Raw genomic sequence first — 57671 nt, 5'->3', positions numbered from 1 at the left:
AAGACCTTGAAGAGTTTAAACAAATATCGGACGTAATCGTATCAAATCGAATGGAGCGATGCCTTAAGGATGTTGCTGACAAAGTCTATACACGGGACCTCTTCGGTAGCGATTAAGCTTTATCTCGTAACGCTTTTAAACTTGTCTTTTATGATTTTGAACTAGCGAAATAACGCTAGTTCATATAGCATTAGCGTTTTTGCTCTCTCGGATAATTCATGGCTCAGCTGTACTTTTATTACTCTGCAATGAACGCAGGTAAATCAACCACGTTATTACAATCTGCTTTTAACTACAAAGAACGTGGAATGGAGCCATTAATTTATACCGCAGCAATTGATACACGCTATGGTGAAGGCAAAGTAAGTTCGCGTATAGGCTTAGCAGCAGACGCATCTTTGTTCTCGCCTGAATCTAATTTGTCTGACGAAATTGCCACGCAGCATGCGGTTAAAAAAGTTGATTGTGTACTTATTGACGAGGCCCAGTTTTTAACTAAAAAACAAGTAGAAGAATTGTGTATCGTTGTTGATAGGCTAAATATTCCAGTATTGTGTTATGGATTACGTACCGACTTTCTCGGCGAATTATTTGTTGGTGCCCAGTATTTACTGGCGTGGGCAGATAAGTTAATTGAATTAAAAACCGTGTGTCATTGCGGGCGAAAAGCCAATATGGTGCTTCGTACCAATGAACAGGGCGTACCAATCACCCAAGGTGAGCAGGTTGAAATTGGTGGTAACGACCGATATGTGTCAGTGTGCAGAAAACACTATTTTGAAGGGCTTGAAAATCAGGTCGCAATCCCGAATTAGCATTAACTATCTTAAGTTAGTTAACCAAAAGGCTTGTGAATGTATCGCAAGCCTTTTTTGTTTTACACCAATACGCTTAGTTAGATGAGTTGTTAAAACGCCAGCACAACACGTGCATTACTTTTTGGCCGTGGGCTAATGGCATTACTTTAACCTCAGAATTAGCAAAGCGTGTTAATTGTGATTTAAGCTTTGGCAAGTTCTCTTTTTTTGATACTAACGATGTAAACCAACCTACCTGCTCTTGATAGTCAACGCTTTCGCTAATCATTGTCGTAAGAAACGCTATTTCACCGCCTTCGCACCACAATTCGGCTTTTTGACCTGAGAAATTAAACCCTTTGTTTTCGTGTGAGAGATTTTTCCATTTTCGTTGGTTAGCTTTTTCAGCGTGATCTAACGAACTATGGAATGGTGGGTTGCAGCAGGTGATATCAAAAAAGTCGTTTGCGTTAATCACACCGTGAAATATGTTGTCAGTTGATTTTTGCTGGCGCAATTTTACGGGCAGCTTATTAAACTGCGCTAAGTTCTTAGCTTGTTTAATGGAGTTTTCATCAATATCGGTCGCTACCGCTTTCCACCCATAAATCTTGTTGGCTAAAATCGGGTAGATGAGTGATGCGCCCGTACCAATATCCAGTAACTGTGTGTTTTTTCCGGTCGGTACATCACCGTTATTTTGTTCGGCGAGTAAATCTGCGAGCGTGTGAATTAAATCAGCGCGGCCTGGTACGGCAGGGCATAAATTTGTTTCTGGTATATCCCATACAAGTAACTGATAATCTACAACCAAAAGCGCTTGGTTAAGTGCCTTTACTGCTTTTGAATCGCTAAAATCAATCGTCGTGTTACCAAATTCATTTTTGATTAAGTAAGGCGTAAGTGTCGGGCTAAATTTCGCTAGCTTCGCTAAATCATAACCATTGAGGTGGATATTTCGCGGATGATGTTTTTTTTCCATCGTTATGGGGCAATTCAAAAGTGTTACATAACGCTGATTTTAACATGCTAGCTTTTGAACGCTTGTATTTATTCATATTTGTTTTTAGTATCGTTCTGGTACGACCAGATTAAAGGCAATACTTATGATTACACAAGCCTCACATTTCGTTCCTTTGAAAAATGGTGACAAAGTTCATTTGCGTCAAATCTACAAAGACCAAAACGGTCCTATTGTCTTTTTTATGCATGGTGCTGTTGAAAATGGCCGCATTTTTTATACCCAATCAAACAAAGGATTAGCGCCGTTTTTAGCAGATGCGGGTTTTAATTGTTTTGTTGCTGACTTGCGTGGCCGGGGGTTAAGTGAACCAAAAATCTCCAAACATAGCAGTACAGGGCAAAGGGATTCTATTGTTGAAGAGATCCCAGCGATGTTGGACTATATTAAATTCTATTCTAAACAGCCTATTGCTTATTTTTGTGCACATTCATGGGGTGGAGTATTACTTAACTCTGTATTGGCACGCTTCCCAACTTACCTAGATGATTTAAAAGCGTGTGTTTATTTTGCTTCTAAACGAACCATATATAACCGTCACCCATCAAAATATATTCAAGCGAATTTAGTGTGGTACTTAATTTCCCCATTGCTAATTAAAAGGTATGGCTATTTACCTGCAAAACGCTTTAAGTTTGGTTCGGATGATGAAACTCGTTTGTCACATAAAGAAGGGGTAGAGTGGGTTAAGAAAAATCCTTGGGTATGTCCATTTGATCAGTTTGATTATGGTAAAGCACTTGAAGACATAGCGCTTCCGCCTGTTTTACATATTGGCGCAGTAAATGACAAAGCGCTAGCACAACAAGTTGATATAGAAGCGTTTATCAAAGAGAGTGGAAGCGGTGAACAAGTACTTAAGATGTATGGTAAACGCTACAACCATAAAATTGATTATGACCACATAAATATTCTCACGTCGCCGTTTGCTAAAAAAGAAACTTACTTAGATACATTAAATTGGTTTAATCGATTTAAATAAGCGAAACATAGGCGTTGTAGCAGGTGATAGCGCAGAGGTAATTAAAAGCCGTGTACTCGCCGTATTCAAGGTGAGTGCCGCTTATTCATGATTTTTCAATACAAACAACTTTTTACAGATTTCGCTTATACCTTTTCTGATTGTTGTGCGAAAATGTAATTATGCGTACGATGAAATATTTCCATAAAGCCCCTGTTCGGGTGCTTAAAATCAAACAGCAACGAAGTCGCTTAAAAGTGCGCCGTCAGATGTTGCAAGTTAAGCATGCGCTTGCACAAGAAAAGCAAGAAACCATCGATATGCTGATCACCTACCGTAACTACACGCAAGGCAAAGCAAATAAAGCAGAACTAAAGAAAGCAAATCAACAGTTTCTTGATGTACTTAAAGGCGTTGGTTTAGGCATTTTTGCAATTCTACCCTTTGCGCCAATTACTATTCCATTAATTGTAAAACTCGGAAAACTTGTTGGTGTTGAAGTATTGCCCAGTGCTTTTAACAAAACTGATAATAAATAATCTTTAACATCGCCTATTATATTGCGCTGAAATAACAGGCGCTATCCTATTAAATTCTATCGCGAATGTAAGACAACCCGAACCATAGTTTGTTATGCTATAGCCAAAGTGTGTAAATTATAAAGGCCAAAATATGACGCAAGCCCTTGTTAAAAAATCTGAAGGGATCCCGCTTAGCATTAAATCAAGTGCAGAATTTGACGCGTGGCAAGAAAAACAATCTGAGGTAACTAAAAACTGGCTTAAATCACTAAGCTTTGAAGGCCGTGGTTTGTTGTTAGTACCAAATTTTGAAAGTGGCACGTTAAGCGAAGCCGTGTTCTTTTGTAACGATACTAACGAACTTTGGTCATGTGGCGACCTCGCTTCGCAGTTACCAGCGGGTACTTATTTACTCAATAATGATGCAAACACAAACAAGTTGGTAGCAACCAGCTTTGCGTTAGGTGCGTATGACTTCACACCGTACAAAGAATCTAAACCAGTAAGCGTAAAACTCGCTATTGCTGATAAAGCCTTGTTTGATGAAGTTACAACGTACGTAAAGGGTGTTTCAATTGTTCGCGACCTTGTGAACATGCCTGCAGGTGACATGATGCCACAACACCTTGCAGAAATAATGTCTGATATGGCTGATGAGTTTTCAGGCGAGTTTTCTCAAATAGTTGGCGATGAACTTTTAGAGCAAAATTACCCAACAATTCACGCAGTAGGCCGAGCAAGTGCAAACAAACCACGTTTACTTGATTTACGTTGGGGTGATAAAAATGCGCCGAAAGTAACCTTAGTGGGTAAAGGCGTGTGTTTCGATTCAGGCGGGTTAGATCTAAAACCGGCATCTGGCATGCGTTTAATGAAAAAAGACATGGGTGGCGCTGCACACGTTCTTGGTTTAGCGCATATGATTATGGCGTTTAACTTACCAATTAATTTACGTGTGATGATCCCTGCGGTTGAAAATGCAGTGTCGGATAATGCATTACGTCCGGGCGATGTTATTAAAACACGTAAAGGCATTACCGTTGAAATTGACAATACCGATGCAGAAGGGCGCTTAGTTTTATGTGATGCACTTGCTGAAGCGGTAACAGAAAAGCCAGATACGCTTATTGACTTTGCAACGCTTACCGGTGCGTGCCGTATTGCCCTTGGCACAGAGTTACCTGGCTTTTTCAGTGATGATAAATCACTTGTTGAGGGGTTAGAATTAGCTGCAAATGACGTACAAGATCCAGTATGGCATTTACCATTACATAAAGCCTACAAAGATTTGTTAAACAGCACGGTTGCAGATATGACAAACTGCGCGTCAGGCCCATTTGGTGGTGCAATCACCGCTGCACTTTACTTACAAGAATTTGTTGAACAAGACATTTCATGGGTGCATTTTGATGTAATGGCGTGGAATATCCGTAAGTTACCTGGCCGACCTGTTGGTGGTGAGGCATTTGGTGTACGTGCGGTTCTGAAATATTTACAAAATAAATATAGCTAAAGCGAGATCACTTGGCGTTGATATGATCTAACAGTAAGTCAATCGTTAGATCATCACCTTCGGCAAGCTCTGCGATTAATAAGCGCAAAATATAAGATTTAGATAACCCTGATTGCTTTGACAGCGTATCGAGCTGTTTAATGTGATCAGGAGAAAGGGTGAAAGTAGCATTTTTGTACTTTCGCCCTTTTTTTATGTGTCGTGATTTATTAAGGGTTGTATCTTTACCTTGTGCATACAGGTTTGCTTGCTCAATAAACTCATCAACCGAAATTTTTTTCTTTCGGTTGTTACCATTTCCTTTTTTTAAATCAATTAAACTCATGGCCGTGAACCACTTCCATCGTTAATAACTCATCAACAATGGCTTTAATCTCAAGCGCAGCTTTACCATCAGGTTCAATTTCAATCACAGATTTACCGTTTTCTTCGCTATCATCGTAGATGTTTCTACTGTGGGTAATTGAATTAAGTACCGGTATACCATATGACGAGCACACCTCTTTCGCTTCTAAAATACGTGAGGCTTGATTAGGCAACGAAGGGCACTGCGTAATAACAAACGCTGCGTTAAGTTTTGGGTTAACCATTTTGCACGTTGTAAGTATATCTTCCATATGGGGAACTGTTTTTAAATCCCTGCGTTTTGGCCTGAGTGGAATAAGTGTGTGATCGGCTACCGACATCGCAGCGCGAAGTGCTAAGTTATCTTGCCCACCACAATCGACGATAACATAATCATAATGGTTTTCAAGACTAAGAAGATCATTGCGGATTTTACCGTACAATTGCACACAATTAATCAGTGGCAACTGTGGGTTGGTATTACGCGCTTGGATCCAATCTGATGAAGTTCGTTGAGGGTCACAATCTACAATCAAAACGGTGTAATTTTGCAGGGTAAGGTAAACGGCAACATTTTGAGCAAGACAGCTTTTACCGCTACCGCCTTTTTCACCGCCAACAAGAATAATCATTTATCCTCTCCTTGTTCGACAAATATCATGGCAACATCATACCAATCGTGAACTTCTGTCTCTCGCAATACCCTTGCATAAAATTGGTTTGAGGCACCTAACTTGTCGCGAAATGTTACCTTAACGGGATGATTTGTAATGATAGGTCGGTCGATATTCACTTTTAATCCAACGTTCGAAACATCAATGCACATTGCTTGGCGTTTTATTATTTTGCCATCTTCGCATTGCCACTCTAATCCAATGAGTTCTTTTTCCATATCGAGCCGTAATGAGCGTCTTTTTTCAATGTTGGAAGTTTGCTCATGCATAGTAATACCCTTTAAACAATCGCTAAATTGCACTCCATTACCCTTGGTATGGCGCATATATCACTATTTAAAGCGTAGTGTTAAAAGGGAATTTTGCAAATAAGAAAGCCCGTATAAACACGGGCTTAAAGAAAGGCTATTGGCAGTGTTTTACTGCATCGGCGATTAGTTCTAGGCCGCTTTTATCGCAAGGGGTTAACGTATGACTTGCTGGAATAATCGGGGTTACGCGCTCACCCCATTGAATAAAACTTGCAGCCCATGTTAGGCCCGCACCAAACGCAGCAGAAATTACACGACTGTTTTCTTTAATCAGGCCATTTTCAACTGCCTCACAAATCGCAATAGGAATGGTCGCAGCAGAGGTATTGCCGTATTTATCAATATTCACCATTACTGCATCATCGGTTAAATTCACTTTAGATTGAATTGCTTGAATGATGCGTAGGTTTGCTTGGTGTGGAATAAGTACATCAATGTCGGTAATTTCGCTGCCGACTTGCGTTAATACATCATCAACTGCAGTCGTCATACCTTTTACCGCACGCTTAAATATCTCGCGACCTTCGAATAAAAGGTCAGACGGGCCAACTGGCTGATATTTATCGGTGTTGGTACCTGAATTTGTGATGTGTAGAATTTCCCTATCTTCGCTGTCACAACCTGTCTTAGTTCCTAGAAGGCCTGTTTTGTCATCGCTTGCCTCAAGCACTACAGCACCGGCACCATCACCAAAAAGTACACCGCTATCGCGACGTTGCCAATTTACATACCAAGTCATACGTTCAGCGCCAATGACAACTGCTTTTTTAATCATGCCTGATTGAATTTGTGCGGTAGCGTTTTGTAATGCGTACAAAAAGCCAGAACATGCCGCATTTACATCACATGCAGCTGCACCCGTTGCATTTAGGTTTTTTTGAACTTCTGATGCCGTGTTTGCAACCATGGTAGACGGAGAGCAGGTTGCTAAAAGTACTAAATCTATTTCGTCTGCGTTTTTGATGCCAGCACAATCAAGTGCATTTTTTGCTGCGATAGTTGCAAGTTCTGCGGTACTTTGATGAGAGATGCGCCTTTCTTTTATTCCTGTACGTGTGGTGATCCATTCATCGTTGGTGTCCATAATTTGGCTTAGATCATCATTTGTCAGTTTTACTGGCGGAATGCATTTTCCCCAACCAGTAATTTTGGCATACTTCATTAGCAACCCTTATTGTGATTTCTTTGTGTGTTGAACTGGTTATACCAGATACAGTGCGTTTTGTCTTTGTTTAAACGAGTTAGTTATGACTTTGCTTGCTAAATTTCTTAGAGCTGAACCGGCGTTAGCTTATCGAAAACCGATCAGCCGATTGTTATTTTTACGAACCGTGTCTATTGCTATTCAGCTTATTAGCGTCATTGTGCTGCATTTTTCTGTTAGCAAAAATGATTACGTTGGTGTACTACTGCTTGTTATTGCGTTTGAAACCTTGTTCCATTTAGCAAGTATTGTTTATTTTTCGCGTCTTAATGCGACTAATTTTGCGTTGGCATTGCAAATATTGGCTGATATTTCGTTCTTGAGTTTGCTCTTACTTTATAGTGGTGGGGCAACTAACGCGTTTGTTTCGTTGTTATTACTTCCGCTTATCATAGCTGCAGTGTGTTTACCGCTTCGCTGGCTTGCTGTGTGTTCGCTTACCGCTGTCAGCTTTTATACATTATTAGTGTTTAACATGCCAAAACACGCGATGCATCATATGGATATGCAGGAGCATTTTTTAGGAATGTGGATTAATTTTGTATTGTCCGCGTTGGTTGTTACCACCACAATCAGTGCCTTGGTTAAAGCCAATGCCAATAAAGAGCGCCAGATGGCAATTCAACGGGAAGAAACGTTACGCAGTGAACAATTAATGGCTCTGGGTACGGCTGCTGCACAAGTCACACACCATTTGGCAACACCGATTGCCAACCTTCAAATGATCTATGAAGATTTACTCGATGAAATTGGTGAAAACAATTCACTTATAAACGAAATGGCGCAGCCACTGACTCAATGCACTGAACAATTGGCATATTTTCGTGATTACGCAAGCCAAATTAAAGAAAACAAAATTAACGAAAAATGTGTTAATACGGTGATTAACGAGTTTTATGATGCGTGTTTATTGCACTTTCCTGAGCAGCGAATTGTGTTAACGAATTTAGCCTCAGCATCAAGTAAAATCAGCTCAGACAGTTTGTTACTTTCAGCACTGATAAACTTAGTGCAAAACGCTGTCGATGCGAATAGACAAAATCAAAGTAATCAAATCGAAATCAATGTCGGTGAAAGTGACGGTCAATTGAATATAGACATTGAAGACACTGGCGCTGGCTTTGATATAGAACTACTTGATTCATTAGGACACGAAACAGTTCAAAGTCAAAAAGGCATGGGCATAGCACTCTTTTTATCCAATACCACAGTAAATAAATTGGGCGGAAAATTGATTATTGCAAATAATCAGGATGTTGGCGCAAAAGTAAGTGTAAGGTTACCATTACTATGAAATTATTAATTGTTGAAGATGATAATGCATACGGTCAAACACTAGCCAGGCGTATGACTAAACACGGATTTAGTGTTGAGCATGTTACTCATGCTGACGAAGTGTTGATAAAGGCAAGACAGTACTTGCCAGAATACATCCTGCTTGATATGAAACTAGGCGCTCAAATTAGTCTGCCATTAATTAAACCGTTAAGGGCGTTGTTGCCGAATTGCAAAATCGTATTGCTAACTGGCTTTGCCAGCATTGCAACTGCGGTAGAAGCGATACGATTAGGCGCAAATGATTATTTAGCAAAACCTGCTGATACTAAATCCGTTGTTGCTGCCTTAACGGGCGAAAAAACCGATATAGCCTTTGATGAAACACCCATTTCGAGCGAGCAATTAGAATGGGAACACATTAATCAGGTATTAAAAATAAATAATGGAAACGTCTCAGAAACCGCACGACAACTCGGTATGCACCGCAGAACATTACAACGTAAACTGCAAAAAAAACCGCAACTGACTAAAACCGAACATTATGGCTAAACCGAACAAAAAGTTACCTGAGCGCGTGGTTAAAATAGTGTGTGTAGGTTGTGGCGCTAAGCTATTTAAATATCACAAAAATGGTAAAGGCGCGTTAGTTAAGTGTTTTAAAGAACGGATAGCCGTAAATTACTGTGAAAATGCATGCCACTGCCCAAGTTGTAATCAAATGTTTGCCCGTGAGCAGATTATCCGTGGCGCTGCCGCGTATAAAATCATTGGTGGTAAGGCCAAAATAGATTAAAGCAAATAAACGTTAATAGGGGACATATGTCATGGTAAGGTCCTACCGGTAAGATAGAATTATCCGGTTTGAGGATTAACCTCAACTACAAGCTGTTTCATGGATGGAAATCGCCCTCCCCACGGAAAGGGCCAGCAAATTTGGGCGCTAAAGCTTGGAGTTTTCAATTGATCTCAATAATTTTTGATATTATCGGTATGACCGGTACGTTTCTTGTCGTCGGTGCGTTCTTTTTATTACAATTAGAAAAAGTAAAACCAACGGGTATTGGTTACAACGTGATGAACTTATCTGGGGCAATTTTATTACTTATAAGCCTCTGTTATAATTTTAATTTAGCAAGTTTTGTAATTGAATTGTTTTGGATAGCTGCGTCACTAATTGGCCTTTATAAGTACTTTAAGGCACCAAAAGAGGCGATAAGCTAACGTCCCAATAAGGAGAGGGAGTGTTATTAAATTCTTGTCGTCGATTATCTATTCTGACGTTATTAGTAGTCCCTTTCCTGTCTCAAGCGAGTAACTCAGCCTCCAGAGAAAAGTCCGCAAAACCACCATTGACACTGGAAGTAAAAAAAACGGTTACGGATAGCGCATCTTTTTTACAAAGCCAGCTTAATACCCATATGCAAAATTCGGCGCAGTGGCTTGATCAATTATTGGTAAGTGAAGGTAGCGAAAAAACACGTGCCACAGCTAAGGGCTATGTTTCACTCGGTTTTGCGCCAAGAGCAAGAGATTTATCGGATTTTGATAATCAATTTAAAGTATCACTCGATTTACCTAATTTAGAAAACAAGCTAAGCGTTATTATCGATAATGACGAAGCAGAAGAAGATCGACTTCCTTTTCAAAGTATATCGGGTCAAGATCAAGATAATCATGTTAACGCTGCATTAAACTGGTATATGTTACAAAAACAGCGGTTAAACATTGAGCATAGAATCGGTGTTAGCCGCTCAAATCTGTATGCACAAAGCCGCCTCAAATATCAGCAAAAACTTGATAAATGGCGCTTTACCGTTTCGCCAAGCATTGAATACTACCTTGAAGATGGGTGGGGAGCGCGAGTTAATACACGACTTGATAGAAAAATAGAAAGCGACCAGACTCTAAACTTCGCATTTAACACCCGCTATGTTGAAAGTGAACCGACTAACCGTGTGTCGCTTGGTATTTTCCACAGTCATACTTATAACAATGATCAAGCTGGTGTAACGGGTGTGTGGCTAAAAGATAGTTTCAGCGGAGAGCGAAGCTATTATGCATCTTATCGCTGGCGAACGCGCTTTTTTGAGCATTGGTTATTTTTTGAAGCTGAACCATTTGTTGAATTTAGAGAGCGCTACGATTTTGACGATGAACCTGGGATTGCTCTTCGATTAATCGCTTATTACGGCGTGTAGCGCTTAAACCCTAAGTTTAAACGCGCCTATTAGTCTATCGCGATAAGTTCAATTTCAAATACTAATAATGACGCTGGCGGAATTTTTCCAACAGCGCGTTTACCATACGCTAAGTTATAAGGAATAAAGGCCTTTACTTTTTCGCCACATTTCATTTGTTGTAACACTTCAGTCCAGCCAGGAATAACTTGGTTTAGTTTAAATGAGAGAGGCGTGTTACGTTCAACCGATGAGTCGAATACCGTACCATCAAGTAATGTACCGTGATAATGGCAAGTAACCTTTGATTGCAGTGTGGGCTGTTCACCTGAATCACACGGTGTGATCACTTCATATTGCAGGCCTGACGCGGTTTCAATGATTTCTTCACGTTTTTTGTTTTCGGATAAAAACGCTTGCTGTGACTCAATGTTTATCTTAGCGCGTTTAGCATTTTGAACAGAAGATTTAATAATAAGTGCAATTAACGCACAAATAATGAGAAAAAGTATTAAGTTAAGCACAGGCGGTCCTTAAATTAAGAACCATGCCTGTAATTGTGATAAATTGCAATTAGATACGACGGTCGTCGCCGTAGTACTTACCTGCAAGGATTTTTTGATAGAGCTCATTCGCTTTTTCAGATGCTTCTTTTACTTGCGATGGCGACATTTTTCGCTCATCAAGCTTACGACTATGGCTGGCATCTTTATGGCCATTAAATTCAGCGACTGTGTTCCAAATAAACGACATTTCAACGCTTTTATCCACACCTTGACCTTCAAAATAAAGTAGCGCGAGATTAAATTGAGCCGCCGCGTAGTTTTGCGCGGCTGCTTTTGTGTACCAGTCTTTTGCTGCATAAAAGTCTTGGATAACACCGGTGCCGTTGGCATACATGACACCTAAATTAAATTGCGCTGCAGCCAGCCCTTTTTTTGCTGAACTTTCGTAAAGCGAAACGGCTTTCTGCAGGTCTTTTTTAACGCCTTTGCCGTCTTGGTATAAGGTTGCAAGTGCAAACATCGCATCGGCTTCACCTAGCTTAACGCCCTTAGCATACAATTCTGCTGCTCTTTTTGGATTACGTGGTAAACCATAACCAAATTCGTGCATTTGCCCTAAGTGGTACATAGCAGGACCATAATTATTTTCGACTAAGTAATTAAAATGAAATAGCGCCGTTTCAAAATCTCCCTCATTCGCAGCATCAATGGCCTGTTGTAAATCGGCTTTAACTAAACAGCTTGTAAATGCGAGGCAGATCGTGATTATTTTTAATATGTGTTTCATTTTTTTGATTTCCCTACTTTACGGAATGAAGTTTATGTCGCGGCATTGGGTCGTTTTCAGGTAGCCATATATTGGTACCTGTCGCAGCGATATGATTTAAATTAGTACGCAATACTTTGGTGCCAACGTTATTTGAAGTCTCTGGTTTTGATACTAAATAGCCTTGCACACATTGGATACCCATTTTTCTTACGAGTTCAAATTGTTCGGCACATTCAACGCCCTCTGCAACCACTTTAAGGTTGAGATCTTTACCCAGCTCACTAATGGAATTAAGTATTTTATTATATTTCGGATTATCATTCGCCTGATCAATGAATAATTTATCAATTTTAATAACATCGACGGGTAATTCAGCGAGCGTACACAGTGAACTGAAGCCTGTACCAAAGTCATCTATTGCGATAGTAATGCCTTTTTGTCTTAGTTTTTGTAGGCTTTCAGTTGTTTCGCGCGATGCTTCAATAAAGCACGACTCAGTGATTTCCAACATTAGCGCTTTTGGCGGTAACCCCGCTTTTTCGATGGTTTCTATTACCCAATCGTAGAGCTTACGGTGTTTTAACTGCACGCCTGATATATTGACGGAAATGCGTACCTTGGTCATACCCGCGTTATACCATGCTGACATTTGGCGGCACGCTTCAAATAAAATCCAGTCGCCAAGCTCTAGAATTAAATTAGACTCTTCAGCAATCGGGATGAATTCAGTCGGCGTTATGGTCCCTTCAACGGGGTGGTGCCATCTGACTAAACATTCAAAATAATCAATGCTGCAATCATCAACATGTACAATTGGTTGAAATGATAACGAAAAGTTATTACTGCCTAACGCGAGACGCATTTCTTCAAGCAAGTAATGATAGCGTCGCATTTTACTGCCCATTTCAGGTGAGTAGACGCGGAATATACCGCGTCCGTCAGTTTTGGCGCGATACATAGCGACGTCGGCCATTTGCAAAAGGGCAAAAGGACTTGAAGCGCTATCTGGGTAGATTGCGATACCAATGCTCGCGCCAATTTTTACCACTTTATTGCCCAATACAAAATCACGTTCAATTTCATGCAATACATTCTGGGCAACGTTAACAGCCAGTGATGGTTCAAGTAAATCACTAATAAATATTGAAAACTCATCACCGCCTAAGCGCGATAAATTTTGTTCTATGCCATTGATTGGGTGTTGAGATGATAAGTTGTGATTTCTCACTATTGTGCGCAAACGCTCTGCAACTTGGATGAGCACTTCATCGCCGAAACTATGGCCAAATGAGTCGTTAACTTGTTTAAACCCGTCGAGGTCAATAAACAGTAATGCTTGTTTTTTTGCTGTTTGTTCAGCATGGTTTAACTGTTCTTTTAAATGCGCTAAATATGCGTGACGATCAGCAAGTCCTGTTAGTTTGTCTTGAAATATACTGGTTTCGGTGTCTTTTTTGTAACGTTCAACAGCGTCTGTGAGTGAGCTAATAGAATGGTTTAGCCGTGCGAGATTATTCTCTGTTTCGTATTGTGGTAAATCCAGATTAAATGCGCTAAGCAGATTATCGGTTTTGTTATTAAGAATTGATATCGATTTATTCAATGACTTTTGCTTTTTGGAGGTGATGGCGAACGGCATTAAGATTGCGAAGCCTAATAAAATGAGAAGAGGTAAATTGGAAAATAACAACATGTCACTGAACATTTTATTAAGCGGCACGGCAACTACATGCTGTTCATTGCTTTCGAGTTGCACATATAACTCACCGTCACTGCTAATAATATCAATATAACTAAATAGCGAGGAGAAAATATTGGGTTGATTTGCATCTAGGTCGTTGGGGTTAAGTTCGACCGTATTTACCGGAGAATCCTCATGGTGTGATAATGCAACACCTTGCGTGAGAGACAAAGCTAATACTAAATATATAGCGACAATAAACCCAGTTGTGAATAACACAACGCGGGAGACAGTTTTCATCATTTGCACTTTTTAATCCTGCACGGCTTTCGCAAATTCCATACGTTTACATTAAGCAAGTATAGTTTATGAACGCGCCGTTACCAGTTTTTATTTTACCCGCGAACTCTAGCATATCTTGCAAAATAAATCTTTATAATCATTGAGTTCGGTCAAAGTATGGCAACTTATTTACTACCTATGTACATCCCCTTTAAGGCGAAGACGTGATTTAAATTTTTATTGATTCATAACGTAAATATATCGATTTATTTTAAAAAGCGGACAATTGACCTTAGTATTCCGTTTACAATACCAGTAGTGTGAACTGCCATTTTTTGAGTTTTCATTAAATATGCAATCGAATAATAATTTTGAAACGGTGTTATCGGATTACACCAACAATAAGTCTTACTTAACTCATCAAGAACTCATTTCACTTAAGTCTCAGTTCGATAGCGAGCAATCATTTTTTGACGCGTTATTAAAATGGGTGTCTGAATATGCAATTGCACCGGTTTCACAGTTTAAAGTGGCAGCCCTAGCGATTGAGAGCGGTGGTGAAGGGCGCTTATTTTTCGGCGCTAATTTAGAATTTTCCCATCAAGCCTTGAGTCTGGTTGTTCATGCTGAACAAAGTGCTATTCATAACGCATTGTTACACGGGGTTGAAGCAATTAAAAAGCTCGTGATTAATGCTTCACCTTGTGGCTATTGTCGTCAGTTTATTAATGAAATTCAGTTAGACAAACAACCATTAATAAATGTGCACGGTGTCGAGAAAACCATACAGCAATACCTGCCAGACGCATTTGGTCCAAGTGATTTAGATAACCATACACCATTGTTTAGCCAATCTTTAACACAATGTTGTGACTTAGATGCGTATGTTGAACAAAGCTATGCGCCATACTCTGGTAATTTTTCAGCGTGTGAAATTAAGCATGTTGATGGGCACAAATACTTTGGGGTCTACCTTGAAAACGCGGCGTACAGCCCAAGCTTGTCGCCTTTGCAAGCAGCGCTCAATCAAGTGCAGCTACATAATAGAGAAACTGGATTACAGGGAATAAGCGAAATAGTGATTAAGCAAACAGCAGGGAAAGCAAACCAACAAGGGGTTGCCAATGCGGTTGCGATGAGTCTTGGTGGAAATATTAAGGTAACAATTGAGGAAGCGTAACCACTTCCTCAATTTTATGGTGTAGCAACTCTAAACTATACCAATAATTCAGCGGCTTTAATTACAGCGCTAACCGCTTTCTTTTCAACGATCTGATGGTCAACATCAGGGATCTCACTGCGCGTTCTATTTACTAACACACCGGCAACACAGGCTGCTTTAAGACCAAGAGCAGAGCACATAGTAAATAACGTAGCTGACTCCATTTCGTAGTTCATCACACCAAGTTTTTGCCATTCGTCAAAACTACCTTGGAAGGTTTTTGTCACATAGCCTGAATAGGTGTCGTAACGTTCTTGTCCTGGGTAGAATGTATCTGATGAAGCCGTTATACCCAAGTGATAGGTTGCACCTAATTCGTCACACGCACTTACCATTGCATTGGTTGCAAAGAAATCGGCAACTGCGGGGTATTGAATTGGTGCAAAATGTTGGCTTGCACCATCTAAACGAACAGATGCATGACTAATTAATAGGTCACCTTCGTTAATGTTTGGCTGAATTGCGCCCGTTGTGCCAACGCGCAAAAACGTTTTAATTCCGAGCTGCGCGAGTTCTTCAACTGCGATAGACGTACTTGGCCCGCCGATACCGGTAGAACATACGATTACCGGCTGTTGTTTGATATAGGCCAAAAAGACATGATATTCACGTGTTTTTGCAAGTGCGATAGGGTTTTCAAGCTCGTTTGCAATGCGCTCTGCACGTGCTGGATCACCGGGTACGATAGCGAGTTTAGCACCTTCAACTTGTGCTTTATCTAATCCTAAGTGGAATACTTTTTTCATCCTGTATGCTCTAACTTGGCAAATATTAATAACAGTTTGAATTAGCATGCAAAATTGTAAAGGACAATGGTCCGTTAATTTGTTAGTGTGCAGCAAAAAAATGTATAGAGAATTGTATGAAAGCCAAGCATACATTGATGGTTCAAGGCACAACCTCAGACGCTGGGAAAAGTGTGCTGGTTGCGGCGCTTTGTCGTATTTTAGCCAACCATAATATCAAAGTTGCGCCGTTTAAGCCGCAAAACATGGCGCTTAATAGCGCGGTTACCGCAGAGGGGGGCGAAATTGGTCGTGCGCAGGCGGTTCAAGCTGATGCGGCTAGAATAGAACCAGATGTGGACATGAACCCGGTGTTGTTAAAACCAAATTCTGATATTGGCGCGCAAGTTATTGTGCATGGTAAAGCAATTGGTAATTCAGATGCGGTCGATTATCATCAAATGAAACCGCAATTACTGGGCGCTGTGCTTGAATCACATCAACGATTATCGCAACAATTTGATGCAGTGATTGTCGAAGGCGCAGGATCGCCTGCTGAGATTAATTTACGCGACCGTGATATTGCTAATATGGGCTTTGCAGAAGCGGCAGATTGTCCGGTAATTATCGTTGCCGATATAGATAAAGGCGGTGTATTCGCACACCTCGTTGGCACATATGAACTGCTATCTGATACAGAAAAAGCCAGAGTGGTTGGATTTGTAATTAATAAATTCAGAGGGGATATAGATTTACTGCTGCCGGGCAACCAATGGCTCGAAAACAAATTAGGTATACCGGTACTTGCAACAATTCCCTATATACCAGACTTATATATAGAGCCAGAAGATGCACTCGATTTTAATCAAATATTAAGCACAAATAACGCAATTAATATTACGGTAGTGGTTTACCCTCGCATATCCAATCATACTGATTTTGATGTGTTAAGATTGCACCCTAACGTTAATCTCAGATATGCCCGTAAGCCAAACGCAGTAGATAAGTGTGACTTACTTATCTTACCCGGATCAAAAAGTGTCATGGCTGATCTGTCGTTTCTTATTGATAACCAATGGCAGCAATTTATCGCGCGTCATTTGCGCTATGGCGGCAAAGTATTTGCGATTTGTGGTGGTATGCAGATGTTAGGGCAACGACTTTATGATCCTCAACATATTGAGTCTAATATCGATGAAATGGTTGGCCTAAATTACTTGCCAATTGAAACCACGTTACAACGCGCTAAAACCTTAAGTCAAACAAAGGCACATTGCTTAACGAGTGGAAGTGCTATTTCAGGCTATGAAATTCATGCAGGTAAAACAAGTGAAACAGCTACGGTAAAACGATTGTTTAAACTCGCAAACGGTGAATTCGATGGCTATGAATCACAAGATGGACAAATAAAAGCGACTTATTTACACGGTGTACTAGACAACCCACGCTTTTTATCACAACTCCTCGAGTGGGCGGGGTTAACCGGTGCAACTGGATTTGACTATGAAAGTGAAAAAGATAATCAGATAGAGAAACTAGCGACAGAAGTTGAAAAAGTACTGCCTATTAACGTGATAAAACAGTTATTAAGTTTAAATCAAAACGGAAACGTCAACACACTCAAGTAATTCACTTACCAAGGAATTCGTCGCAACAGTATGTCGCGAAACATAAGCCAGTCGCATACAAAACTATAAAGTGGGTATTGAAATGTGGCTGGCCTGTTTTTTTCAAATACAAAGTGTCCAATCCAAGCGAACAGATAGCCAATGCCAATACCGCCTAAGATCAACCAGTAGTTTTGGTTTAGCACAGCAAAAAGCAAACAAAATAGGCCAATTAACGAACCGCAAAAATGCAGTCTTCTACACAGAACGTTAGTGTGTTGCGATAAATAAAATGGGTAAAATGCTGCAAGTGAATGGTATACTTTCGCCATCGCAAAACCTTTGACTTAACGTTTAAGATGTTTATCGTATAATTTTTAACAGTAAATCAATTTGGGAATGTAATCAATTGCGAAACTGGTACGTAATCGTTTTGTTATTATTTTCTACGCAATTTTGTTATGCGTCAGCTGAGCCACTTTTTGAAAAAGACATGCGCGCCAAAGTAACACAGTTTATTACGCTCAATGATTCAATTGATAAGCAAAGTGCAATCGTTAGCTTATCTCAGTTAACCGCAACGCAATTCGAATATTATCAACCAAGTTTTCAAATTCATTTAGACAAAGAGCAGTGGGTGAATGCACTTAACGAACGCATGAAGCAAACGCGCACGCGTAATGTAAAAACTGAGATAATACATATCGAGTTCGCGTTAAATGCAGCATTTGTTAAGCAAAAAAGTACTTGGCAACAACGTGTTAATGGCAAATGGTATGCGCGTTCAAGTGATAATATTGTGAGTTTATTTGAATTCTCTAACGGTAAAATAACTGCCGTTAGAGAATATTGGTAATTAGAACGTGTTGGCCTTTGTAGTCGATTTCTACAGCTGTTTGTTTGGCATTTAGACGAAATAGAGCGATTGTAGTGTAATTATTTACATAAATGAGCGATAAAGGCGTTGTGCTATTACCCAGCACCCACAGTATAAACGCCAAGCAAGTGCTGCTTACAGTTTCACCCAAAGCGTTTTGTTCTTTGTTGTTGCTTCTTAACGTAGCCCGCAAGGCTACAAAGCAACGCCGCGATCAAAAAGCTTTGGATTTGAACAGAATTTAGACCATAGAGACCAATACGCTCTAGGTATACCTCTGCACTTTTATGCAGTTGGTATTATTTAAAGCGTTTGGCCTTTTCAATTCGCTCTTTTATAGCAGGGTGCGAGCTTAGGTACTTAAGAAAATCACCTGAGCCGTTTGCATCAAAGCTATCCATGGCATCGGCAAAGGCACTGGGTGAGTAACCTAATTCAGCTAAATGTTGAAGTGCAAAATCATCCGCCTCACTTTCCATATCGCGTGAAAAGCTAGCTTGCACTAAGGTTGAGCTGGCACCAACAAATAGCTCGCCCACGGTTTCGAGATCGCCAAATAACAGCGCAAACACAATGGCATTTGATAAAGACTGCGCGACTAAACGCATACCGTGTTTACCTTCAACATGACCAATTTCATGCAAAATAATAGCCATTAACATGCTATCTAACTTGTTTTCATCATATTCGCGTAATTGCGTAATAAGATCGTCGGTTACGATTACGGTGCCGTCAGGTAGCGCAAGTGCGTTAGCACCAAAGTACGCGCTTTGGTATGTAAATATTTGATAGTGCTCTTTGTCTAAATTCAAAGCCGTTGTGGCATTTGAAAACAGCTGTTCGATATGTTGTTGTGTAGGTTCATCAAGTTCAGATGGCTCAAGAAAAGCCTTCTCTAAAATCGTAAAACTTTGCTCACCCATGTAGTTAGACACACTTGGTGGCAACCAATCAACACTTTTACTGGCAAGCGCAGGCATAGCAATCATAATAAGCCAATAAATGAGTAGTGGCGCTAAAATGATACTGGCAAACACACTGGTTTTATGGCTTTCTAACGTACTAAGCAGTGAACCGGTTTGGCGTTGAACACGCCAAGATTTGTCATCGGGAATAAACATGTCGCCATTTTCAAAGCGTACTTCGGTTGCGACTCCGGGAATTGCATCACTCAGCGAAATAGAGCTTAAATTATGGGCTCCATATTCAACACCGTCTTGAATGATACTGATATGAGATTCTGTTACTACCAGCTTAACAGCACACGAGCGTGTGCTGCTAGCTTGATAGAGTTTACCATCGACTATTTGACTCATCAGGTGATGGCGATATCTAAGTCGAATACTTCTGCGATTTCTTCGCCAATAGCGGATTGATCACTGGTCATATCATCAATCACGTTATCTGCGTTTTCATGGATTTCTACAAACGTACCGTTTGCTAAATAACGTGCTGCGCGAATTTTTGCCCACGGGTAAGCTAAGCCAAGTGACAAACCAATCGCGATTAAGTTAAAGAATACTAAACGTGCAAATTGCATCTCAGTAATCGTTGACTCAAATTTAGCAACGTCTTTGATTTCGCTGTTAGCAAAGTTGTGTGCGCGAATACGTGCTTGATAAATACCGGTAATAAGCGCAAACATACCGATATACAACAGCGCAGTAATTGGCGCTATTACAAATGCGGCAGCACTCATGCCTGCTGAATCTAAATTAGCCATATCAACAGTCGCACCAAAAATAGCGGCGCCGATACCGATAACAATTGCAAAACCAAACATGGCACCAATTGACACTGCAACAACTAACAATGCGGCAACATAGTAATCGGTTGTAGACAGTGTTGCCTCAACCTTGCGATCACCATAAGTAATGTTGTTTAAAATATAGGAATTAATTTTCTTCATTACCCAAGGCACTAATAGGTATAAGGTAAATACCGATAAAATTGGAAAAATAATGAAAACAAGAAACGCTTCGCCATAGCTGCCGTTAAAACCAAAACGTACATTTCGATAGCTTGTCATGCGGTGTTGAAATCGCATGCTGCGGTTAATAACCCAAGGCATTAAAAATAGTGCGATTAGCATAATAAATAAGCCAAGAATTGGAACAAATTGAACACTACCCACGTATATAGCAAATAATACGACGGCAATAATACGGCCAATTAAAATTTGGATTGGATTAGCAAGATAGGTAAATTGGTGTCCATCGATACTGGTGTTACTGTAAAAGTAGCGATGTGTTCTGACTTTAGCCCAAGCAGAATAAATGCCAAGGGTGAGTACAGTAAGCACTATATTGACTATCCAGATTGAAAAAAATTGGCCAGTTTGACCTGTGAATTGAACTTGCGAACGGCGAGTTTGCGGCGCTGTGTTTAGGTCCATTAAACGTTTCCTGATTGTATGTAATTGTTAAGCGAACGCATTATAAATCATTTAGTTACAAATTAGAACTTGATAATTATATGAAAAGCTATGCAGTTAGCTTGAATAAATCTTCAGGTGATTAGGGGTTGTTTCTGGTAGTTGATTTGACATTCAAAGGCAAAGCCTCTAAGAAAGGGGCATGTAGATTATTGTTGGGTTTATCGAATAAACCAATTTTTAACAAATACAACGAGTTAAAAATTAAAGACCATTAAATGATACGTCGCTTAGTTTTGTAACGAGCGGATTTTGTAATAAATGGTATTTCCAGCAATAAATTTTTAATCTATGCATAATTATATGACTGATTATGCTTTGTTCGGAGCTGAATATGAGCGACTCTAAAAACGCATTTATTAAAAAAGTAACAAATTGCTTATGCCCACCGGGTAACGGTGTTTTCACCGTTAACACTGCAAAAGAGCGAAAAGAAGCGCTGCACCAGTCAATCTATGGACAGACCGAAAACATCGATGCGCTGTGGCGTGATAGCCTGCAAAATATTGAACAAAGTGAATATAATGCAGTAACGTTAGGCATCAGCTCAGATTGCGGCGGCGGTATTTTACGCGGTGCAAACTGGGGACCACTATTTTTACGCAGCACCTTAATGGAACAACAGCCAAGTGCGAAAACATTCGATTTAGGTGACGTGCGTGTTATTCCACACCTGCTACATGATAAATACTTAAACGACGGTACGATTTCAAATTGCCAAAAAGCGCTTTATCAAGATGAAAGCAGCGATTATCACGTAAGCCCATTATCAATTACCGAAGATGTCTGTGATGACTTTTATGCCAATTTTCCAGATAAAGGGATTTTTGGTATTGGTGGCGACCACTCAATTAGTTACCCATTAACTAAGTCGTATTTAAAGGCAAAACGTGCGCAGGGTAAACGCACTGCAATTATTCACTTCGATGCACACACCGACCTACTTGTTGAGCGTTTAGGTATTGATTTATGTTTTGGCTCTTGGTGTACACATATTCTGGAGTTTTTACCGGCGCCACATCATTTAATTCAGTTTGGTATTCGCTCAAGTGGTAAAGATAAAACTCATTGGGAATCAACATTTGGTGTTAAACAGCATTGGGCACATGAGATTCGAGAAAAGGGCGCACAAGCGATTGTTGAGCAAGTAATTGCACAGTTAAAAGCAGACAATGTCGACGAGCTTTACGTTAGTTTTGATATTGATGCCCTTGATGCAACATTTGCAGCGGCAACGGGAACACCTGAATACGATGGTATGACGCCAGATGAAGCAATGCTAATTTTAAATGCGCTTGCCAAAGAGTTCCCAATTACGGGCGCGGATATGATGGAAATTGCGCCGTTTACCGATGCATCACACAGTGGTAAACAAGCCTCTGAAAGTACATTGCGAGAGGGAGCTAAAATTTCAGCCTTGTTAATTGATGCGATGAACAGTAAGTAAATAAAAAAGGTGCCAAATGGCACCTTTTTTGCTCTTATAGTTTCTAAAGTCAATAACAGGGTTTACACTTAACAGTATGAAACCCCGTGATTTATCAAAAAGGTAAAGATGGTAAACCGATTAGCCGCACTGTATGTCTTATTATGCTTAATGCCTATTAGTGCGTTCGGTAAACTGACGGTATTTACTGAAAATTTAAGTGGCTTTCAATATTACAATGAGCACGGGAAATTTGTCGGGCCCAACTTTGATAAAGTACATCGTGCGTTAAGTGCTGCAAATATTGATTATGAGCTAAATGTACTTGGCTGGTCACTTGCTTATAACGGGGTGCTACGCGACCCAAATGCGTGTATCTTTTCGCTTGCCCGTCTACCAATGCGTGAGCCCAATTTTAAGTGGGTTGCTAAATTAAGTCACTTTACAGCTTATTTCTATGCCTTACCTGAAAAACAAATTCAATTAGAGTCAATTCTCGCCGCAAAAGAATACAAAACCGCGGTAATAGAAAACAATTTTAGCCATCATTATTTAACACAACATGGGTTTAAATTAGGCACGCAATTGTTGGTGATTGAAAATGTAGATAGATTGTTTCATATTATGAAGCAGCGTAAACACGTACTTGATTTAATCGTATTGAACGAGACACAATATACAACGCAACGTGAAATTGACAAAACCACCCCTGAGTTAAGCAAGGTGTTCAAATTTAAACAGGAAGCAACGAGTCTATACTTTGCATGCAATACTAAAATTAGTGACGATATGATGGCTAAATTAAAAGCTGGATTTGAAACGATAAATTAGTTTTAAATGTCTTTATTTTTGGTTTGTTTATTGAGCAATGCAAATTAGGTTAATTGCGTTACATTAGGCGAGCATTGATGACATTTAAGCGCTCATTGAGTGAGCGCTTAAATAGTAGTTGTCAGCTTAATCGAACAGTGCAACGGTTTGACGACTCATTGCTAATAGTTCACCCGCCTGATTATAAATATTTGCTTCTTCACAGGCATATCCATCGCGACTATGATGGGTAAACGCATCAAAACCAAGCCAAGCGTCAGCTGCTAATGGCTGATGAGGTAAAAATTCAATATACCAAGACATTGAACTGGCAGGAGCAACGTTTGCATACATTTGCAATTGTGCAGGTGGCCAAGCATCTGTTAGCGCTAATATATGCGCTACAGTTAAGTCTCTGGGTGTTTCTTTTAAACGCATCCATCCTGCAAGTTCGCCATTCGATGCATTTGAAAACGGCATAGCACCTTTTTGAATATTAAAACTCATGTGTTGGAAAAATTGGGGGGTTACTCCTTCTATATAAGGAATAAGGTTTTCTTCATTAACTGGTGCCAACGGGCATGTCGCTTTATTTTCAACAATCACATTTGAATCACGTTTTATTGCAAAGCATGCAAGGGCAATCACCGCGACTTTTTGGTCTTGAATAATTCTTGCTTCAATCTGTGATGCACTTTTACCTTCACGCAAAAGTGAAAGCTCAATATTAAATGGCGTATCGGCGGTCAGCGGGCCAACAAAATTAGTACTGAGTGACAGTAACGTACGTTCGTTATTAATTACAGTGCGCATTGCGGTGTACAGCATAGCGGCAGAAATACCGCCGAAGGCTGTGCGTCCTTGGCACCAGTTTGCAGGAAAGGTTAGTTGGGTAAGACGTGAATTGACTTGGTCTAATAATTGATCAAAATGCATAAGAATTTCATTTGTTATCGTAACTAGCTTGTTTATAACAAAAATAAAGTGGTATGACCACTTTCAGTATCAAAATTCATCATTGCAAAAAAAATTTCAAAATTTTAAAAAAAATTTACGTTTTACAGTTGAATTGTCATTACCCCACCCCTATTAAGTAACCATCTAAACGAATTAATCATTTTTTGATACAGAATTAAAGAAGTAGGAGACGTTCCATGGGTAAGATTATTGGTATCGACTTAGGCACAACAAACTCATGTGTTGCAGTATTAGACGGCGATAAGCCACGCGTAATTGAAAATGCAGAGGGTGATCGTACAACCCCATCAATTATCGCATACACAGACGAAGGTGAAACGCTTGTAGGTCAACCTGCAAAGCGTCAAGCGGTAACAAACCCAACAAATACATTATTCGCAATCAAGCGTTTAATCGGTCGTCGTTTTGAAGACGAAGAAGTACAACGTGATATCGACATCATGCCATTCAAAATTGTTAAAGCAGACAATGGCGATGCATGGGTAGAAGCGAAAGGCGAAAAACGCGCTGCACCACAAATCTCAGCTGAAGTTCTTAAGAAAATGAAGAAAACAGCAGAAGATTTCTTAGGTGAAGCGGTAACTGGCGCAGTAATTACTGTACCGGCATACTTTAACGATGCTCAACGTCAAGCGACAAAAGACGCGGGTCGTATCGCGGGCCTTGATGTTAAACGTATTATCAACGAACCAACTGCTGCTGCACTTGCATACGGCATGGATAAGAAGCAAGGCGACAACGTAGTTGCTGTTTACGACTTGGGTGGTGGTACATTCGATATCTCTATCATCGAAATTGATGAAGTAGAAGGCGAGCACACGTTTGAAGTACTAGCAACAAATGGTGACACGCACTTAGGTGGTGAAGATTTTGATAACCGCGTTATCAACTATCTAGTTGAAGAATTTAAGAAAGATCAAGGCATCAACTTGAAGACTGATCCACTTGCGATGCAGCGTGTTAAAGAAGCTGCAGAAAAAGCGAAGATCGAACTTTCAAGCGCACAACAAACAGAAGTTAACCTTCCGTATGTAACTGCTGATGCGTCAGGTCCTAAGCACATGAACGTTAAACTAACGCGTGCTAAGTTAGAATCACTTGTTGAAGATCTCGTAACGCAATCACTAGAGCCACTTAAAAAGGCATTAGCTGACGCAGATCTTTCTGTTAGCGATGTTAACGATGTAATCCTAGTGGGTGGTCAAACACGTATGCCACTAGTACAAAAAGCAGTTACTGATTTCTTCGGTAAAGAGCCTCGTAAAGACGTAAACCCTGATGAAGCAGTAGCTATGGGTGCTGCGGTTCAAGGTGGTGTTTTAGCGGGTGACGTTAAAGATGTACTACTGCTAGATGTTATTCCTCTTTCGCTAGGTATCGAGACAATGGGTCAGGTTATGACTGCATTAATCGAGAAGAATACAACGATTCCAACGAAGAAGTCACAAGTATTCTCAACTGCGGAAGACAACCAAAGTGCGGTAACAATTCACGTACTGCAAGGTGAGCGTAAGCAATCAAGCGCGAACAAATCACTAGGTCAATTCAACCTAGAAGGTATTCGCCCTGCACAACGTGGCGCACCACAAATTGAAGTAACGTTTGACGTTGACGCTGATGGTATCTTACACGTATCTGCGAAAGATAAAGACACGGGTAAAGAGCAGAAGATCACAATCCAAGCATCTTCAGGTCTAAGCGATGATGAAATCGATGCAATGGTACGTGATGCGGAAGCAAACGCAGAAGAAGATAAGAAGTTTGAAGAACTAGTACAAGCGCGTAACCAAGGTGACGCAATGGTTCACGGTACACGCAAGCAAATCGAAGAAGCAGGTGACGCACTACCAGCTGACGATAAAGCAGCGATTGAAGCAGCACTTTCAGAGCTAGAAACAGCAGTGAAAGGCGATGACAAAGCTGAAATTGAAGCGAAAACGCAAGCGCTTATCGAAAAATCGCAAAAACTAATGGAAATTGCGCAAGCAAATGCACAAGCGCAACAAGCTGGCGGCGATGCAGGCCAACAGCAACAAGCACAGCAAGATGACGACGTTGTTGACGCTGAGTTTGAAGAAGTAAAAGACGATAAAAAGTAATTTACTTTGAAGAGGGCGCGCGGGTTTCGACTCAGACGCGCCCTTAGTGTATCTAAAGGTTTTATGAATTTTGAGGCTAAAGACCCCGCTGGGGCAATGCAAATGCAGTTAGCCAACTAACGGGGAAAGCAGTAATTATGTCAAAACGCGATTATTATGAAGTACTAGGCGTTGCAAAAGACGCTAGCGATCGTGATATTAAAAAGGCATACAAACGCCTTGCTATGAAGTATCACCCAGATCGTACCGCAGGCGACAAAGACTTAGAAGCTAAGTTTAAAGAAGTAAAAGAAGCATACGAAGTACTTGGCGACAGTCAAAAACGTCAAACATACGACCAATTTGGTCACGCAGCCTTTGAACAAGGCGGTGGCGGCGGTCACGGTGGTTTTGGCGGCGGTGCAGATTTTGGCGATATCTTTGGTGATGTATTCGGCGATATTTTTGGTGGCGGCGGCGGTGGCCGACGTCAATCTCGGCAACAACGTGGTGCTGATTTACGCTACAACCTAGATTTAAGCCTAGAAGAAGCAGTTCGCGGTAAAGACGTTGAAATTAAAGTGCCAACTTGGGTGTCATGTGAACCGTGTGATGGTTCTGGTGCGAAGAAAGGCTCTAAGCCACAAACATGTGGTACCTGTCATGGTCATGGCCAAGTACAAATGCGCCAAGGCTTCTTTGCTGTTCAGCAAACATGTCCTACGTGTAATGGTAGCGGTCAAATTATCTCAGATCCATGTAATAAGTGTCATGGTCAGGGCCGCGTAGAAAAAACCAAGACCTTGTCTGTGAAAATTCCGGCAGGTGTTGATACTGGCGACCGTATTCGTCTAGCTGGCGAAGGTGAAGCAGGGCAACACGGTGCACCAGCAGGTGATTTATACGTGCAGGTTTCTGTTCGTGAACACCCAATTTTTGTGCGTGACGGCAGCAATTTATATTGTGAAGTACCACTTAGCTTTACCACAGCAGCACTTGGTGGCGAAATTGAAGTACCAACGCTAGACGGTCGTGCAAAACTAAAAATTCCTTCAGAATGTCAGACGGATAAAATGTTCCGTATGCGCGGTAAAGGCGTTAAGTCTGTTCGCGGCGGTGCAGTGGGTGATTTAATCTGTAAAGTGATTATTGAAACACCGGTTAACTTAAACGAACGTCAAAAAGAATTATTACGTGAATTAGATGAGAGCATGGGCGGTGATAGCTCGCGCCATCGTCCAAAAGAGCAAGGATTCTTTGATGGTGTTAAGAAGTTTTTTGATGACTTAACTAAGTAATCTAGCTTAGTAACTTAGCCTATTAATTTAGCTAAGAAAAATAATAAAAAGGGCTCACAACTGTGGGCCCTTTTTATTGGCTTTATAATAAAAATATGGATTTATTTCTTAATTAAACCACCAACTTCAAAAGATGTTTGCCACGTTTTATTGTACTTGGCGTTAGTTTGTCCGCTTTGAATGCTAATTACGGCATCGTGCGCAGCGTTTTTAAATGTAGTTCGTTGGCTTTGATTTTGTGAAGTGTTATTTGCTTGCCATTGGCTGCCCAAACATTGTGCTACTTGATTTACGGCTAAGTCAAACGCGTCACGGCTTTGCGATTCATTATCGTATTGCTTTGCGCACTTGTAAGACACTCTTTCGTTATTCATACCGAGAATTTGACAACTATTGCCTAGCAAATGGTACTTTGGTGTCCATACATCGCCAAACTTAGTTTGAACGCGTGTCGCTTTTAGCGGCTCGAATTGATTTTCAAAACCATCAACTAAACCTTGAATTTTTTCACAAGGTGTTAAGTTATCAACGTAGGCTGTTTGTGTTGGAGTGAGTGTTGAGCCACAGCCAACTAGAAACAAAAACAGCGATGCAGCAGAAATTTTACGAAACATAATGCTATCCCTAATAATTTGTCATCAGCATAGCGAGACTTAAAAAGAAAATCTATGCTTAACGTATGCAATATTGTGATTTATCAAGTATCAACACGCGTATTGCGTAGCATTTAATCAAGCATCAAATTAATTAAATAAATAAAAGCTAATTTTTAACTTAGATTTAAAATTGTGGCATAGGAAATTGAGCCATTTGGCAGTAAAAACCGTACAACTTATGTTGTATTACCGTTTATTTATGAGCACTATTTGGAAGTTTAAATGAATTACCCTTGGATTGAAAAAGCAAACCGGATCTTCTCTGCGGTATTAATTGGCCAGTTTATTATTACGTTAATTATCGCATTCTTTACCGATACCTGGTTTGAAGGTATCGCAATTGGCCTGCTTATTGTCGCATTGCCGCTATTTTTAATTAACACTGCACCGTTTGCATCGGTTACTCGCCATGCTGTGGGTATCGCGGTTCAGTTATTTGCAGCACTCCATATTCAACAAGCCATGGGGTTAACCGAATTACACTTTGAAATATTTGTAATGCTGGCATTTTTGAGTTTCTACCGCGATTGGCAGGTGATTTTGTCCAGCGTATTATTTATAGCCGTTCATCATATTCTGTTTTTTATTGTGCAGTCGCAAGGCGCCTCGATTTACATATTTGAACAAGGGCATTTAGCGTTTTACATTTTGACTATTCATGCATTGTTTGCCATAACCGAAGGCGGCGTATTAATGTATGTCGCTAAATTAACGCATAGAGAGGCGGTAAGTGCTTATAAATTGTCAGAATCAATACACGACGTATTGAGTAAAGAGGGTAAGTTTGACTTAACCGCGTTTACAAACAAGCAATCAGATGGCTCTGATTATCAAAAGTTAATGACCTCATTAAGTGGATTTATAAAACAAACCAAAACCGTCAGTGAAGGTGTGTTACTACGCTCTGAAGCTGTGTTAGATTTAACTAACGATGTAGAGCGTGCGACCGACGAAAATGTCAGTCAAATAAACTTAATTGCGACTGCAACGGAAGAAATGACAGTAGCAAATGCGAACGTTGCGAGCCAAGCAAGTGAAGCAAACGAAAGTGCAAGCGATGCGTTTACCCGTACTGATAAAACAAAGCAAATAATTGATAGTTCAGCACAAAACATCGAAGGGCTTAAGGGAGACTTAGCGGCGACATCACAAACAATTGGTGAACTTGCGTTAAAGTGTAATCAGATTGAAGAAGTGATGAATGCAATTAAATCGATTTCAGACCAAACAAACTTATTAGCGTTAAATGCTGCAATTGAATCAGCTCGCGCCGGTGAGCACGGCCGTGGATTTGCAGTTGTTGCAGACGAAGTAAGGCAACTTGCTATGAAAACGCGTCAAAATGCAGAGCAGATCAGTGAAATTACTGCGGCGTTAATTAATGAGGCGTCGTCTTCGGTTGAGCAAATGGACAAGTGTTTAGTTCAAGCAGAAGACACGGTTGCACAAGCAAAAGACGCATCTAACATGATGATGGGCGTGGTTGATAATATTGAAAGCATGGTTAATAACATGGCTTCTGTTGCAAGTGCAGCAAATGAACAAGCAACGGTGTCGGCGAGTATTTCTGAGTCGACACAGCGCTTATCACATAATTCTGAGCAATTAAAACACAATACTAATGAGTCCGGGCAACGCTTTAAAGAGATGAAGAACGATATTGAAAACTTAAACCGCGAGTTATCACGCTTTGATCTCTAAATTACATTGGGTTGTGTTAGCTGTATGGTCAGTTATTTTAACCAGCAGTGTGTTGTACTTGTCTACATTAAAAGCAAAGCAATTTGATGTAAACGGCTTGCTTTTGAGTAACGCGATGGACACTCAATTTGATAATCGCTTTACATCGCTTATTGAAGAAACTATAGGTACTAGTAATGGGGCTGTAGTGCATTTTAAAATGGATAATTGCTTTTGTGAGTATGTTGCCCAAAGCCATGTTATGTCAGTGAAAAACCTTGCATCGGAACACGGCTTTAAAAATCATGTTATAACGCTTAAAAGTAATAATCGTTTTAATATACCTTCGGTACCTGCGGTCGCAGTTATCAACCAAAATGGTAAGTTAACCTATCTTGGTCCGTATGCAACAGGAATGTTTTGTAGCGAAGGCGAAGGTCTTGTCGAGCAGTACATAAACGACGATACCGGTCACAACGCACTAGGCGCGACTATTTTAACTGATGCCCAAGGTTGCTATTGCAACCTTGGTTAAAGAGTAGAGATTATTTATGTCTATTTTTTAGTACATTAATAACTTGGCTAATATTGAGGCTTTGTCGTTGTAACAGAACTAATAAGTGATACAGTAAATCAGCTGATTCATTGAGTAACTCTTCGTTGTCATTTTTCATTGCTGCTAAGGCAACTTCAACACCTTCTTCGCCAACCTTTTGGCAACTTCGACTCAACTCTTTGGCAAATAAACTTGCAGTATAACTTTCGGCTGGGTCGTCATTTTTTCGCTTTGCAATAACACTGTTAAGCGTACCTAAAAAGCTTAAATCGGTGCTCGCATCACCAAAACAACTCTGTGTGCCTAAGTGACAAGTTGGACCTTGCGGTTTTGCGAGTATTAATAACGAATCTTGGTCACAATCAGTATGCATTGATACTAATTCCAGATAGTTTTCAGAGCTTTCGCCTTTTGTCCATAAACGTTGTTTTGAACGGCTATAAAAGGTTACTTTACCAATTTCTAAAGTCGTTTGCACAGCAGCTAGATTACAAAAGCCCTGCATTAAAATTTGCCCCGATTGCACATCCTGTACAATCGCGGGAATAAGCTCACTTTTATCAAAATCAAGAGCAGAAATATTGCTTAAATCTAATTTCATAATCGCACCGGAATTGTCTGTTGATTCAGGGTTTGTTTTAGCTCGGTTATATCAATTAAGCCTTTGTGAAAAACCGATGCAGCAAGTGCGCCATCGACATTGCTTTGTAGAAACACGTCGGCAAAATCTTGAATTTTACCCGCGCCGCCAGAGGCAATTAAAGGGACATCACAAATCGCGCGTATTTCACTTAATTGTCGGTTGTCATAACCCTTTCTTACGCCGTCTTGGTTCATGCAGTTAAGTACAATTTCGCCGGCACCTAAGTCTTGAACTTGCTTAACCCATTCATGAGTTTTATAACGTGTTTGGCTTGATGAGTTAGGATCGCCCGTTAGTTGATATACGAGGTATTCACCTGTGGTTTTGTCGTAAAAACTGTCGATACCAACCACAACACACTGTTTTCCAAACTCATCATGTAACTCTTTAATAAGCTCAGGCCTTGCTATTGCAGGGCTATTAATGCTGATCTTATCCGCGCCCATTTCGAGTACTTTTGCAGCGTCGGCGACCGATTTAATGCCGCCTGCAACGCAAAAAGGGATATTGATATAACGGGCAATTTGCTCCACCCAAGTGACATCAAGTAAACGCTTTTCGACGCTCGCTGTAATTTCATAGAACACTAGCTCATCGGCACCTGCTTGCGAGTACGCTTCGGCAAGTTGCAAAATATCGCCCACGATTTCGTGCTCTTTGAACTTAACGCCTTTTACAACTTGATTATTTTTAACGTCTAAACAAGGAATTATGCGTTTTGATAACACGTTACAGCCTCCTTAGCGCTAAACGCATTATCAAGTAATGATTTACCTAAAATTACACCACCGACACCAAGCGCTTTTAACTGCTTAATATCCTCAAGGGAACTAACACCGCCTGATGCTTGTACGCGAATATCATCAAACTTTGAAAGAATGTCTTGGTATAGCTTAAATGAAGGGCCGGTCATTGTGCCATCTTTACTAATGTCAGTGCACAAAAAGTCTTTTACGCCCAATTCTTTATAGAATTCTATAAATTCAAACAGATCGTAAGGTGATTTTTCGAGCCAACCGTGGGTAGCTGGGCGCCAGGTCTCGCCGTCTTTGTTAACATCCAGTGCGATTACAAATTTAGCTGCGCCGAATGTGCTTATCCAATTCTTTACTTGGCTCTTGTCCGTCACTGCTTTCGAGCCAATCACCACTTGATGTACGCCTGCGTTCAGCCAAGTGGATATGTCTGACTCGCTTCGAATGCCGCCGCCGATTTGAAAGGGTAGTTTGAGCTCGTTTGATGCTTCTTGAATGAACTGCCATTGCTTTTTGTCCGGATCACGGGCGCCTTCAAGATCAACAATGTGAATTCGTTCAGCGCCTGAATTTGCGTACTCTGTTAACCGTTGTTTAAAGTCAAAATCATAAAATTGTGCCGTGTCGTACTTGCCTTGGTATAGTCTAACAATTCGATTTTGTAAAATATCTAATGCGGGAATAATCATTATTGTTCCTATAACGCTAAAAAGTTTTTCAGCAAACGTTCGCCAACGCGGGCTGATTTTTCAGGATGAAATTGCATGCCAATAAAATTATCTTTGGCAATAATAGCTGAAAATTCAGTACTATAATTGCTTGATGCCAATGTGTATTGATTCGGCACATGAGCAAAACTATGCACGTAATACACTTGGTCGTTGCCATTGATGCCCGCTAAAATAGGGTGGTCTGACTTTAAATCTAAATTATTCCAGCCCATATGCGGTAGTGTTAGGCACTCGCTTTTAAGCGCATTTAGTTTTCCAGGAATAAGTGCTAGGGTCTTCACTCCACCTTCTTCAGTTTCATCGCACATTAACTGCATACCCAAACAAATGCCTAGTAAAGGCTTTTTGTAATTGCGTATAGCATCTTGCCAGTTGTTATCAATTAAGCGTTTCATTGCAACCGAGGCATGACCTACACCGGGTAACACAGCACGAGGAAAATCGTTAAGTTTTTCTGGCTCTGTGATAATTTCAACCTGAGCGCCTAAACGCTCAAATGCAAATCGAACCGAATTAATGTTTGCACAACCGGTGTTAATTATGGCTATCATAAACATCCTTTAGAACTGGCAGTGGTTTGGGTAACATCTTTGGTAATTGCCATGCGCAGTGCACGTGAAAACGCTTTAAATAGCCCTTCAACTTGATGATGGCAATTACCGTCTGACACACTTAAAATTAGGCTAATTGCCGCATTATCAGTGAGGCTTTTGAAGAAGTGCTCAACCATTTGCACGTCCATGTCTCCCACTTTTTCGCGAGAGAAATTAGCATTTAGTACGAACGATGCACGACCCGATAAATCAATCTGTGCGTCTGCTTTACACTCATCCATTGGCAACGAAAAACCATAGCGGCCAATTTGTGTTTTGGTACTCAGCGCTTGTTTAAGTGCTTGACCAAGTGCAATACCAACGTCTTCAACAAGGTGATGTTCATCGATGTGTAAATCACCAGATGCCTTAATATTAAGGCCGATATTACTGTGCGTACGAATTTGGTCGAGCATGTGGTCAAAAAAGCCAAGTCCCGTTTGTACTTCCCCTTGTTTGCCCGAATCAAGGTTTACGCTAACTGAGATTTGGGTTTCGCTGGTATTGCGATTAACTTCGCCGGTACGATTACGCGTCGTGAGTTTAGTTACGATCTCAGGCCAGTTGCCTGTATACAAAATACCTTCACAGCACAGGTTTTCAGCAAGTTGAATATCGGTTTGGCGGTCGCCAATCACATAGGAATTGGATAAATCGACATTGCCTGATTGCATCAGCTTTTTTAGTAACCCTGTTTTTGGCTTTCTGCAGGCGCAATTTTCATCGTCAAAGTGTGGGCAAATTAATACCTCATCAAAAGTGATGTTCGATGCGCTAAAAACCTGCATCATTTTATTGTGCGGAGCGTCAAAGTCGGCCTTTGGGAAACTATCTGTGCCTAAGCCATCTTGGTTAGATACCATAACCAGTTTATAACCTGCAGCTTGCAGTTGTAACAGCGCAGGTATAACGCCTGGCTCAAAAACTAACTTTTCGAGTGTATCAAGTTGTTTATCGATAGCTGGCTCTTCTACTAAAGTACCGTCTCTATCTATAAATAAGTAAGGAACTGCCATAATTATTATCCGTTTATTTCTACTAGCCAGTTGAATACAACGTTAAGCTCTTGTTCTGATCCAATACTGATGCGTAGCCAGTTATCTTCGCCATAAAGTGTAAAAGGGCGCATAATTAAGCCACTTTGCATAGCTGCTGCGATGTGTGCTTTATCGCTAAGCTGGATAGTGACAAAGTTTGCAAAACTCGGTAGCACCTTACGCACGTGCTTGCACGCAGATAACTGATTAATTAGCGTTGCACGATTGTTGTTTATAATTGACACTTGGCGTTTAACGCTACTGATGTTGCAGCTTGTAAGCGCTTGTTCGGCTATTGCGGCAACCACACTCGATACAGGGTACGGCGCTAGCACCTTTCGCATGGTATTAATTAGCTCTGGATTGCTTAACACAAATCCCGTGCGTAAACCTGCTAATGCAAATGCCTTTGATAAGGTTCTTAAAACCACCAGGTTTTGATACTTTTCTATTAAACCTGCCGCTGTAAATTCTTCACAAAATTCAATATAAGCTTCGTCAACGACGACAATGGCTTTATCTTCAAACGCTTTTACAATCTCTTCGATTCGAGACAGTGGAAGCACGTTACCGGTTGGGTTATTTGGATTACAGACAAATACCAACTTGGCGTTACCAACACTATCTAAAAGCTCTGACTGTGGTGCATTAATTAAAAGCGCTTGGCTTAAATCTACTAACGCAACATTGGCACTTTCTGCGGTTACCTTATACATGCCGTAAGTCGGTAAAAATTGTGCGATGCTGTCTTTACCATTTTGACAAAAGGTGCGTACCAATAACTCAATACCTTCATCTGCGCCACGTGTCATCAAAATGTTTTCGTCTGCAAGATTGCTATATCGCGCGTAGGCGTTGATGACGTTTTCAGGTTGCGGATCTGGGTAACGGTTTAAGTTATCTAAATTTAATTCATACTCTTTTGCATAAGGGCTTTCATTGGCGTTTAACCATGTTGAACCAGTTAGTTTTTCGCTTTTTGCAGAGCTATACGCTTTCAGTGATTGAATATATTCTGGGGCAAATTCACGGCTCATAATTTGGCCTCCTGTAACCTGATTGACACCGCGTTTGCGTGTGCGTCTAACCCTTCAGCTTCTGCTAGCGGCAAGATACTGTTTGCAAGTTGTGCTAAGCCAGACTGTGAAATGGTTTGCACTGTATAGGTTCTAAAGAAGTCCATTAAGTTAAGCGCGGAATAAACTTGGCTATAGCCATACGTTGGTAACACGTGATTTGTACCAGAGGCATAGTCGCCAGCTGATTCAGGCGTATAATCGCCAACAAACATCGAACCAACGTTATAGAATTTATCTACAATATCTGCAGCATTACGTGTTTGTACAATTAAGTGCTCCGGCCCATATTGGTTTGACACCTTAATTGCACTCTCAATGCTATCAACTAATATATAAGGCGAGTTTAACAATGCTTTTTGAGCAATCGCCTTACGCGAAAGCGTACTTAGTTGCGCGTCAATCTCACGTTTGGTTTCGTTTATTAACGTTTCGCAGTTTGATACTAAAACTACTTGAGAATCTTCACCGTGTTCGGCCTGTGATAGTAAATCTGCGGCAACAAAAGTGGGGTTTGCGCCATCATCGGCAATTACAAGCACTTCAGAAGGACCCGCAGGCATATCAATTGCAACACCAGTAGCTTGCTGAGCAACTAGCTGTTTTGCCATCGTCACATAGCTGTTACCCGGGCCAAATATTTTATTTACTTTGGGTACGGAATCCGTACCGAAAGCCATTGCTGCAATAACACCTGCACCACCTGATTTAATAAGCGTGGTCACACCACACAATTTTGCGGCGTACAAAATGGCTGGATTAATCGCCATATCGCCTTTAACCGGTGTTGCTAACACAATGGTTTTAGCGCCACTTAGTTTTGCAAGGGCTCCTTGCATTAATACCGACGAAGGCAGGGGAGCAGTACCACCAGGTACATAAATTCCAACTGCTTGAATTGGTTGATAACGTAGCTCACAACACACACCAGGTTGTGTTTCAATAATTTTCGTAACGGGTAATTGTGCTTGGTGAAATTTAGTAATGTTATTAAACGCAATATCAATAGCAGTTTTTAATTCAGTACTTAATAGCGCTGGTGAATTATCAATTTCGCTTTGTGGCACAATAAGCTGTTCACTTTGGTTATTATCGAACTGCTGATTAAAATCCAGTAGCGCTTTATCGCCATTTTCTTTGACGGTATCGATAATAGTTTGAACACGCGCTTGCAGTGCGCTCTGATCTTGTTGAGCAGGGCGCGCCAATAAAGCCTTTTGTTGTGCAGCGGAAAGTTGCGACCAAACGTTCACGGTTTACTCCATCATCTTTTCGATTGGCATAACAAGAATCGAGCTTGCACCTTTTTCTTTTAATGCTTCCATGGTTTCCCAGAAAAGCGTTTCGCTAGATACCATATGCAATGCAACTAAATCGTCAGTGCCAGCAAGTGATAAAACTGTTGGCTTGCCCGTGCCAGGTAACAATTCGCAAATTTCGTCTAATCCGGCTTTAGGCGCGTGAAGCATAATATATTTACTTTCTTTAGCTTGGCGCACCGCTTTTAGACGAGGTAGCAAAGTATCAAGCAATGCTTGCTTTTGCTGGTTATCCATTGAAGGGTTTTGAATTAAACAGGCGTTAGACTCTAAGATGGTTTCGCCTTGCAAAAGACCATTTGCTTCGAGTGTTGCACCCGTTGAAACTAAATCACAAATTGCATCAGCAAGGCCTGCACGCGGCGCAACTTCAACTGACCCTGAAAGTAGCACAGTCGATGCGTTGATCCCTTGATTTTTAAGATATTGCTTTAAAATCTCAGGATAGGTAGTCGCAATCTTTTTGCCTTCAAACCAACTTAACGGCAACTGACCTAACTCTTGTGGCCAAGCAAGTGCTAGGCGGCAATAACCAAAATCGAGTTTTGCAAGTTTAGTCACCTCGGCATTTAGACTTTGTGCAGCGCGTTCTGCTTGGCTTTCAACAAGAACGTTTTCGCCGACGATACCTAAGTCACACACGCCGTCCATTACCAACCCAGGGATATCGTCATCACGTACTCGTAATACGTCAATTGGCATGTTTGTAGCGTGTGCAATTAGGCGTTGTTCACGTAAGTTTAGTTTTACACCCAGTTGTTTAAGTAGGTCTTGGCAGTCTTTTGATAAACGCCCAGATTTTTGAATCGCAATGCGTAGACGGTTGTTATCACTCATTTCCTCATTCCCAATATTTAATTCTAATAATGCGTTAAATTTAATTTGGGCTACAAAAAAGCCCGAGGTTGTCCTCGGGCTCATTCTTGTTGATTACCAGAGGACATATTTTCGGAATAGCCCTCCAGCGAAATACCTGAAAGCTACTCCGTTGTATGATGGTGATGAATAGTGTTCAGTGTATTTAGCATGATATAAACCTTTTAAATAATAAGCCTGTTTGGCTTTTGTATTTATAGAAAAACATGAATTTTAATGCTTTGCAATAAAAAATAGCATCTTAATTGTGAATACTATATTTCAAAAAATGACATGTCAATAAAAACAACATCTTAACCTTGTTGGTTGGCGCTTTAAAATTGGCTTGTATAGGCCTGTATATACAAGTTAAATTGTAATTTTTAGGGTGTTTTGGAGATTAAGTTGGTCAAGGGGGTATTTTGTCTTGTTTGATGGCTTGCGTTTAACCTGACGACAAAATTAGTCGAATAATTAGTATCAGATTTGATTAAGAAAGCAGCTTATCAAAGGGAAAATTATCAGCACTGCAACTTTAATGCACTCAATAGCTAATACATTAATGTTGAAAGATAATTAAAGTAATATGAACATTTTAAATGCAACAGAAACTCCCTAATTAAAAATAAAAGTGTTAGGTCAAATTACGCTTGTTTTATAAAATAGTGTTTAATTTATCACTAGGGCTTAGCGTAAAGCGCAATTTGGACTTAGTTTGTTTGATCTGGTAATAAAATAGCTGTTTCAACAATAGCGTTAGATTAGTTAATTGAGGTTAGATGTGAGTAAAACTTTGTGTGAATGGAAGCGCAAAGAAATTGAGCAAAAGCTAGAAAAGCTAGCGGCGTTAGTTAATAACCCTCGCTTTGTCTGTAAAAAGTGCGCGCGCTGTGCAAATGACAAAAAGAGTTTATGTAAACCCATGCCATTATAAATGGATTTTATTGGACTCGTTTGGCGCGTTTTTTAAGTTACTGTTAACACGTAATAATTGTGCAATAAAAAATACATAAACTAATCTATAAGTTAATTGCATAAATTAGTTTTACATGGAAATGGAATCTAATATCTCGGCGACGCCGTTATATTTTGAAAAAGAATTAAGTTGGTTGTCTTTCAACGAACGCGTGTTACAAGAAGCAAAAGATCAAACTAACCCGATTATTGAGCGCATTCGCTTTTTAGGCATATTCTCTAATAATCTTGATGAGTTTTTTAAAGTGCGAGTTGCCGATGTTAAACGCAGAATTTTACTCGATGAAGTTAAAAAGCTTCCTTCTACGCACATTCAGTTACTTGCCGAAATTCAAGAGAAAGTACTCAAGCTAAACGAGAAGTTTGACGATATTTACCAACAAATTTTAATCGATTTAGCGCGTTATAATATTTACATCTCAAAGCCAGAACAGCTAGATGAAGCAGCACGAGCATGGTTAAGCGAGTATTTTATAAATAATGTACTCGATCACATGACGCCAATTAAAGTCAGTGATGCCCCAGAGAAGAAAATTCACCTAAATGATTCGTGTGTTTATATATTGGTTTCGCTTAACGGTGAGCGAGAGCAATATGCAGCACTTGAAGTGCCACAAACCATTAATCGCTTTGTCATTTTACCTAGCAAACGTAACAAAAAAGATAAGCACATTGTCGTAATAGATGACTTAATAAAGTACTTTTTGCGCGATATTTTTACCGGGCTTTATAAGTTTGATGAAATCTCAGGTCACGCGTTCAAACTGACTCGCGATGCTGAGTACAACCTTGATGATGAAGTAGACGAAGGTTTACTTGATAAAATGTCTAAAGGGTTAAAACAACGCTTAAACTCTGAGCCTACACGCCTGGTATATGACGATGATATGCCTGAAGCAATGTTACGAATTTTGTGTAAAAAATTGGGTGTTAAACAATATGATTCGACTATTGGTTCGGCACGATATCGTAATTTTAAGGACTTTATCGGATTTCCTAATGTTGGGCGTAAATACCTTGAAAACCGTCCATTACCGGCCTTAAAAAATAAAGAATTTAGTCAGCAAGACAATGTTTTTAAAGCGATTAGTCTTGGTGATATTTTACTTTATTATCCCTATCATACCTTTAATCACCTCACTGAATTTTTAAGGCAAGCAAGTTACGACCCAAAAGTGACGCAAATTAAGATTAACATTTACCGAGTTGCAAAGCACTCACGTGTGATCAGTGCGCTACTCAACGCGGCGAGAAATGGTAAAAAAGTCACTGTGATGGTGGAGCTAAAAGCGCGCTTTGACGAAGAAAATAATATTGAATGGTCTAGGCTGTTAAAAGATGCGGGCGTAAAAGTAATATTTGGTATTCCAAGTTTAAAAGTACATTCAAAATTATGTTTGGTGTACCGTAAGGAAAAAGGTGTGATTGAAAAGTATGCACACATTGGTACTGGCAATTTTCATGAAAAAACCGCTAATATTTATACTGACTTTAGCTTGTTTACTAAACATCCTGAGCTAACTCGCGAAGCCACCGATGTATTCCGTTTTATTGAATACAGTTACAAGTCGTTTAACTTTGAACATTTAATGGTTTCGCCGGTAAATGCGCGTGAAAAAATCTATCAACTAATCGACAGCGAAATTAGCCAAGCAAAGTTAAAGCAACCAGCTGCAATTACGCTTAAGGTCAATAACTTAGTTGATACGGGCTTGGTTGATAAGCTTTATGAGGCGTCGACCTTTGGGGTGCAAGTTCGTATTATCGTTCGCGGTATGTGTAGTTTGATTCCCAATATTAAGGGAATTTCAGAAAATATTCGTATTATCAGTATCATCGACCGATTTTTAGAGCATCCTCGAGTTATGGTTTTTCATAATTCGGGTGACGAAAAAGTCTATATTTCGTCGGCAGATTGGATGACGCGAAACCTCGATCATCGAGTTGAAGTGGCGACACCAATTTACGATAATGCGTTAAAGCAAATAATAATTGATATTCTTGAATTGCAATTTAAAGACCGTGCTAAAGCGCGATTAATAGACTCAAGCCAACGCAACCATTACGTTCGTAGAGGCAATAAAATGAAGCTTCGCTCTCAAATTGCAATTTATGATTACCTGAAAAAGCGAGAAAACTCTTAATGAAAAGCACTGCAACAATTGCTGCGTTAGATATTGGTTCAAATAGTTTCCAGTTGATTGTTGCAAGGCAAATAAGCGGCCGTTTAGAAATCTTACACAAAGAAAAACTAAAAGTGCATTTAGCTGAAGGGTTAGACGCATCCGGCAATTTAAGCGATGACGCGATAGTCAGAGCTGAAACTGCATTAAAAGAGTTTGCGACAACGCTGCAAGGGTTTAACGCAAATCACGTAAAAATCGTAGCCACATACACGGTACGAAAAGCAAAAAATAAATATCACTTTATTCAACGTGCGAAAAAAATCATTCCATTTAATATTGATGTAATTTCTGGATTGGAAGAAGCACGGTTAATTTACCAAGGCGTTGCTAATTATCGTGTTGATAACGATACAAGACTGGTGATAGATATTGGCGGTGGCAGCACCGAGTTTATTGTTGGCAAAGGACCCAATACGCATCAGCTTGCTAGCCGAAGCATGGGATGTGTTACATTTCAGCAAATGTTTTTTGCTGATAATACTATTTCACATGATAGTTTTAACCGTGCCATTGTTGCTGCGAGCCAAGAAATAGAGCCTATTCTTAATGCCTATCAAAATACCAACTGGCAGTGCGCTATTGGTACATCGGGTAGCTTTAAAGCAATTTTGAGTATCGTACAGCACACTCTCATTAATGACTCAGAGTATGATCAAATGACTTTGTCAGACTTAAACGTAATCAAACATAAATTGATTTCGTTTGGCGATATTAAACATATTGAGTTGCCAGGACTGAGTGAAGAACGTAAGGGTATTATCTGCTCTGCTGTTGCGATTGCCATTGCGTGCTTCGAGTTACTCAATATAAAGTCGTTAACGTATTGTGATTTTTCGTTACGCGAGGGGGTATTACACGAGTTAATTGATTGCAGCGATAATCACAACCTAAAGCAGCAAAGCATTGATAACTTCGCCCAGCGTTTTGACTGTGATAAAAGTCAATCTAGTCGTGTAAAAGCGATGCTTACTTGGTTGTTTGAACATGCAAACAAAGATTGGAATGTAAACTTGCAATTGCAGAAAATCGTTTTTTTTGCTGCAGACGTATATGAAGTCGGTTTAAGCATAAGTTCGTCTAACATTCGTAAGCATTCAGCTTACATAATCGCGAATAGTTTACTTCCCGGTTTTAGCCAAGAAGAACAGCAGTTATTAACCTTATTAGTACGGAATCATCGAAAGAAATTAAAACTTGAATCTGAACAGCTTGAATCAAACACAGATTTTAAAGAATTTATGCAGGCGATTTCTATCTTTAGATTAGCACTGTTGTTTACACAAAAGCGTCAATGTGACTTTGTTAAAATTGACCAGATCAGGTTTTTGGAGCACTCAATTGATGTAACGTTTGAGCAAAATTGGTGGCAAGAACAACCTCTATTACAAGCAGACTTCGAAAAAGAAGCTATGTTACTGGAACCCCATGGCATCAACTTAAATTGCATAAACCGTTAATATTAAAGCAAACTATAACCTAGCCGATATATAGATAAGTTCTAGGAGTAATGTATGGATATTTTAATCCCATTTTTGCCGCGTATTAACACTGTGCACCCAGTGGATAAATCTACCTTATATGTTGTTGGCGTGAGCGATAATAAGACTACAAAAGTGCGCCTTAAAAAGAATGAGGCGACTCTGTCCGAACTTAAAAAACAAAAAGAAGATACGACAAAAGAAAGCCATACAAGTGAAGATGATGAGGAGCATATTGACACTTGGGCTTGATTCTCCCCTAAGAGCTCATGTTTTAACACTGCCTTTAGTCTTATTAATACGCGCAAAAATTGCTGAGAACCCATAAAGCTATCTGTAGGGTGCTGATTTATTGAAAGCGGATTTACCATAACACCCATGTACATCCTACTTAGCCAATCAACACCGAAATACACCCTTTAACACATAAACTAAGCGGATTTATTGTGCTTCTAATACGCTACTAAATCAAAAGAGTAGGAGTAAAAAATGCGTTGTGTGTGTAAAGAATGTGATTTTCAGGTGTGGAAAGGTTATGGGGAAATAGGTTTTGGTTGTAAATGCGGTTATTCATGGCTACCTGAAAAGTACTATGCAGCGCTTGATGGTAAGGGAAGATTTAACTTTAGCACTTTTTCAACGCATTTAAACACAACTAAAGGCACGGCAAGTAAATACGCATGCCCGCAATGTTCAAATACACTTTTTGATAAAAACTTGGCTGAAATAACACTTACACATTGTGAGAATTGCAAAGGCGTTTTGTTTAACCTTACCCAATCCCAAGCCTTTTTTGAATATTATAAGTTACCTAACTACGATAACCGTGCGTTACACATGCTAAGTGATTTGCCATTTATTTCGCTTTTGTTTAGTTGAGCTGTAAAGAACACATCACACTTATTAGTTGTTAAAGTTCAAAACGATGCTAATGCGTTAAACGCTTACATTTTTCACACCAAAGATATGCGAAGTACTGTTTCTTACAAGAGGAAAGTAACCTTACGAGGAACTCAAAAAAAGGCCCAATCTTTGAGTAATTCGGAATCTTTATAAGCTGGGCCTTTAGGGTTTAATTATTTACCTTTGGTCGGGGTGGTAAACAGTCGAGCGATAATATATCAGTAAGCTTGGGCCAAGGTTTGTCATAAGCTTGTCAATTTGTGAAAAAGTGTAGCATCTAACTTGCTTTCAATATTTGCGCTTTGTCGGCGCAATTAAGCCAAACTAGACCAAAACCGATTATATAATTCTCAAGCTTATATTGCCTTATTTGTGAAATTAGCGCCGCTTTGTCTTCATCATCAAGTCCAAGTAAATTTACGGTTGCTAATAACACGCTTTGACTAACTTCTGAATAATCATATTGGTACATAGGTTTAGAGCGCTTACCAAAATGCCCGTTTAAACCAAACCGGCTGAGTAAGCCTGGGTATTTTTGGCCAAATGTTAACCCGCGGTTTAAAGGTTTGTGCGTTTTGTCCCAAGGTAGTGCTGCAAGTTTCGGCGATAAATCAGATATTAGTTTGCGATGAAAAGCACTGTGTAATTTGTACTTTGCAGGTAGATTCAACATTGTACACACGACCTCATCATTTAAAAATGGGTGTGTGCGATTATAGTAACTGTCGAGTAATTGCTGTCCAGCGACAACCATTCGCTGGCAACGGGCTTTTAAGTAAAATTGATCAGCCTGCTTCGCTGCATCGACATATTTACAGATGTGCTCTTTGATAAAATCGTTAAGCGTTTTTTCCATACTAACACTGCCTTTTAAAAGCAGTTGAGCGATTGGCCACGTTTGTTTTGTTAATTCTTCACTGATATAACGTTCGATGCGAGGCACTGTATACTTGTTAAGTGAGCTCTGCCCGAAGAAACGAAAACCTGGCATGCCTCGGTCGTAGTAAAACGCACGATACGTTTCTGCGCCTGTACCGGTTATAATTGTTCGACCTTGGGTTTGGTTTAATAGTTGCTCGTCGATTAACGCATGCGCATGGTGAAACGGGACTTCGCCAATGCTCGCTTGCGTAATTCTTTTTATCGTTTGTGTATCAAAATGCGTGGTTGAACTTTTTGAATGGAACAGTTTCAAATTACATGCATTAGCAAGCTTAATCGCATACTGAACATCCGTACTATTAACTTCGCCATAACACAATCCTTCGGGCTTTAAGTTTAAAACGTCACATGCCGACAATATAGCGCGAGAATCAAGACCGCCCGACAAAGATACTAATGGGTTATTATCGTGTTTGAAGCACTTTCTTACTGCTTCAATAAACGCATCTTTTGCATGGCTATATTTGGTGGTTTTGTTTAAACATTTAACATATTGCGCCTGTAATTTTTGTTTCTCAAGCGTGTGGTTGTTAAGGTTAACCTTAATCAGAGATTCACCAGTTAAATGTTGGGTGTGCTTAATTATACAATCGCTGTTAAAAAGCTGCCCCAGTGCAAGCAGGTTACGTAAGGCTGTCTGATTAAATTCAACGTTATCTTCTAAGCAATTAATTAGGGCAGTTCGCGAGCTTGCAATAATGGTATGTTGTTGATGCTGATACACCAGTAGCGGAAACGTACCAAATTCATCACTCGCTGCGTAAACAATACGGGTTTCTTTGTTAACTAGTACCCAAGATCGACCGGTATAACACTTTTTTAGTCCATTCAGTAGATCAGCGGTTATTTGCCTATCTTGATTTCGATAGACAACATCGCCCCAAATATAAATGTCGAACAGATGTGTCGAATGACAGGTTGAGGCGAGGCTAGTGTTAAAGTCGGTGATATTTGCTTGGAACCATTCGCCAATTTCGTTTCCAATAGATTTTGCTACGTTAAGACTAAATTGCGCCATATCAGGTACTCAAATAATCGTTTTCTTTATCTGAGCAATGAACGTGCCTTAGTTAATTCATTGATTTTTATTGAATACTAAGGCTGAATCATGAAATTTTCGCATTTTGCGACGCAATTTAAGTTTAAATCTACTCAATTACCATTAGTTTTCGGTACGTATCATAGGCAAATTGATCAGTCATATTGCCGATAAAATCTTGTATTAAACGTGCACGATAATAAAACTCGTAGATTGGGTCGTTTTGTTTCAACGCATCTAATGTATCGACCGATTTTTTATATACGGACAGATATTTCGATGAAATTCGGTTTAGTAAGCGCGATTCAACCGAAAAATTAAATTCACCAGCGAGTAGTTTATTAAAGTCGTTACGGGAATAGTCGAGCAAACACGCATATTCGTTAAGCAACGTAGTAATAATCTTGTGTCCTTGTAATTCAAGCTGCTGTACTTCGTGATGACAAAATACATATTTAAACGCGACTGACTTAAGGGCATGCGTAATCGCATGTTGATAGCTATTATCTTCAATGAGAGAGGCATTAAAGCTACCATGGAAAATTTCTTCAATATTATCGCAAAATCGAATTGCACTGTGTTTTACTAACGGGTGGAGCAAGTTAACGCGCAGACGAATGAAGAAATTGTTTTCGATATTGTAATCGTGTTTTTGTGCGTAATCGTAGGCGTGTTCGCACTTACGCTGCATAAATGAGTTAAGTTCATCTTCATTAATATTAAACTGTGATAGTACATTGCGGTACTCTCGGTCTAATACGTCTATTAAGAAAGGGATCGAAATTAATCCTTTTTCTACTGCATCCTCTATGTCAGCTAAACAGTATGCAATATCGTCTGCGGCTTCCATAATGTAACTGGCAGGATGGCGATGACCTAACTCTATGCCAAGTTCGCCACAAAGCGTTTCAATAAATTCACTTTCACTAAAGTAATAGCCAACTTTTTTCATTAAATACTGCTTATTTGCTGGCACCTGCTGTTTAGGCAATGTGCCACAGCGTGTGTATTTTAAGATACTGGCTGTTTGACAATAGGTTAGGTTAAGCGCAAATAAGCTGTGAACATTTCTTATCGCCTGTGCGTTACCTTCGTAATGACAAAGTTCGTGTAGTATCGATTGCGTAGGTGAAAGAGGGGAATCTTCACCCATATTTTTAGAAAATGCGTGCTTTGAAAGCGGATGAGCCTTTAAGTATTTACTAAACCAAGCATTTATCGCGGCTTCACCAAAATGACCAAACGCAGGATTACCGATATCGTGCATCAAGCACGCCATTTCAACTAAACTTTCTAATTCACGCTCAAGAGGCTTCAACCCGTATTGGGTTAGTTGGACTTCGCTCAGTGTATTAAATATGGTGTGTACAATAAATCGGCCATTTTGTTGCACTTCGAGAGAGTGGGTGAGACGTGAACGAACGGCTGCATTGCGCTCAAGAGGAAACACTTGTGTTTTTTGCTGTAATCTTCGCAATCCTGCGCTATTTATAATACGTCCACGATCGCTCTCAAGTGCGGTTTTTGTATTGTTAGTTTGATTCAACGGACGTTTAGCATTTATTTTCTGTTTGAAATCCATAGCGATATCGTTTTTCTGTTTTTTACAATTTAACACTCAGGCAAAACGGATTCTAGCGTGTTTTACTTGGTTCACTTAATGTTCAGTTTAATTTTGGCATGATGATGCTAACTTAAAGCCTAAAAGATGATTTTAAGTTTATATCCCGAGTATTTATGAGTTTATGAAAAGCAAAAACCCGCTGGGCTAGCGGGTTTTTTATTATATAACGCGGCAAAAAGTGCTCAAATCTGTTCGAATAACTTGTAGGTATTAAAAAATATAATTATTTTTTCAACCTTTTTTGATCTCGCTGCGACTAAGTAATAAATACTCAATATCTGGGATGATAAAAATGGATTTAAGTTACTTTTTAGCAAACTATGCAGACCTTCTAAGCCTATTACTTTCGCCGGTTGTAAGCCTATGGCTTTGTTTTATTGCAACACAATTACTCGTAAAGTCTAAGCATCAGGCCGTTTAAGCAACAAGATCATTAAATTACTAACTTAAAATCAATTTTTTTGGTGATTTTGCTTAAAAAATGACAAATACGTATTGCCAAGCCAGAAAAAATGCATAACTATAGGGTCTGCAAAGGCAAAATAATAAAGATAGGAATCTATAATGAACAAAGCACAATTAGTTGAAAAAATCGCTGCGGACGCAGAAATTTCTAAAGCAGCAGCAGCTCGCGCATTAGACGCATTCACTGGTGCAGTGTCTACATCATTAAAAGACGGTAACTCTGTAGCGCTAGTTGGTTTCGGTACTTTCTCTGTTAAAGCACGTGCAGCGCGCACAGGCCGTAACCCACAAACTGGTGAAGAAATTCAAATCGCTGCAGCTAACATCCCTACTTTCAAAGCAGGTAAAGGTCTTAAAGACAGCGTTAACTAATTTGTAAAAGTTATCATCCCAATAACTTTAAAAAGGAGCGTTAAGCTCCTTTTTTATTGTTTGTTATTCAACTGTAGGTTAAACCCACTTGGTAATTATTCGATAAAATGGTACTGGGTAGAAACATGCTAACCAGGCTGAACCTGCAACGTAGTTATTTACATTGAATAATCCAACCTAGTTAGCAAAACAGCGTAATTATCTAACACGCTTTATAATTACTTTGGTCTTAACGCTTTGTCGCCACGACTTAAACCAACTGCGCCAGATCTCACAACCTCAATCACCTCAGTTTCATTTTTTAAGGTATCAATAAAAGATGCGAGCTTATCAACTGCGCCAACTAACTGCAGTGTGTAGGTTGTTTTACCCATATCTAAAATAGATGCGCCAAATATATCAACCACACGGGTTACGGCCGCACGTGTTTTCTCTTCATGAGCCATTACTTTAACTAACAATAACTCACGTTCAATATGACTTGCATCACTCAGGTCAATCACTTTATGTACATCTACTAACTTATTAACTTGCTTAGTGATTTGTTCAAGAATACGGTCATTACCTGTGGTCGTTATTGTAATACGCGATAATGAGTCATCATCAGTTGGACCCACAGTTAAGCTGTCAATGTTGTAGGCGCGCTGCGAAAACAAACCAACAATACGTGATAGGGCGCCTGGTTCATTTTCTAAAAGAATGCTTAAAATATGACGCATTATGCTTTTACTCCTTTTTTCAGCCACATCTCATCAACTGAGCCATGACGAATTTGCATTGGATACACGTGTTCATTTTCATCTACATTGATGTCGATAAATACCAGTTTGTCTTTATGGGAAAATGCTTCTTTTAACTTTTCATTAAGCTCGCTTGGGTGGTCAATGCGAATACCAATATGACCATAGCTCTCTGCAAGTTTTACAAAATCAGGCAGGGATTCCATATAAGAACATGAGTGGCGACCCGAATAAATCATGTCTTGCCATTGGCGTACCATGCCAAGCGAACGGTTATTTAAAGACACTATTTTTACTGGCAAGCCATATTGCATACAGGTTGATAATTCTTGAATATTCATTTGAATAGACCCATCACCGGTAACACATACTGATTCTTTATCAGGAAAAGCGAGTTTTACACCCATCGCTGCAGGAAAACCAAAACCCATAGTGCCAAGGCCACCAGAGTTAATCCACTGACGTGGTTTTGCAAAAGGATAGTGCTGTGCGGCGAACATTTGGTGCTGACCTACGTCTGAACTAATATAGGCATCGCCCTTAGTTACTTCGTAGAGCGCTTTAATTGCGGCTTGTGGTTTAATTTTCTTTGAGCCAGTTTCAAAACTTAAACAACGCTGTTCGCGCCAATTATTAATTTGTCGCCACCAATCTTCTTGCGCAGCGCGGTCAATTTGAATGTCGCTTTTACTAATCGCACTTTGCAATTGTGCAAATACAGTAGCAAGATCGCCAACGACCGGTATATGACAGTGAATGGTTTTAGAGATAGACGTCGGGTCAACATCAACCTGAACAATCGTCGCGTTGGGACAAAACTTCTTAACATTATTGGTTACGCGGTCGTCAAAGCGTGCACCTAATGCAAGAATAACATCGGCGTTTGCCATTGCTTTGTTTGCTTCCAAATTACCGTGCATGCCAAGCATACCAATAAAGTTGGGATGCGTGCCTGAAATACCGCCTAATCCCATAAGGGTGTTGGTACAAGGTGCATTCAAGCTTTCAACTAGCTCTGTTAATTGCTCTGATGTATCAGATAATACAACGCCGCCGCCTGAGTAAATAACAAGTCGTTTAGCATTTAAAATAGCCGATGCTGCTTTTTTGATTTGCTTTGGATGACCTTTGGTATTCGGGCTGTACGAACGCATCGATATGTCATCTGGCATAAAGTAATCAAACGCAAGTGCCGGATTTAATATATCTTTTGGTAATTCCACGACAACGGGACCAGGTCGACCAGACGCAGCAAGGTAAAATGCTTTTGCTAGGGTTTCTGGGATCTTTTCTGCATCACGACAGTTAAAGCTGTGTTTTACGATTGGACGTGAGCAACCAACAATATCGGTTTCTTGAAAGGCGTCATCGCCAATTAAATTGGTAGGTACTTGGCCAGATAAAACTACCATTGGGATTGAATCCATATAAGCAGTTGCAATACCAGTAACACAGTTAGTTGCACCAGGTCCTGATGTGGCAAGTACAACGCCCACTTCACCTGTTGCTCGCGCAAAACCATCGGCCATATGCGTCGCAGCTTGCTCATGACGCACTAAAATATGATCAAGCTCGTTCTCAGCAAATAGGGCATCATAAATATCTAATACGCTACCACCGGGATAACCAAAAATATATTTAACCTTAAGTGCTTTTAACGCTTTAACAACAAGCTCAGCACCCGACATTTTATTACTGTCCATCCTCATTCCTCTGTGCAGTAGATAAAAAAAACCCCCGCTAGTTGCGGGGGCTTATTAAATTCAGTATGACAAAATTAACTAATAGCTCCCCGCTGGCGACTTAATTAAGACCAGGACGAAGACTGTTAGTAGAAGAAATAATGTCATTTAAATTTGCTCTAAAAATTGATTAACGTATTTGTATTATTTTTGTTAACTGTTGTCAACGGTGAATTCTTCAATTGACATAAATAATTCATTATTATCAGTATTAAAATTAAAAATGTGGTTTTTTTGGTTATCTTTGATTGCTGGCGAATTGAAAATGCAATCTTTTGAAAGTGTATACAATAATTTATTATTACTGAATTAGTACTTTAATTTATTTCGGAATTTTGTACATAAAAAAAGGCCCAAATAGGGCCTTTATTTAAATAAGAAGCTAATTATTTATTTTCTTCTTTTTTCGCTTTTAAATTTGCTGCGTGGTCAATCTTGTACTCTGGCATTTCAGTTTTACCATTTAACAAGTAGTTATCCATCCAACGCATTAAACGTAGGCTGTAATCATATTTAGCAGCCATACGCTTGTTACCGTGACCTTCGCCTGGGTAGTAAATTAAGCGTACGTCTTTACCTTGTACTTTCATATAACGGTAAAGTTCCATTGATTGTGCAGGGTGAACACGAGGATCGTCTTTACCGTGCATGATCAATAATGGTGTTTTAGATTGACCAGCCCAATAAATAGGTGAACGCTCTAAATACCATTGCCATTTGTCCCAAGGGTAAGAACGCGCGTGTACTAGATGCATTTCGTTTGAAATGTCAGTAGTACCAAATTTTGATAATTGGTTAGTTACACCAACAAACATTACCGATGTTGCAAAATGTTCAGTGAGTTTTGTAGCAGCCCATGCTGACGCATAACCACCGTATGAACCACCTGTAATACCAACGCGTTTAGTATCAACTAAGCCTTTATCAACAAGGTGTTGCTTAAAACGAACAAGATCGTTGAACTCTTCTCCTGCATAGTCATTTTGACCAAGTTTAGAGTAGTCAACGCCTTTACCTGTTGAACCACGGTAGTTAGGGTACAGAACTGCGTAACCACGTGCAGCCGCTACTTGACCAGGACGAGAGTAGTTAGTTACCCATCCATCTTTGTCGTGACTTTCAGGGCCACCGTGAACCGACATAATTAGCGGATAACGAGTACCTTCTTGATAGTCTAATGGATAAACAAGTACGCCATCTAAACGTGTTCCATCTTCGGCTTTGAACGAGATAGTTTCTTGTTTAGCTAGACGCTTATCGTTTAACCACGCGTTTGAATCTGATACTCGAATATCTTTTTTACCACGTAGCATAAACGCTTCAGTCGGGTGTTTACGTGAGTGACCCGCAAACGCAACTGTCTTATCTGAATCTGAAATAGATAAACGGCCAGCAATTAATTTACCGCGTTTAAGCTTGGTTTTGTATTTACTTGAGCCTGGCTTAATTGTTGCGATAAAGCTTTCTGTATCAATTTGCGCTACGAAATGCAGGGTATTTGACTTATTTGCCCATTCGAAATCGCTGATGTGGCCTTCAAAATTAGGTAACCAGTTTTCAATTTTACCTGATTCTGCATCTGCCAAATATAAGCGGCCTGTTGCTGGGTCGTGCTTGTCTTGTGCACCAAGGATTGCGACATATTTACCATTTGGTGAAAATTCAGCTGCGCCTAATTTGCCTTCAGTTGCAAATGAAGTAACTACTTTTTTGCTCGAAAGATCAAAGATATGCCATGTTGATTTCATGTACTTATCGTCGATAAGTGCTGAAGGCTGTGTTTTAACTAGTAGTTTTTTAGCATCACTTGACCAGTTAACATCGCTTACGTATTGATCAATTCCTAGCCCTTCAAGTGCGATTGGCTTTTCGTTTACAGTTAAATCAACAACCATTAACTCTGCAGTTGTTAATCCAAGTTCATAAGTTTCTGCCTTAAAGCCTAATTTTGCTAATTCTTTGTCTGTTTTCGGTTTAGCAGGCTTTGCTATAATCGCAACGTGTTGGTTGTCTGGGCTTAGATCATAAGACGAAATAGACGTGCCTTTTAAGGCAATTACTTTTTGCCATTGACCACCATTTACCGGAATGCGATAAAGGGTTTTAAATTTGTCTTCTTTAAACTTAGCTAAGAAGTAAACAAACTTGCCGTCAGCAGAATACTCAAGACTTGAGATATTTACTTTACCAGTAATGAAAGGGCGCTCATTACCTTTAGCATCAGTAAGATAAAGTTCGCTGTAGTTAAAACCATCTTTTTCTACATAAATTTCACGTGGCACAGAGCGGGTAAATGCAACTGCATCGCCATCTGGGCTAATTGCAGTTTGACCAACTGATTGGATTTTTGTTAAATCTTCTAGTGTAAGTGTGTCATTAGCAAAGGCAGCGCTTGTAGATAAACCTAGCGCGACAGCTAATGCTGATTTGATTAGTTTCATTGTGTCCTCGTTTACTGATTGTCAGCGGGTAGTAGTCTAAAATGACGAAAGTAAAAGGCAAGAAAATGCGATAAAAAAAGGTGACTTACGTCACCTTTTTAAAAATTATAATGCTTCGATAACTGCTTGGGTAAAGTCAGTCGTTCCGTGGCTACCACCTAAGTCGCGTGTAGTACGGTCGCCTGTTTTAATTACGTGAGCAATGGCTTTACGAATACGCTCAGCTTTTTCTGCTTCACCTAAATACTCTAACATTTGAATAGACGCAAGAATCACAGATGTTGGGTTTGCAAGGTTTTTACCAGCGATATCTGGTGCACTACCGTGTACCGCTTCAAAAATAGCAGCATCTTTACCAATATTTGCACCTGGTGCCATACCTAAACCACCAACGAGGCCAGCACATAGATCCGAAAGAATGTCACCGAATAGGTTAGTTGTAACCATTACGTCGAATTCTTCTGGGTTCATTACTAACTTCATACATGTCGCATCTACAATCATTTCAGCAGATTCAATTTCAGGATAACGCTCAGCAACCTCACGCGCTACTTTCAAGAAAAGGCCCGATGTCGATTTCAGAATGTTTGCTTTGTGTACAGCAGTTACTTTTTTACGACCTTCACGCTTTGCAAGTTCGTAAGCAAAAGTAACAATTTTCTCAGCGCCTTCACGTGTGATCTTTGACATTGCCTCTGCTTCAGTACCATCTTCTGATACAACTTGGCCAAGACCAGAGTACATGCCCTGAGTATTTTCACGGATTGTGATGATATCAATATCGTCGTAACGCGCTTTAGTACCTTCAAATGACTTAACTGGGCGAACGTTAGCGTACAAGTTAAACTTTTTACGTAATGTAACGTTAATTGATGTAAAGCCTTCACCTACTGGTGTCGTTAGCGGGCCTTTTAAAGTGATTTTGTTGCGTTCGATTGCATCAAGGGTTGCTTGTGGTAAAAGCTCACCTGTTTTTTCAAGTGCAGCAAGACCCGCATCAACAAATTCATACTCATAATCGCAACCAACTGCATTTAGGATCTCAAGCGCTGAATCAATGATGCTTGGACCAATACCATCGCCTTTAATAACCGTAATGGTTTGCTTAGACATTAAATTTTCCTTTAACTGAATCGAGCTACCCGGTTGGGTAACTGTATACGTGAGATTGTCACGAACAAGCATAGCATCGTGATGCCAACTGGTTAGTTATTAATGCTTGCTCATATTATTATTCAACGGCTATTTATAGCAATTTTTAGCAGATTAATCCACAAAAGGCTTAAAAATGACGGTATTTGTAATTATAAAACCCTGTTAACAGGACTAAAGTCTAATAACTTGGTTAAATAATTATCTAAATTTTCTATTTGAAGTTGTTGTTGAGCATAAATCATCTGCTGCTTTATGTACGCCGGCTGTTGTTCTAACGTTTGACCTAAGTAAACTAAATTACAAAGTACTAAGTGAACAAAACATGCACTGTGTACCTGTGTACCCTCTGTTAATTGATACCCGCTTTGGCTAATTTCAAAAAACGGATTTGCTTTTACCTGATCAGGTAATTCTTGGTTATGTAACGCATAAAAATTAACTAACGAATTGATATCTGTAATGCTGTGTTTAGGCGTAGTGGTGTTTATCGGCAAAACTATGCCGTGCGGAAACAGTTTAAACGTAAATGCGATGTACTTTAATGCGTAATTGATGACTTTTTGACATGGAAAATGCGGGTCGATTATTTTGTAGCTTTCAATAAACGAAATCAACAACGAAACACGATTTTCAACGTAATGCCAATTGAGCTTTCCTAAACTACGTAAACGTTGCAATAACTGCTGATTTTCTAATAAGTCAGGTAGTTGTTCAATGCCTACCAGTGCAATGGCGTGCCTAATATCTGATATGGGATTGTGTGAAAATCGCTGTGCTAAATTAAGTACTAACGTGTTGGCATTTGGATTTTTTTCAAGCTCGCCAAGTAATTTTCCAATACTAAAATGTGCCGCTTTTCGAATTACGTGTAAATCATGAGTAGTAAAGTATTCATTAATATGGGGTGCGTTGACGAACTTCACTAGCTCCGGCAATTTATGCCACAAACCAATAAGCGGCTCAATTTGATTCGTCGCGGCAACGCGATGCTTAACTACGCGTGCACTGGTTTTTACTTCTTTAAATGACTTACTATCGGTGTGGTAACACAGTAATTTATTGTTTGATACTTGTCCCAATACACGTAATTCGAGTCCTTCGTTTCGAACCGTCTCTCCGGGTAATGGAGCATTAAATAGTTGACCAAGTTCAGTTAAAAGTGACTTATCTTCAGTACGTGTTGTCTTTAAATAAACAGTGTGTATCACGTCACGTAAGGTGCGCGCTGGCATATCATCAACACAGGTAATCGCTTTAGCCAGTACGTAACTTAAACGCACAATTCGGTTGTCGATAGAATAGTGTGGTTGCTGTTTTATTTTAGCGACAAGATCCGTTTGCAATAACGGCAATTTGCTTAAATGTGGTTTAACAAACTGATAGGTGTAGCGATAACGGTTTTTGTAGCGCTCATGTTGTTTTGCATTTAACAATGTTTTTGCAGCAACACAATTAAGCTCGTTAGATATGGATACACAATGTGATATCGCACTTTGCAGTAGTTTTACGCACGCGATTCGATTTAAACCGCTTATCTTTGCAAAAATACAAATTAAAATACATTGGCGACTAATCAAATTAGTTGCGTAACTGTACTTTGCGTTATAAACAGAAAGGGTTGCTATCGAGACGTGTTGATTAGCGTGAAATGTTTCTTCAATGCGTGTCGCGGCATCAACAAGTAATGGGTAGGCTGAACGCCATTGGGTTTTGTCATTATAAACGTTAAATAGTTTGTCTAAACTATCCACGCTCTCCATTAATTGCTGGGCTAAATCCACTCAAATGTTCACTTATTCTTCGTTAATTAACTCTATCATACGCAATTTCTGCGCCAGGACCCCACGCAACGAGTTGTTCATTTTTGAAAAACATCCCCGTGCATTCATCTTTGGTAGTAATACCATCAGAATGTTCATGCTGCGTGCGGTAGTAGATAATTTGAAATACGTCGTCACCTTTGCGCTTTGCAAACGTTAAGTCAGGCGAACCTAAATTGTTGAATACTTGGTCTAAAAATACAGGAGAGTCGGCCTTTAATTTACTAAGATACCGTTTATTGAAAGATTCTCTGTCTTGCCAATACATGCCTTGTGGGTCGTCTTTGTAAAAGTTAATAATAAGGCCCGCGGCAATCGCATAAATCCCTAACCCTAAGACAATGTATTTCAGAATTTTATTATTCATACTAAGAACTCGGTAAACGTAGTGCCTTCAAACTGAAACCAAGATGAATATCTTGGCGTAAACTTACCAATAGCTTAGCACGAATATAGGCATCATGATTGTCGTTTAACTTGTTGAAAACACGTTTTAACTCATCTGGATAGTCAGTCGCTAAAAGGGCGTCTTCAACTGACGGGAATTGCGTTAATAAATTGACTGCGCCTTGCTTGCCAATTCCACTTACCCCCGGAATATCATTCGTTTTATCGCCGTTGAGCGCCCAAAAATCTGTGAGTTGTGAGGGGGCTAACGAAAATTTTTCAATTACAGACTGAATCGAAATATATTCGCTTTTAAAGTAGTCATACACATGAATGTAGTCGCCAAGTAAAGGTAAAAAACCTTTGTCGGTAGAGACTATTGTTGACGTTACTTTATTGGTAGACGCTTTACTTGCCAGTGTTGCGATTACGTCATCTGCTTCATCGTGCTCAGGAACATAAACCGTTATGCCAAGTTCTGAAAATGCTTGGTAAAGTTTAGGCAGTGCGTCAGCCAACTCATTAGGCATTGGTTTTCGTGATTGTTTGTAATCTGAATAATAGTGATAGCGCCAGCTCGTATCACCATCAAAAACGGCAATAGCATGTGTAGCGTTCGTATTTTTTAACAGTTTTCGCGCCGCATTAACGACCCTAAAATAGGTGTTTTTGGTAGCCAAATTTGCATCATTTCCTGCTTGTTGACTATCAACAGCATAAATTCGCCTTATTAAATTAAGCGCATCAATGAGTAGTAAATGAGTTGCCATGAATACCTTAACGTTAAGAAAAACTAATACGCATTGTAAATGAACTAAATTATGAACATAAAAAAGGCGCTAATGAAGCGCCATTTTACCTGTTTTTGTCCAGAATATTAAGTTTCTATACGATAGCAGGGGGTATAAACCGCACCAGGTAGTTTCATTCTTCCTTGAGCTACAAATGCAGCGAGCAGCTTATCCATTTTAGTCATTAATTCTTTGTCGCCCGAAAGTGCAAACACACCATGGCGCTTAATTGCTTTAATGCCTTCATCTTTTACGTTACCGGCAACAATGCCAGAAAACGCACGCCTTAAATTAGCGGCGAGTTGCTCTTTGGGTTGGTTTAAACCTAAGTTGAGGTTCGCCATATTTGTGTGAGTCGGCTCGAACGGTAATTGAAATTCAGGTTCAATTTTCAAAGACCAATTATAGTGGTAGGCATCGCCTCGTTCTTTACGGTACTCTCTAACGTTTGCCATATTTTGACTAAAATACTTACCAACCGCTTCAGGGTCATCAATGATCACTTTAAATTTAGAAAGCGCTTCGTCGCCAAGGGTCTCTTTTACAAAGTTAACTAACTCATCAAAATAAGCACGCGACGATTCAGGACCTGTTAACACCACCGGCAGTGCTTGTTTTGCATTATCTGGGTGAAGCAAAATACCCAATAAATAAAGTAATTCTTCGGCTGTACCTGCACCGCCCGGAAAAATAATTATACCGTGCGCAGTTCGAATAAATGCCTCTAAGCGCTTTTCGATATCAGGTAAAATTACCAGCTGATTAACAATTGGATTAGGGGGTTCGGCCGCAATAATACTTGGCTCAGTTAACCCTAAGTAACGGTTTTGCGTAAAACGTTGTTTAGCATGTCCAATTGTGGCGCCTTTCATTGGGCCTTTCATTGCACCTGGTCCACAACCAGTGCATATATTTAAATTACGTAAGCCTAGTTGATAACCCACTTCTTTGGTGTACTTGTATTCAACTTCTTTAATAGAATGACCGCCCCAACACACGATCATGTTGGGATCTTCGCTTGGCTTTAATACCCGAGCATTACGCAACATATCGAATACAACATGGGTAATGTGTGATGAACTCGTAAGGTTTATTTTACCATCTTGATATTTGTCTTTAATAAACACGATGTCGCGAATAACTGCGAGTAAATGTTCGTTAATACCGGTAATAATTTTACCGTCGACAAATGCATGCTGAGGAGGATTAATAAGT

56 protein-coding genes (2 of these 56 cut by a window edge) are annotated in these 57671 nt (G+C 39.9%); 24 read left to right on the top strand and 32 right to left on the bottom strand.

The features are described 5' to 3' along the window. Both ACHSBP_RS13715 and ACHSBP_RS13710 read left to right on the top strand, forming a co-directional pair. A protein-coding gene (locus ACHSBP_RS13715) for a nucleotide sugar dehydrogenase (RefSeq protein ID WP_395389162.1) crosses the window boundary here: on the top strand, positions 1-116 show its 3' end. It extends 1051 nt beyond the left edge of the window; 116 of the gene's 1167 nt are visible here — the last part of the coding sequence; its start codon lies off the left edge, out of view; its stop codon occupies positions 114-116. Between the two features lie 102 nt (positions 117-218). Further along, entirely contained in the window at positions 219-815 is a 597-nt protein-coding gene (locus ACHSBP_RS13710; protein WP_010559099.1) for a thymidine kinase, read from the top strand. 76 nt (positions 816-891) lie between these two features. On the opposite strand, the gene rlmF is transcribed toward ACHSBP_RS13710, so the two are convergent. Beyond that, complete coding sequence (gene rlmF / locus ACHSBP_RS13705; protein WP_010559100.1) at positions 892-1779, bottom strand: 23S rRNA (adenine(1618)-N(6))-methyltransferase RlmF; 888 nt, start codon at positions 1777-1779, stop codon at positions 892-894. Between the two features lie 124 nt (positions 1780-1903). On the opposite strand from rlmF, the gene ACHSBP_RS13700 reads away from it, so the two are divergent. The 3 genes from ACHSBP_RS13700 to ACHSBP_RS13690 all read left to right on the top strand — a co-directional run bounded on the left by ACHSBP_RS13700 (position 1904) and on the right by ACHSBP_RS13690 (position 4813). Beyond that, positions 1904-2800, top strand: coding sequence for an alpha/beta fold hydrolase (locus ACHSBP_RS13700; protein WP_010559101.1), 897 nt, complete (start codon positions 1904-1906; stop codon positions 2798-2800). A gap of 161 nt (positions 2801-2961) precedes the next feature. Beyond that, a complete protein-coding gene (locus tag ACHSBP_RS13695) occupies positions 2962-3318 on the top strand; it encodes a hypothetical protein (RefSeq protein WP_148665292.1) in 357 nt (118 codons plus the stop codon). Between the two features lie 133 nt (positions 3319-3451). Next, entirely contained in the window at positions 3452-4813 is a 1362-nt protein-coding gene (locus ACHSBP_RS13690) for a M17 family metallopeptidase (protein ID WP_010559103.1), read from the top strand. A 7-nt stretch (positions 4814-4820) separates the two neighbouring features. Here the strand turns inward: ACHSBP_RS13690 and ACHSBP_RS13685 are convergent, their stop codons facing one another. From ACHSBP_RS13685 to ACHSBP_RS13670, 4 genes are all read right to left on the bottom strand, one after another. Then, entirely contained in the window at positions 4821-5138 is a 318-nt protein-coding gene (locus ACHSBP_RS13685) for a ribbon-helix-helix domain-containing protein (protein ID WP_010559104.1), read from the bottom strand. Further along, positions 5125-5790, bottom strand: a complete 666-nt coding sequence (locus tag ACHSBP_RS13680) for an AAA family ATPase (protein ID WP_010559105.1) — start codon at positions 5788-5790, stop codon at positions 5125-5127. The genes ACHSBP_RS13685 and ACHSBP_RS13680 overlap by 14 nt, the downstream gene beginning before the upstream one ends. After that, on the bottom strand, positions 5787-6158 hold the full coding sequence (locus tag ACHSBP_RS13675) for a PilZ domain-containing protein (RefSeq protein ID WP_395389161.1): 372 nt from the start codon (positions 6156-6158) through the stop codon (positions 5787-5789). The genes ACHSBP_RS13680 and ACHSBP_RS13675 overlap by 4 nt, the downstream gene beginning before the upstream one ends. A 79-nt stretch (positions 6159-6237) precedes the next feature. After that, the gene (locus ACHSBP_RS13670) at positions 6238-7305 is read right to left on the bottom strand and encodes a ketoacyl-ACP synthase III (RefSeq protein WP_010559107.1); all 1068 of its coding nucleotides are present in this window, start codon (positions 7303-7305) and stop codon (positions 6238-6240) included. 85 nt (positions 7306-7390) lie between these two features. Between ACHSBP_RS13670 and ACHSBP_RS13665 the strand changes: the two genes are divergently transcribed. From ACHSBP_RS13665 to ACHSBP_RS13645, 5 genes are all read left to right on the top strand, one after another. Next, on the top strand, positions 7391-8641 hold the full coding sequence (locus tag ACHSBP_RS13665) for a HAMP domain-containing sensor histidine kinase (RefSeq protein WP_010559108.1): 1251 nt from the start codon (positions 7391-7393) through the stop codon (positions 8639-8641). Beyond that, positions 8638-9174, top strand: a complete 537-nt coding sequence (locus ACHSBP_RS13660; RefSeq protein ID WP_010559109.1) for a response regulator transcription factor — start codon at positions 8638-8640, stop codon at positions 9172-9174. Before ACHSBP_RS13665 ends, ACHSBP_RS13660 begins: the two co-directional genes overlap by 4 nt. Further along, positions 9167-9418, top strand: a complete 252-nt coding sequence (locus ACHSBP_RS13655) for a hypothetical protein (protein WP_010559110.1) — start codon at positions 9167-9169, stop codon at positions 9416-9418. Before ACHSBP_RS13660 ends, ACHSBP_RS13655 begins: the two co-directional genes overlap by 8 nt. Positions 9419-9585: 167 nt before the next feature. Continuing rightward, positions 9586-9846, top strand: a complete 261-nt coding sequence (locus ACHSBP_RS13650) for a hypothetical protein (RefSeq protein WP_040642632.1) — start codon at positions 9586-9588, stop codon at positions 9844-9846. A 20-nt stretch (positions 9847-9866) separates the two neighbouring features. After that, complete coding sequence (locus ACHSBP_RS13645; RefSeq protein WP_148665291.1) at positions 9867-10823, top strand: hypothetical protein; 957 nt, start codon at positions 9867-9869, stop codon at positions 10821-10823. A gap of 29 nt (positions 10824-10852) precedes the next feature. Here the strand turns inward: ACHSBP_RS13645 and ACHSBP_RS13640 are convergent, their stop codons facing one another. The 3 genes from ACHSBP_RS13640 to ACHSBP_RS13630 are packed head-to-tail and all read right to left on the bottom strand — an operon-like array spanning position 10853 to position 14058. Beyond that, positions 10853-11326, bottom strand: a complete 474-nt coding sequence (locus tag ACHSBP_RS13640; protein WP_010559113.1) for an FKBP-type peptidyl-prolyl cis-trans isomerase — start codon at positions 11324-11326, stop codon at positions 10853-10855. A 49-nt stretch (positions 11327-11375) separates the two neighbouring features. Beyond that, the gene (locus ACHSBP_RS13635; protein ID WP_010559114.1) at positions 11376-12095 is read right to left on the bottom strand and encodes a tetratricopeptide repeat protein; all 720 of its coding nucleotides are present in this window, start codon (positions 12093-12095) and stop codon (positions 11376-11378) included. Positions 12096-12108: 13 nt separating this feature from the next. After that, positions 12109-14058, bottom strand: coding sequence for a putative bifunctional diguanylate cyclase/phosphodiesterase (locus tag ACHSBP_RS13630; protein WP_395389419.1), 1950 nt, complete (start codon positions 14056-14058; stop codon positions 12109-12111). A gap of 334 nt (positions 14059-14392) precedes the next feature. On the opposite strand from ACHSBP_RS13630, the gene cdd reads away from it, so the two are divergent. Continuing rightward, the gene (cdd, locus tag ACHSBP_RS13625; protein WP_010559116.1) at positions 14393-15220 is read left to right on the top strand and encodes a cytidine deaminase; all 828 of its coding nucleotides are present in this window, start codon (positions 14393-14395) and stop codon (positions 15218-15220) included. A 35-nt stretch (positions 15221-15255) separates the two neighbouring features. On the opposite strand, the gene udp is transcribed toward cdd, so the two are convergent. Continuing rightward, a complete protein-coding gene (gene udp / locus ACHSBP_RS13620; RefSeq protein ID WP_010559117.1) occupies positions 15256-16008 on the bottom strand; it encodes a uridine phosphorylase in 753 nt (250 codons plus the stop codon). A 116-nt stretch (positions 16009-16124) separates the two neighbouring features. Between udp and ACHSBP_RS13615 the strand changes: the two genes are divergently transcribed. After that, positions 16125-17615: a cobyric acid synthase gene (locus ACHSBP_RS13615; protein WP_010559118.1), complete on the top strand. Its 1491-nt coding sequence runs from the start codon at positions 16125-16127 to the stop codon at positions 17613-17615. Positions 17616-17620: 5 nt separating this feature from the next. Here ACHSBP_RS13615 and ACHSBP_RS13610 read toward each other — a convergent pair whose 3' ends face one another. Then, complete coding sequence (locus tag ACHSBP_RS13610) at positions 17621-17926, bottom strand: Mpo1-like protein (RefSeq protein WP_395389160.1); 306 nt, start codon at positions 17924-17926, stop codon at positions 17621-17623. 101 nt (positions 17927-18027) lie between these two features. On the opposite strand from ACHSBP_RS13610, the gene ACHSBP_RS13605 reads away from it, so the two are divergent. Further along, complete coding sequence (locus ACHSBP_RS13605; protein WP_040642568.1) at positions 18028-18450, top strand: hypothetical protein; 423 nt, start codon at positions 18028-18030, stop codon at positions 18448-18450. Positions 18451-18770: 320 nt separating this feature from the next. Here the strand turns inward: ACHSBP_RS13605 and ACHSBP_RS13600 are convergent, their stop codons facing one another. Both ACHSBP_RS13600 and ACHSBP_RS13595 read right to left on the bottom strand, forming a co-directional pair. Then, positions 18771-19787 (bottom strand): M48 family metallopeptidase, encoded by a 1017-nt coding sequence (locus tag ACHSBP_RS13600; RefSeq protein ID WP_010559122.1) that lies wholly within the window; start codon positions 19785-19787, stop codon positions 18771-18773. Next, complete coding sequence (locus ACHSBP_RS13595; RefSeq protein WP_010559123.1) at positions 19787-20866, bottom strand: YjgN family protein; 1080 nt, start codon at positions 20864-20866, stop codon at positions 19787-19789. Before ACHSBP_RS13595 ends, ACHSBP_RS13600 begins: the two co-directional genes overlap by 1 nt. A gap of 373 nt (positions 20867-21239) precedes the next feature. On the opposite strand from ACHSBP_RS13595, the gene ACHSBP_RS13590 reads away from it, so the two are divergent. Both ACHSBP_RS13590 and ACHSBP_RS13585 read left to right on the top strand, forming a co-directional pair. Then, positions 21240-22352 carry an arginase family protein gene (locus tag ACHSBP_RS13590; RefSeq protein ID WP_010559124.1) on the top strand — a complete coding sequence of 371 codons (1113 nt, stop codon included), beginning with the start codon at positions 21240-21242 and terminating at the stop codon, positions 22350-22352. A gap of 108 nt (positions 22353-22460) precedes the next feature. Further along, a complete protein-coding gene (locus ACHSBP_RS13585; RefSeq protein WP_010559125.1) occupies positions 22461-23162 on the top strand; it encodes a hypothetical protein in 702 nt (233 codons plus the stop codon). 126 nt (positions 23163-23288) lie between these two features. Here ACHSBP_RS13585 and ACHSBP_RS13580 read toward each other — a convergent pair whose 3' ends face one another. Next, positions 23289-24077, bottom strand: a complete 789-nt coding sequence (locus ACHSBP_RS13580; protein ID WP_010559126.1) for a thioesterase family protein — start codon at positions 24075-24077, stop codon at positions 23289-23291. A 218-nt stretch (positions 24078-24295) separates the two neighbouring features. On the opposite strand from ACHSBP_RS13580, the gene dnaK reads away from it, so the two are divergent. Together dnaK and dnaJ are read left to right on the top strand one after the other, a co-directional pair. Further along, the gene (dnaK, locus tag ACHSBP_RS13575) at positions 24296-26218 is read left to right on the top strand and encodes a molecular chaperone DnaK (protein WP_010559127.1); all 1923 of its coding nucleotides are present in this window, start codon (positions 24296-24298) and stop codon (positions 26216-26218) included. Positions 26219-26355: 137 nt separating this feature from the next. Next, complete coding sequence (gene dnaJ / locus ACHSBP_RS13570; protein ID WP_010559128.1) at positions 26356-27495, top strand: molecular chaperone DnaJ; 1140 nt, start codon at positions 26356-26358, stop codon at positions 27493-27495. A 101-nt stretch (positions 27496-27596) separates the two neighbouring features. On the opposite strand, the gene ACHSBP_RS13565 is transcribed toward dnaJ, so the two are convergent. After that, the gene (locus ACHSBP_RS13565; protein ID WP_010559129.1) at positions 27597-28109 is read right to left on the bottom strand and encodes a hypothetical protein; all 513 of its coding nucleotides are present in this window, start codon (positions 28107-28109) and stop codon (positions 27597-27599) included. A gap of 264 nt (positions 28110-28373) precedes the next feature. On the opposite strand from ACHSBP_RS13565, the gene ACHSBP_RS13560 reads away from it, so the two are divergent. Next, positions 28374-29852, top strand: coding sequence for a methyl-accepting chemotaxis protein (locus ACHSBP_RS13560; protein WP_010559130.1), 1479 nt, complete (start codon positions 28374-28376; stop codon positions 29850-29852). After that, a complete protein-coding gene (locus tag ACHSBP_RS13555; protein WP_010559131.1) occupies positions 29842-30366 on the top strand; it encodes a DUF6436 domain-containing protein in 525 nt (174 codons plus the stop codon). Before ACHSBP_RS13560 ends, ACHSBP_RS13555 begins: the two co-directional genes overlap by 11 nt. Positions 30367-30376: 10 nt before the next feature. On the opposite strand, the gene hisIE is transcribed toward ACHSBP_RS13555, so the two are convergent. From hisIE to hisG, 8 genes are read right to left on the bottom strand one after another with little or no spacing between them, the layout of a single operon-like run. Beyond that, the gene (gene hisIE, locus ACHSBP_RS13550) at positions 30377-30988 is read right to left on the bottom strand and encodes a bifunctional phosphoribosyl-AMP cyclohydrolase/phosphoribosyl-ATP diphosphatase HisIE (RefSeq protein ID WP_010559132.1); all 612 of its coding nucleotides are present in this window, start codon (positions 30986-30988) and stop codon (positions 30377-30379) included. After that, a complete protein-coding gene (hisF, locus tag ACHSBP_RS13545; protein WP_010559133.1) occupies positions 30985-31758 on the bottom strand; it encodes an imidazole glycerol phosphate synthase subunit HisF in 774 nt (257 codons plus the stop codon). The genes hisIE and hisF overlap by 4 nt, the downstream gene beginning before the upstream one ends. Further along, positions 31740-32474, bottom strand: a complete 735-nt coding sequence (gene hisA / locus ACHSBP_RS13540; protein WP_010559134.1) for a 1-(5-phosphoribosyl)-5-[(5-phosphoribosylamino)methylideneamino]imidazole-4-carboxamide isomerase — start codon at positions 32472-32474, stop codon at positions 31740-31742. The genes hisF and hisA overlap by 19 nt, the downstream gene beginning before the upstream one ends. A gap of 8 nt (positions 32475-32482) precedes the next feature. Next, positions 32483-33067 carry an imidazole glycerol phosphate synthase subunit HisH gene (gene hisH / locus ACHSBP_RS13535; RefSeq protein WP_395389157.1) on the bottom strand — a complete coding sequence of 195 codons (585 nt, stop codon included), beginning with the start codon at positions 33065-33067 and terminating at the stop codon, positions 32483-32485. After that, entirely contained in the window at positions 33064-34125 is a 1062-nt protein-coding gene (gene hisB, locus ACHSBP_RS13530) for a bifunctional histidinol-phosphatase/imidazoleglycerol-phosphate dehydratase HisB (protein ID WP_395389155.1), read from the bottom strand. Before hisB ends, hisH begins: the two co-directional genes overlap by 4 nt. Before the next feature lie 5 nt (positions 34126-34130). Further along, positions 34131-35183, bottom strand: coding sequence for a histidinol-phosphate transaminase (hisC, locus tag ACHSBP_RS13525; protein WP_010559137.1), 1053 nt, complete (start codon positions 35181-35183; stop codon positions 34131-34133). Further along, positions 35180-36475 (bottom strand): histidinol dehydrogenase, encoded by a 1296-nt coding sequence (gene hisD / locus ACHSBP_RS13520; RefSeq protein WP_395389153.1) that lies wholly within the window; start codon positions 36473-36475, stop codon positions 35180-35182. Before hisD ends, hisC begins: the two co-directional genes overlap by 4 nt. 3 nt (positions 36476-36478) lie before the next feature. Next, positions 36479-37378, bottom strand: coding sequence for an ATP phosphoribosyltransferase (hisG, locus tag ACHSBP_RS13515; protein ID WP_010559139.1), 900 nt, complete (start codon positions 37376-37378; stop codon positions 36479-36481). Positions 37379-38445: 1067 nt separating this feature from the next. On the opposite strand from hisG, the gene ppk1 reads away from it, so the two are divergent. From ppk1 to ACHSBP_RS13495, 4 genes are all read left to right on the top strand, one after another. Further along, positions 38446-40515 (top strand): polyphosphate kinase 1, encoded by a 2070-nt coding sequence (gene ppk1, locus ACHSBP_RS13510; RefSeq protein WP_395389151.1) that lies wholly within the window; start codon positions 38446-38448, stop codon positions 40513-40515. Then, entirely contained in the window at positions 40515-42014 is a 1500-nt protein-coding gene (locus ACHSBP_RS13505) for an exopolyphosphatase (RefSeq protein ID WP_395389149.1), read from the top strand. The genes ppk1 and ACHSBP_RS13505 overlap by 1 nt, the downstream gene beginning before the upstream one ends. 54 nt (positions 42015-42068) lie before the next feature. Beyond that, positions 42069-42287, top strand: coding sequence for a hypothetical protein (locus ACHSBP_RS13500; RefSeq protein WP_010559143.1), 219 nt, complete (start codon positions 42069-42071; stop codon positions 42285-42287). A 237-nt stretch (positions 42288-42524) separates the two neighbouring features. Further along, positions 42525-42914, top strand: a complete 390-nt coding sequence (locus tag ACHSBP_RS13495; RefSeq protein WP_395389147.1) for a zf-TFIIB domain-containing protein — start codon at positions 42525-42527, stop codon at positions 42912-42914. A gap of 301 nt (positions 42915-43215) precedes the next feature. Here the strand turns inward: ACHSBP_RS13495 and ACHSBP_RS13490 are convergent, their stop codons facing one another. Next, complete coding sequence (locus ACHSBP_RS13490; RefSeq protein WP_395389146.1) at positions 43216-44898, bottom strand: hypothetical protein; 1683 nt, start codon at positions 44896-44898, stop codon at positions 43216-43218. A 130-nt stretch (positions 44899-45028) separates the two neighbouring features. After that, positions 45029-46501 (bottom strand): dGTPase, encoded by a 1473-nt coding sequence (gene dgt, locus ACHSBP_RS13485; protein ID WP_395389145.1) that lies wholly within the window; start codon positions 46499-46501, stop codon positions 45029-45031. Between the two features lie 606 nt (positions 46502-47107). On the opposite strand from dgt, the gene ACHSBP_RS13480 reads away from it, so the two are divergent. Beyond that, complete coding sequence (locus ACHSBP_RS13480) at positions 47108-47380, top strand: HU family DNA-binding protein (RefSeq protein ID WP_010559147.1); 273 nt, start codon at positions 47108-47110, stop codon at positions 47378-47380. A gap of 218 nt (positions 47381-47598) precedes the next feature. Here ACHSBP_RS13480 and ilvN read toward each other — a convergent pair whose 3' ends face one another. The 8 genes from ilvN to ppnN form a co-directional block, all read right to left on the bottom strand. Further along, positions 47599-48099, bottom strand: coding sequence for an acetolactate synthase small subunit (ilvN, locus tag ACHSBP_RS13475; protein ID WP_010559148.1), 501 nt, complete (start codon positions 48097-48099; stop codon positions 47599-47601). Then, positions 48099-49823 (bottom strand): acetolactate synthase 3 large subunit, encoded by a 1725-nt coding sequence (locus ACHSBP_RS13470; protein WP_395389143.1) that lies wholly within the window; start codon positions 49821-49823, stop codon positions 48099-48101. Before ACHSBP_RS13470 ends, ilvN begins: the two co-directional genes overlap by 1 nt. Positions 49824-50248: 425 nt before the next feature. Then, complete coding sequence (locus ACHSBP_RS13465) at positions 50249-52303, bottom strand: prolyl oligopeptidase family serine peptidase (RefSeq protein WP_395389142.1); 2055 nt, start codon at positions 52301-52303, stop codon at positions 50249-50251. Positions 52304-52408: 105 nt separating this feature from the next. After that, positions 52409-53416, bottom strand: coding sequence for an isocitrate dehydrogenase (locus tag ACHSBP_RS13460; protein WP_010559151.1), 1008 nt, complete (start codon positions 53414-53416; stop codon positions 52409-52411). A 191-nt stretch (positions 53417-53607) separates the two neighbouring features. Beyond that, positions 53608-55239 carry a hypothetical protein gene (locus ACHSBP_RS13455; RefSeq protein WP_395389141.1) on the bottom strand — a complete coding sequence of 544 codons (1632 nt, stop codon included), beginning with the start codon at positions 55237-55239 and terminating at the stop codon, positions 53608-53610. A 22-nt stretch (positions 55240-55261) separates the two neighbouring features. After that, positions 55262-55645, bottom strand: coding sequence for a DUF3192 domain-containing protein (locus ACHSBP_RS13450; RefSeq protein ID WP_010559153.1), 384 nt, complete (start codon positions 55643-55645; stop codon positions 55262-55264). Between the two features lies 1 nt (position 55646). Further along, positions 55647-56435: a flap endonuclease Xni gene (gene xni, locus ACHSBP_RS13445; RefSeq protein WP_010559154.1), complete on the bottom strand. Its 789-nt coding sequence runs from the start codon at positions 56433-56435 to the stop codon at positions 55647-55649. A 107-nt stretch (positions 56436-56542) separates the two neighbouring features. Continuing rightward, a protein-coding gene (gene ppnN, locus ACHSBP_RS13440) for a nucleotide 5'-monophosphate nucleosidase PpnN (protein WP_395389140.1) crosses the window boundary here: on the bottom strand, positions 56543-57671 show its 3' portion. Its footprint extends 224 nt past the window's final position; 1129 of the gene's 1353 nt are visible here — the last part of the coding sequence; its start codon lies off the right edge, out of view; its stop codon occupies positions 56543-56545.

Source organism: Pseudoalteromonas sp. XMcav1-K (assembly GCF_044005875.1).
Taxonomy (GTDB): domain Bacteria; phylum Pseudomonadota; class Gammaproteobacteria; order Enterobacterales; family Alteromonadaceae; genus Pseudoalteromonas; species Pseudoalteromonas spongiae.
The sequence above is the reverse complement of the archived record's forward strand: the minus strand, read 5'-3'. Positions and strand labels throughout refer to the sequence as shown.

What these genes read in the sequence shown, in the direction of transcription:
- ACHSBP_RS13505 (WP_395389149.1), top strand. Translation starts at nt 40,515, where the DNA reads ATGAAAAGCACTGCAACAATTGCTGCGTTAGATATTGGTTCAAATAGT.
- ACHSBP_RS13465 (WP_395389142.1), bottom strand. Translation starts at nt 52,303, where the DNA reads ATGAAACTAATCAAATCAGCATTAGCTGTCGCGCTAGGTTTATCTACA.
- ACHSBP_RS13635 (WP_010559114.1), bottom strand. Translation starts at nt 12,095, where the DNA reads ATGAAACACATATTAAAAATAATCACGATCTGCCTCGCATTTACAAGC.
- ACHSBP_RS13665 (WP_010559108.1), top strand. Translation starts at nt 7,391, where the DNA reads ATGACTTTGCTTGCTAAATTTCTTAGAGCTGAACCGGCGTTAGCTTAT.
- ACHSBP_RS13700 (WP_010559101.1), top strand. Translation starts at nt 1,904, where the DNA reads ATGATTACACAAGCCTCACATTTCGTTCCTTTGAAAAATGGTGACAAA.
- ACHSBP_RS13600 (WP_010559122.1), bottom strand. Translation starts at nt 19,787, where the DNA reads ATGAGTCAAATAGTCGATGGTAAACTCTATCAAGCTAGCAGCACACGC.
- ACHSBP_RS13675 (WP_395389161.1), bottom strand. Translation starts at nt 6,158, where the DNA reads ATGCGCCATACCAAGGGTAATGGAGTGCAATTTAGCGATTGTTTAAAG.
- ACHSBP_RS13680 (WP_010559105.1), bottom strand. Translation starts at nt 5,790, where the DNA reads ATGATTATTCTTGTTGGCGGTGAAAAAGGCGGTAGCGGTAAAAGCTGT.
- ACHSBP_RS13655 (WP_010559110.1), top strand. Translation starts at nt 9,167, where the DNA reads ATGGCTAAACCGAACAAAAAGTTACCTGAGCGCGTGGTTAAAATAGTG.
- ACHSBP_RS13590 (WP_010559124.1), top strand. Translation starts at nt 21,240, where the DNA reads ATGAGCGACTCTAAAAACGCATTTATTAAAAAAGTAACAAATTGCTTA.
- ACHSBP_RS13660 (WP_010559109.1), top strand. Translation starts at nt 8,638, where the DNA reads ATGAAATTATTAATTGTTGAAGATGATAATGCATACGGTCAAACACTA.
- ACHSBP_RS13710 (WP_010559099.1), top strand. Translation starts at nt 219, where the DNA reads ATGGCTCAGCTGTACTTTTATTACTCTGCAATGAACGCAGGTAAATCA.
- ACHSBP_RS13585 (WP_010559125.1), top strand. Translation starts at nt 22,461, where the DNA reads ATGGTAAACCGATTAGCCGCACTGTATGTCTTATTATGCTTAATGCCT.
- ACHSBP_RS13615 (WP_010559118.1), top strand. Translation starts at nt 16,125, where the DNA reads ATGAAAGCCAAGCATACATTGATGGTTCAAGGCACAACCTCAGACGCT.
- ACHSBP_RS13460 (WP_010559151.1), bottom strand. Translation starts at nt 53,416, where the DNA reads ATGTCTAAGCAAACCATTACGGTTATTAAAGGCGATGGTATTGGTCCA.
- ACHSBP_RS13565 (WP_010559129.1), bottom strand. Translation starts at nt 28,109, where the DNA reads ATGTTTCGTAAAATTTCTGCTGCATCGCTGTTTTTGTTTCTAGTTGGC.
- ACHSBP_RS13690 (WP_010559103.1), top strand. Translation starts at nt 3,452, where the DNA reads ATGACGCAAGCCCTTGTTAAAAAATCTGAAGGGATCCCGCTTAGCATT.
- hisH (WP_395389157.1), bottom strand. Translation starts at nt 33,067, where the DNA reads ATGATAGCCATAATTAACACCGGTTGTGCAAACATTAATTCGGTTCGA.
- ACHSBP_RS13500 (WP_010559143.1), top strand. Translation starts at nt 42,069, where the DNA reads ATGGATATTTTAATCCCATTTTTGCCGCGTATTAACACTGTGCACCCA.
- ACHSBP_RS13695 (WP_148665292.1), top strand. Translation starts at nt 2,962, where the DNA reads ATGCGTACGATGAAATATTTCCATAAAGCCCCTGTTCGGGTGCTTAAA.
- dgt (WP_395389145.1), bottom strand. Translation starts at nt 46,501, where the DNA reads ATGGATTTCAAACAGAAAATAAATGCTAAACGTCCGTTGAATCAAACT.
- ACHSBP_RS13610 (WP_395389160.1), bottom strand. Translation starts at nt 17,926, where the DNA reads ATGGCGAAAGTATACCATTCACTTGCAGCATTTTACCCATTTTATTTA.
- ACHSBP_RS13670 (WP_010559107.1), bottom strand. Translation starts at nt 7,305, where the DNA reads ATGAAGTATGCCAAAATTACTGGTTGGGGAAAATGCATTCCGCCAGTA.
- ilvN (WP_010559148.1), bottom strand. Translation starts at nt 48,099, where the DNA reads ATGCGTCATATTTTAAGCATTCTTTTAGAAAATGAACCAGGCGCCCTA.
- ACHSBP_RS13470 (WP_395389143.1), bottom strand. Translation starts at nt 49,823, where the DNA reads ATGGACAGTAATAAAATGTCGGGTGCTGAGCTTGTTGTTAAAGCGTTA.
- ACHSBP_RS13450 (WP_010559153.1), bottom strand. Translation starts at nt 55,645, where the DNA reads ATGAATAATAAAATTCTGAAATACATTGTCTTAGGGTTAGGGATTTAT.
- hisC (WP_010559137.1), bottom strand. Translation starts at nt 35,183, where the DNA reads ATGAGCCGTGAATTTGCCCCAGAATATATTCAATCACTGAAAGCGTAT.
- dnaK (WP_010559127.1), top strand. Translation starts at nt 24,296, where the DNA reads ATGGGTAAGATTATTGGTATCGACTTAGGCACAACAAACTCATGTGTT.
- dnaJ (WP_010559128.1), top strand. Translation starts at nt 26,356, where the DNA reads ATGTCAAAACGCGATTATTATGAAGTACTAGGCGTTGCAAAAGACGCT.
- hisA (WP_010559134.1), bottom strand. Translation starts at nt 32,474, where the DNA reads ATGATTATTCCCGCATTAGATATTTTACAAAATCGAATTGTTAGACTA.
- ACHSBP_RS13560 (WP_010559130.1), top strand. Translation starts at nt 28,374, where the DNA reads ATGAATTACCCTTGGATTGAAAAAGCAAACCGGATCTTCTCTGCGGTA.
- xni (WP_010559154.1), bottom strand. Translation starts at nt 56,435, where the DNA reads ATGGCAACTCATTTACTACTCATTGATGCGCTTAATTTAATAAGGCGA.
- hisIE (WP_010559132.1), bottom strand. Translation starts at nt 30,988, where the DNA reads ATGAAATTAGATTTAAGCAATATTTCTGCTCTTGATTTTGATAAAAGT.
- hisG (WP_010559139.1), bottom strand. Translation starts at nt 37,378, where the DNA reads ATGAGTGATAACAACCGTCTACGCATTGCGATTCAAAAATCTGGGCGT.
- ACHSBP_RS13495 (WP_395389147.1), top strand. Translation starts at nt 42,525, where the DNA reads ATGCGTTGTGTGTGTAAAGAATGTGATTTTCAGGTGTGGAAAGGTTAT.
- ACHSBP_RS13490 (WP_395389146.1), bottom strand. Translation starts at nt 44,898, where the DNA reads ATGGCGCAATTTAGTCTTAACGTAGCAAAATCTATTGGAAACGAAATT.
- cdd (WP_010559116.1), top strand. Translation starts at nt 14,393, where the DNA reads ATGCAATCGAATAATAATTTTGAAACGGTGTTATCGGATTACACCAAC.
- hisB (WP_395389155.1), bottom strand. Translation starts at nt 34,125, where the DNA reads ATGGCAGTTCCTTACTTATTTATAGATAGAGACGGTACTTTAGTAGAA.
- ACHSBP_RS13685 (WP_010559104.1), bottom strand. Translation starts at nt 5,138, where the DNA reads ATGAGTTTAATTGATTTAAAAAAAGGAAATGGTAACAACCGAAAGAAA.
- ACHSBP_RS13595 (WP_010559123.1), bottom strand. Translation starts at nt 20,866, where the DNA reads ATGGACCTAAACACAGCGCCGCAAACTCGCCGTTCGCAAGTTCAATTC.
- ppk1 (WP_395389151.1), top strand. Translation starts at nt 38,446, where the DNA reads ATGGAAATGGAATCTAATATCTCGGCGACGCCGTTATATTTTGAAAAA.
- rlmF (WP_010559100.1), bottom strand. Translation starts at nt 1,779, where the DNA reads ATGGAAAAAAAACATCATCCGCGAAATATCCACCTCAATGGTTATGAT.
- ACHSBP_RS13580 (WP_010559126.1), bottom strand. Translation starts at nt 24,077, where the DNA reads ATGCATTTTGATCAATTATTAGACCAAGTCAATTCACGTCTTACCCAA.
- udp (WP_010559117.1), bottom strand. Translation starts at nt 16,008, where the DNA reads ATGAAAAAAGTATTCCACTTAGGATTAGATAAAGCACAAGTTGAAGGT.
- ACHSBP_RS13630 (WP_395389419.1), bottom strand. Translation starts at nt 14,058, where the DNA reads ATGAAAACTGTCTCCCGCGTTGTGTTATTCACAACTGGGTTTATTGTC.
- ACHSBP_RS13480 (WP_010559147.1), top strand. Translation starts at nt 47,108, where the DNA reads ATGAACAAAGCACAATTAGTTGAAAAAATCGCTGCGGACGCAGAAATT.